Consider the following 56,854-nt stretch of genomic DNA (forward strand, 5'->3'; position numbering starts at 1 on the left):
ACGCCGCGCCGCGCCGTGGTCGGGGTGAAGTCATGGGGGCCAGCGTAGTCCAGCAGCAGGAACGGGCTGATCCGGCTGGCCAGGTTGTCGTAAGTGAACAGGCTGCGCACGGGAAAACCATCACCTACCCAATGGGCGTGTGGGCTGCGGTGGATACCCAGAATGTTTTTCATGAGAAGGCTCCTCTCTTGGCTGGGATAACCTTATCAATGATACGAATCAGGCGGTAGACGGGTTATTCGGCATACATCGTTCTACCTATGGAACAGTCAGCCCGGCAAGAAAGCGAGTACCTGCTCGGCCGCCATGGCCGGGTCTTCCTGCATGAAACAGTGCCCACCGGCAACTTGCCGGGCGGTTACATGCCGGTTGAGCGTGGCCAGGCGGTTCACCGAATGTGGCACGAAGGGATACGTCTGTTCGCCATACAGAATCCGTGTCGGCGTGCTGATCGCTGCAAGGCGCGCCCACATGCGTTTGGGGAATGAACTGAAGATTTCCACTTCCCGGCTGGGCCGGCACTTGAGCACCACTGCATCGCCACAATCGCCGATGGCGTGTTCGACATAAGCCTGCAGCGCTGCATCGGTCCAGCCCTTGAAGATGCCCCGCCCTTGCAGCAAGGCTAGCGCTGCCTCGCGATCAGGCCAGTGGCTGCGGCGGCTGGCGGCCTTGCGTGCCAATGCATGACGCTGGTGCAGGCCAACCAGTGCTGCCGCGCCCATCACACCCAGCATGCGACGACTGAACAACACGGGGTCTAGCAACACCGCACGCTCGAACAGCTCAGGTTCAGCGGCCAGGATCAGGCCCGTAAGCACGCCGCCAAAGCTGTGCCCCACGGCAAACCGCGGCACATCGCCGTACTCGCCACGCCCGGCCTGAAAGGCTTCCACTGCCAGCTCGGCAGTACGGTTCCACCCCCGAAACACCCCACCATGGTCACTGTCGCCATGCCCCTGAACGTCGCAAAGCCACAGGTCGAAATGTTCGCCCAGACGCATCAGCAACGGTTGGTAGGCCAGGCAACAGAAGCCATTGCCGTGCAAAAAATGCAGCAACGGCTTGCCACTGACAGGTGTTCGCCAGCCACGCAGGGTGAAACCTTCGGCGCATTCGTGGGACCAGGGTATCAACTGCATCGGCTTGCTTCACTCGCGGGGCTAAGAAAACGCCGATTCTACAAACAGCAGCGGGTAGAGTGAAATCACCAGCAACAAGGCCATCAGGACATTGAACAGCATCAGCCAGCGCGGATTCTGCAATACGTTGCGCAGGGCGCTGCCGAACATTAGCCACACACCGACGCTAGGCAGGTTGACCAAGGCAAACAAGGCGGCGATGACGATCACGTTGGTCACATAGCCTTGCGCCGGTGTGTAGGTGGTAATCGCACCCACCGCCATGACCCAGGCCTTGGGGTTGACCCACTGGAACGCCGCTGCGCCCCAGAACCCCAGCGGCTTGCGGGCGCTCGAGGAGGCCGTGCCGACTGGCCCGGAAGTGGCTATTTTCCAGGCCAGATACAGCAGGTAGGCGGCGCCGGTATAGCGCAGCGCCGTGTACAGCGGCGGCCAGGCCTTGAACACTTCACCCAGGCCCAAGCCCACGGCCAGCACCATGACCATGAAACCGATGCTGATACCCAGGGCATGAGGGACCGAACGACGCACGCCGAAGTTCACCCCCGAGGCCAGTAACATGGTGTTGTTGGGGCCGGGAGTGATGGACGATACAAAGGCAAACAGCACGAAAGCGATCAACAGGTCGGCAGAGGCAAGCATGGCGGGCATTCCACTTTCGTTATAGGTGCTGTCACACTAACGGAGTCGCCCTCTCTAGCGACCGATACAGTTATATTAAATTATTCAGATACACATCACTGTACCGCTAACCCGGATCAAGGAAGCCGTCACCATGAGCCTCACCATTCGCCCAGCCGTTCGCACCGATGCCGAGCAGATCCTGGCCTTCATTACCGAGCTGGCCGAGTATGAACGTGCCCGCCACGAGGTGGTCGCCACCCTGGCCGACATCGAGCACAGCCTGTTCGACGAGGGCAGCACAGTGCGTAGTCTGATGTGCGAACGCGGTGGCCGGGCAGTCGGTTTTGCCGTGTACTTCTACAGCTACTCGACCTGGCTCGGGCGCAACGGTATTTATCTGGAAGACCTGTATGTCACGCCTGAACAGCGTGGCGACGGTGCTGGCCGGCAACTGCTGCGACATATTGCCCGCGAGGCGGTGGCGAACAATTGCGGGCGCCTGGAATGGAGCGTGCTGGACTGGAACGAGCCGGCGATCGGCTTCTATCAGAAGCTGGGGGCCGAGGCGCAGGATGAGTGGGTCCGCTACCGGCTGGATGGCGAGAAGCTGGCGGCATTCGCCCGCGGGTGACACGCTTGCTGATGCGGCCCTATCGCCGGCAAGCCAGCTCCCACAGGTACTGTATAACCCTTTAGGGCACTGCTAATCCTGTGGGAGCTGGCTTGCCGGCGATAGGGCCCGGGCAGGTAAAGTTACTGCCGCCGCCACACTGCCCCGGCAATGTCGACCCGCTTGGGCAGTACCTTGTTGTCGAAGAACAACTGTGCCGTACGCTGCTGCGCCGCCACGATCTCATCACTCACCGGCAGCACGGGTGACGCCGGCCGGTGGCTGAAACTGCGCTGCACCACCGCTTCTGGCAAACCCATGAACTGTGCCAGCACGTGGATGCTCCCAGCCTCGTCGCTGCGGGTAAGTGCCTCGGCCCGGCTGATTTCGTCCAGCAATTGCCCGACAAAGGCGCCATTGGCTTCGACATAGGTGCGTGAACCCAGCATGAACGGCCCAATCAGCCCCAACCCTTGGCCGTCGGCCAGCAGACGCGCCTTACCCTCCAGGTCGATGGCGGAGTAGAACGGGTCCCAGATTGCCCAGGCATCCACGCTGCCCCGCTCGAATGCCGCCCGGGCATCGGCAGGCGCCAGCCACACTGGCTGAACATCACCAATGCTCAGCCCGGCCTTGGCCAAGGCACGCAATAGCAGGTTGTGGGCGCTGGAACCCTTCTGCAGGGCAATACGCTTGCCCTTGAGCTCCCCTACTGCCCTGATTGGGCTGTCTTTCGGCACCAGGATCACTTCAGCCTGCGGCTTGGGCGGCTCGGCCCCCAGGTACAACAGGTCGGCGCCGGCGGCCTGGGCGAAGATCGGCGGAATATCACCGGTAGAGCCAATATCAAGGCTGCCGATGTTCAATGCTTCAAGCATCTGCGGGCCCGCGGGAAACTCGATCCATTGCACGCGGGTGCTGGCAAAGCGTTGCTCCAGCAGCCGATGCTGCTTTGCCAGCACCAGGCTGATCGAGCCCTTCTGATAGCCAATACGCAAGGTGGCCGGGTCTGCGGCCTGGGCCGCGCCGGCCAAGGCCAGCATCAGCAGCATGGCAAAGCGTAGTAAGCGCATGGGTCATTCCTTCCAGTCGGTCGAGGGTTTTTCCCACAAGTTGATCCCGCCTTCCACAGCGTACTGGTCGATGGCGGCCAGTTCTTCGGCCGTGAAGGCCAGGTTGTCGAGCGCGGCCACGTTCTCGGTGATCTGCTCGGGCCGGCTGGCACCAATCAGCGCAGAGCTCACCCTTGGGTCGCGCAGTGTCCAGGCAAGTGCCAGTTGGGCCAGGCTCTGGCCACGCTGGCGGGCAATGTCGTTCAGGGCGCGTGCGCGGGCGATGTTGGCTTGCGACAAGTGCTGGGGCAACAGCGAGCCACCACCCGCACGGTTCACCCGGGCGTCGGTCGGGATGCCATTGAGGTATTTGTCGCTGAGCAGGCCCTGGGCCAGGGCAGTGAATACAATCACCCCGGCACCCAAGGCATCGGTGGTGTCGAGCAGGTCCCGTTCGATCCAGCGGTTGAACAGGTTGTACGACGGCTGGTGGATCAGCAGCGGTACCTTCAGGGCTTGCAGCAACGCCGCAATTTCAGCGGTCTTTCCGGCCGAGTAGGACGAAATGCCGATGTACAGCGCCTTGCCCTGGCGCACGATATCGGCCAGTGCGATGGCCGTTTCTTCCAGCGGGGTATCGGCGTCGAAGCGGTGCGAATAGAAGATGTCAACGTAATCCAGGCCCAGGCGCGCCAGGCTCTGGTCCAGGCTGGCGATCAGGTATTTGCGCGAGCTGCCGCCCTGCCCATAAGGTCCCGGCCACATGTCCCAGCCGGCCTTGCTGGAAATGATCAGCTCGTCACGGTAGCTGCGCAGGTCCTCGCGCAGCAGCCGGCCGAAGTTGGTCTCGGCACTGCCATAGGGCGGGCCGTAGTTGTTGGCCAGGTCGAAATGGTTGATACCGGCATCGAACGCCGTGTGCAGCAAGGCGCGCTGGGTGGTGATGGGCGTGGCATCGCCAAAGTTGTGCCACAGGCCCAGGGACAGGGCCGGCAGCACCAGGCCGCTGCGACCGACACGACGGTAAGGCATGCGCGCATAGCGCTCGGGGTTGGCGGTGTAGCTCATGGTTGGCCTCGTTCGGCAAAGTAAGGGTTGGCTGGGCGCTGCAGGCCCAGGTGCTCGCGCAGGGTGTGGCCCTGGTACTGACGGCGGAACAGGCCGCGCCGCTGCAACTCGGGCACCACCTGCACAGCGAAGTCTTCCAGGCCCAGGGGCAGGTGCGGCACCAGCACGTTGAAGCCATCGGCGCCGCCGCCTTCGAACCAGGCTTGCAGCTCATCGGCGATCTGCGTCGGGGTGCCGACCAGGCTGTAGTGCCCTCGCCCACCGGCGATGCGCCGGCCCAGCTGGGCCAGGGTCAGCTGTTCGTTACCGGCCAGTTCGGTCAGCAGTTGCTGGCGGCTGCGCTGGCCATCCTCGGTAGGCGGCAACGCTGGCAGCGGGCTGTCCAGCGGGTAGCCGGAGAGGTCGAAGTTACCGAGCATGCGCCCGAGCAGGCCAACGCCGACCCGCGGGTCGACCAGCGCCTGGAACTGTTCGTACTTGTCCTCGGCCTGCGCCTGGCTTTGCCCCACCACCACGAACACGCCGGGCATGATCTTCAGCGATTGCTCATCCCGCCCATGACGCGCCAGGCGGCCCTTGAGGTCGGCGTAAAAAGCTTGTGCCCGGGCCAGGCTCGGCTGGGCGGTGAACACCACCTCGGCGCTTTGTGCAGCCAGCTCGCGGCCGGTTTCGGACGAGCCAGCCTGCACCAGCACAGGTCGCCCCTGTGGGGAGCGGGCCACATTGAGTGGGCCTTTGACGCGAAAGTGCTCGCCCACATGGTCAAGGGTACGCACCGCCTGCGGGTGGTGGAACAGGCCACTGGCCTTGTCGCGCACGAACGCATCATCGGCCCAGCTGTCCCAAAGCCCTTGCACCACCTGCTGGAATTCGCGGGCGCGGGCGTAACGCTCGGCATGTGGGATGTGCGTCTGGCGGCCAAAGTTGCCGGCCTCGGCGGCAGCGTCGGAGGTGACCAGGTTCCAGCCGGCACGGCCTGCGGACAGGTGATCCAGCGAGGCGAACTTGCGTGCCACATGGTACGGCTCGTTGTAACTGGTGGTGGCTGTGGCGATCAGGCCGATGCGTTCGGTGACTGCACTCAGCGCCGACAACAGGGTCAGTGGTTCGAAGTACACCGAGCGGGCACTGTGGCTGGCCACCGGGTCGCTGGGCGCGGCGACGCTGTCGGCGACGAACAAGGCATCGAAGCACGCGGCTTCGGCGATTTGTGCGGTGCGCTTGTAGGTGGCGAAATCCAGCGGGTCGGCCGGTACGTCCGGGTGGCGCCAGGCGGCCACGTGGTGACCGGTAGCCATGAGGAAGGCGCCCAGATTCATTTGGCGGGGCATGTTGTTCTCCTTGAAATCTCGATTGGGGCCGCTTTGCGGCCCATCGCCGGCAAGCCGGCTCCCACAGGGAGCACGCAATTCATTCAGGCTGCGCTGTACCTGTGGGCGCTGGCTTGCCGGCGATGAGGCCGGTACAGGCCACAGGCCGCCACTCAGAAATCCTTGCGCAGTTGCACACCGAAGTAGCGCCCGTCATCCCGCGGTACTGAGCGGTAGATGTAGTCGCCGCCACTGGCCAGCATCTGCGCATACGATTTGTCGCCCAGGTTCTTGCCCAACAGGGCTACGCGCCAGCCGTCGTTGTAATCGGCCAGGGCAATGCTGGCGTTCCAGATGCCATAGGCGCCCTGCACGGTGTCCGGGTTCTGGTCGAGGCTGAACTGCACGGCGTCCTGCCAGCTGTAATCGCTGCTCAGCTCCACATCCAGGCCGTTGTCCAGCGGGATCACGTAATCGGCGCGCAGGTAGGTCTTCCAGTCGGGCGTGAACGGCAGGCGACCGCCATCGATGTTGCAGTTGGCCGCCGCACCCGCCGGGCAATTGAAGTGATCGACACGGGCCTTGGTGTAGGCCACGGCTGTCGACAGCTTCAGCCGCGAGGTGGCCTGGAAGCTGGCATCCAGCTCCACACCCTGGGTCTTGACCTTGCCGGCGTTGACCAGGCGGGTTACCACCTGGTTGGCCACGGTGTCGAAGAAGTTGGCCTGGTAGTTGTCGTAGTCGGTATGGAATACGGCCAGGTTGGCGGTCAGGCGATTATCCAGCGCCGTGCTTTTCAAGCCGATTTCGTACGCATCCGACGTTTCGGGCTTGAGTGCCTCGGTGTCGCGCGGCTGCATGTTGAAGAACACGTTATAGGCCGGCCCTTTGTAGCCGCGCGAGTACGTGACATAACCGGTCAGGTTGTCATTGAAATCATATTGCAGGCCGGTCCTTCCGCTCCAGCCGTCCTCGTCAACCGAGCCGGAGCTTGCGGTCGAAGGCTGGATACCGGTCACTGCGCTGGCCGAGGTGGAGACGCGGCGATGATCGTACTCAAGGTCGTCGTGGGTCCAGCGCAGGCCGAAAATGGCACGCAGGTCATCGGTGAAGTTGAAGGTGTTTTCACCGAACAGCGCGACACTGTCGTTGGTGGTGGAATAGTCGGCGCGGCCACGGTTGGCCACGCCGCCATTGACCGACAGGCGCTGGTAGGTCTCGTTGGACGTGCCATGCATGTAGAAGGCGCCCAGCACATATTCGTTGAACTGCCCTTTGGGCGAGGTCAGGCGAAACTCCTGGCTGTACTGGTCATAGTCCACCGTGCCCTTGTCATGGGACGCCGTGATCGGCAGCAAGGCACGCCGGTCGCCGTCCTGGTACTGGGTGTTGTCCCAGCCCCGCCAGGCGCTGATCGACGTCAGGGTGTAGTCGCTCAGCTGCCAGTCCAGTTGCGCCGAAAGCCCCTGGTTCTCGTCCTCGACGTGGGTCTTGAAGTCGCTGTTGATGTCGCGGTTGTGGGCACTTGGCGTCACCGGGCGCAACTGGCTGGCAAATGCGGCACTGGCGCTGGTGATGACGCCGCTGGGCAAGGTGTCCTCGCCCTTCATGTAGTCGGCGATCAGGGTCAGGCGCACGTCTTCGTTGGGCTCGAACTCCAGCTTGCCGCGGGCGCCTTTGCGTGCATAGCCATTGACGTCGTGGCCATTGGCAACGTTCTCGACATTGCCATCGTAGTCGCCCCACAAGGTGCTCAACGAACCCTTGAACTGCTCGCTCAGACGCCCGCCAATCCCAAAACGCAGGCGGTTCTCGTCGCCAGCGCCAAAGTGCGAATAGTCCACATAGCCCTGGGTCTGTTCGGGGACGGCCTTACTGACCACGTTGAGTACACCCGCCGAGGCGTTCTTGCCAAACAGGGTGCCCTGTGGCCCGCGCAATACCTCGATGCGTTCGAGGTCGAGCAGGTCGAGGGTCGACTGCCCCGGGCGGCCGAACACCACGCCATCGACCACCGTCGCCACGGTGGGCTCGACGCCGGGCGAGGTAGAAATGGTGCCCACACCACGGATGAACAGCGAGGTGTCCTTGTTCGAGGCGCCGGCGCGGTAATTGAGGGTAGGCACCTGCTGGACGATGCTGGCAACGTTGTTGCGGTTGTCGCGCTCCAGCTGTTCGCCATCGATAACCGACACCGCCACCGGCACTTCCTGCAGCGTGGCTTCGCGGCGCGTGGCGGTGACGGTGACCGCGCCTAATGCAGCGGCCTGCGCAACCCCCGCTTCGGCCGGTTCGGCTGCTTGGGCACCTTGGCCAAAAGCGGCCAGCAAGATGGCTGCGGCCAATGGCCGACGTTGCGTAGCGGGGAACGGTGTACGGCTTTTGTGCATGGTGCTCACTGCCTCGGGAAACCAGACCAGGCCCCATCTGACGGGGCCGACACGAAGTTGCTGTGGTTGTCTGGTCTCGCTCGTGCGAGTGGCAGGCGGTTGCCAACAGCTGCGCTTGTTAGCGCTAACATTGGCAAGTATCAGAGGGCGTTGCTTAGCACGTCAAATACTTAAAAGTCAGATTGATATGCAATAAAGCTATTTGCCAAGCCACTTCCCGTTAGCGCTACCATCGCGCCATTTCCCCAGGAGGCAGCCCGGTGAGCCAGGCCAAGGATCCCCCCCGCAAGCGCCGTGGCGCAGGCCGTGTCACCCTCGCCGAGGTGGCACGGGCCGCTGAGGTTTCGGCCATCAGCGTGTCGCGCTACTTCAACCAGCCAGACCAGGTTTCGCCGCCTTTACGCGAGCGTATCGAAGCCGCCGTGCAGGCGCTGGGCTATGTGCCCAACCTGGTCGCTGGTGGGCTGGCCTCGGCCCGTGGGCGCATTGTCGGCATGGTGATCCCGAATATCTCCGGGCCGATCTTCGCCCAGACTATCCAGGCGTTCAGCGACACCCTCAGCAGCCACGGCTACCAGTTATTGCTGGCCTCCAGTTATTTCAGCGAAGCGCAAGAAGAAAGCGCAGTACGGGCCTTTCTCGGCTGGTCGCCGGCAGCGTTGGTGGTGACCAGCCATTTCCACAGCCCGGCCACGGAAAAGATGCTGGCCGACGCAGACGTGCCCGTCGTGGAAATCTGGGACTACCGCCCTGAGCGGGCGCCCTTGCAAGTGGGTTTCCTTCATCACCAGGTAGGCGTGCAGGCCTGCCGCTACCTGCTGGACAAGGGCCACCGGCGCATTGCCTTCGTGCAAAACAGTGCGGCCGGCGACCTGAGTGCGCTGGAGCGGCGCGATGGCTATATTGCGGCATTGCATGAAGCCGGGCTGGAGCCTTGGGTGTTCGTGCCCTCAACCGACTGCGCACCGTTCGAGGCGGGCAAGCAGGCAATGGAAGCATTGATTCGTCGCCAGCCACGGCCCGAAGCGATCATCTTCGCCAATGACAACCTGGCTGCCGGCGCCCTCCTGGCGGGCCAGCGCGCCGGTTTGCGCCTGCCCGAAGACATGGCCATCGTCGGCTTTGGCGACTACCCCTTTGCCGACATGCTGTTGCCCAGCCTGACCACCCTGCGCCCGCCCTCGCGGGCAATTGGCGAACTGGCGGCGTTGCGGGTGCTGCAGCACCTGGGGGTGGTAGCGTGTGAGGGTGAGGTGCAACGGCTTAACCTGTTGGCGTGTGAGTTGATTGCCCGCGAGAGCGCGTGAGATGCACAGGCGCTGTGACAACCCGGCCATTGAGGATTATTCTCCTACGGTATGTCCCACCGCCCCAATATGTGAGCGCCGAATATGAAAATCGATGACATGGACGCCTTCGTGGCGGTCATCCGTTGCCAGTCGACCAACCTCGCCGCCGAGGCCCTGCAACTGACCCAGCCGGCCATCACCCGCCGGGTGCAAAACTTCGAGGAAGACCTGGGCGCCACCCTGCTCGACCGCAACACCAAGCCGCTGAAGCCGACCCCCATGGGCCTGCGGGTGTACGAGCAGTGCAAGGCGATCTTGCGTGAGATCGACTCGCTGCGTGAACTGGTGGCCAACGACGGTGCCCCGTCCGGGACCCTGCGCCTGGGCGTGCCGCAAACCCTTGGCGATGTGGTGCTGCTCGATGCCTTGGCACAAATTCGTGAAACCTATCCCGACCTGCGCACCCAGGTCACCAGTGGCTGGGGCAGCAGCCTGATCGCACGCATGGAAAACGGCGAGCTGGATGGCGCCGCGGCACTGTTCCCGCCCGGCAAGATCTTCCCCGAGGGCATCGCCAGCCAGTCGATCGCACGCATGCCGCTGCGCGTGGTGGCGGCCAAGGGCACTGTCGGCAAGCGCAGCCTCAAACTCAAGGACTGCTACACCCGTGGGTGGGTACTCAACCCCGATGGTTGCGGCTTTCGCGCCGGGCTGCAGCGCGCCCTGAGCGAACAGGGGCTGAGACTGTCGATCAACCTGGAGACCTTCGGCACCGAGCTGCAGCTCGGGCTGGTGGCCAATGGGCAAGGGCTTGGGCTGGTGCCCGAGCCCTTGTTGCAGAACAGCCGCCACCGCGATGCACTGGACGTGGTCAATGTGACGGATTTCAAGCCGCAGGTGGATTTGTGGTTGTTCCACCCGCGCTACCTGGGCAACCTGCAGGAGCCGGTTGAGCAGTTTGGCCGGGTGGCAGGGCAGCAACTCTGCGGGTGAGCCGAAAGCGCAAGCGCTTGCGGGAGCGGCCTTGCGTCGCGATTGGGCTGCGCAGCAGCCCTTGGCAACTCAATCGCAATAAAATAACCAACACGCATAACTTTATCCAAAAGTAATTCTTACAACTAATAATTAGCATAGAACCAAAAAGACTTTTACACCGCTCATCCATACGAATACGGTCTTAGAAACCAACGTGTTCCAGGGATGAATACCCATGAGTCACCCCCCTTCTGCCAGCGCGCTTGCCGAACTCACCCAGGCCCTGGCCGCCAACGCCGAACGCTACGACCGCAGCGGCCAGTTCCCCGCCGATAACTTCGACCTGCTGCAGCGTCACGGCCTGCTGGGTTTCACCGTGCCGCGCCATTTGGGCGGCGGTGGCGCCGACCTGGCCAGTGCGCGCCAGGTAGTCGCCGCTGTCGGCAAAGGTTGCCCGTCCACCGCACTGATCCTCGTAATGCAGTATCTGCAGCACTTTCGCCTGCAGGACGAAGACCGCTGGCCCGAGCACCTGCGCCTGCAAGTGGCCCGCGACGCGGTGGCCGACGGCGCGCTGATCAACGCGTTTCGCGTCGAACCCGAACTGGGCACGCCCGCCCGCGGCGGCCTGCCGGCCACCGTCGCCCGGCGCACCGCCGAGGGCTGGCGGTTGTCCGGGCGCAAGATCTACTCCACCGGCAGCCACGGCCTGACCTGGTACCTGGTATGGGCCCGCAGCGACGACCAGGACCCACTGGTGGGCGGTTTCCTGGTGCGCAAGGACACCCCGGGCATCCGCATCGTCGAAGACTGGGACCACCTGGGCATGCGCGCCACCTGCAGCCATGAAGTGCAGTTCGACGAGGTGCTGATCCCGCTCGATCATGCCGTCAGCGTCAGCCCGGCCAGCGCACCGCGCGCCGAGCTCGACAGCACCGGCCTGCTGTGGATGGCAGTGTTGCTGCCTGCGCTGTACGACGGGGTGGCCCAGGCCGCACGCGACTGGCTGGTGCAGTTCCTGAACCAGCGGGCGCCATCCAACCTCGGCGCACCGCTGGCCAGCCTGTCGCGTTTCCAGGACGTGGTCGGGCGTATCGACACCTTGCTGTTCGCCAACCAGAGCCTGTTGAACGCGGCCGTGACCGGGCAGGTCGATCCGCGCCACGCCGGGCAGCTCAAGCACCTGGTCAGCCGCAACGCCATCCAGGCCGTGGAACTGGCCATCGAGGCTGCCGGCAACCCTGGCCTGTCGCGGCGCAACCCGCTGGAGCGGCACTACCGTGATGTGCTGTGCAGCCGCATCCACACCCCTCAGGATGACGTGGTACTCGGCCATGTCGGCCGCGCCGCCTTGGCAGAGGTGGCAGCATGAGCCATTCGATCATCGCCAGCCAGCTGGACGCACCGGCCAACCAGTACCTGCGCGAACGGTTGCCCGACCATGAGGTGATCGATATCGCCCCGGGCCAGTTGCATCTGGACGTTCCTGCCGACGTGTTCATCGTGCGCCCGATCAATGTACGCGGTAACCGCGTGGACAACCCTCCAGCGGGCTGGCCGTGGTCGTTGCGCTGGGTGCAGGTGGTGTCCTCGGGCATCGACTTCTACCCTGGCTGGGTGTTTCAGGGCCCGCCGGTCACCAGTGGCCGCGGCGCCAATGCCGAGCAGGTGGCCGAATTCGCCCTGGGCCTGGTGTTTGCTGCGGCCAAGCAGTTGCCAGGCCTGTGGGTCAAGGACGCCGACTGGCGCCTGACCCCGCTGGCCCCCGTGCGTGGTCGCACCTTGGGCATCTTCGGCTTCGGCAGCATCGGCCAGAGCCTGGCACGCAAGGCGGTGGCGCTGGGCATGTCAGTACTGGCGCTGAACCGCCCAGGCCAGCCCATTGCCCAGGTGCCGGGCGTGCAGCGCGTCGACAACCTGCAGCAACTTTTTGCCAGCAGCGATCACCTGGTCATCGCCGCCCCGCTCACCCCCGCCACCCACGGCCTGATCGACCGTCAGGTGCTGGCCCAGGCCAAGCCCGGGCTGCACCTGATCAACATCGCCCGTGGCGGGCTGCTGGACCAGCAGGCCCTGCTCGAAGCCCTGGAAAGCGGCCTGATCGGCCGCGCCAGCCTTGATGTCACCGATCCGGAACCACTGCCGGCGGGCCACCCGCTGTACCAGCATCCTCGGGTGTTTCTGTCACCGCACACCTCGGCGATTTCCGAGGACGGTTACCCGGCCCTGCTCGATGCGTTTCTCGACAACTTCGCCCGTTACCGCGAACAGGCACCGCTGCACAACCTGGTCGACACCCAGCGCGGCTACTGAACCCACACTTATTGGAGAACACCATGACTGCACTGTCTGTCGTCATCGCCCAGGAAAACACCGTACGCCAACGGGTCAGCGCCGAAGAGTGGGAGGTGCGGGTCAAATTGGCCGCCGCCTACCGCCTGGCCGCGCTGTTCCGCTGGACAGACCACATCTACACCCACTTTTCGGCACGCGTGCCGGGGCCCGACGAGCATTTTCTGATCAATGCCTTTGGCCTGCTGTTCGACGAGATCACCGCGTCCAACCTGGTGAAAGTCGACGTGGACGGCACCATCATCGACGACCCGCTGGGCCTGGGCATCAACCAGGCGGGCTATGTGATTCACAGCGCGATCCATCGCGCCCGGCAGGACCTCAAGGCCGTGCTGCACACCCACACCCGCGATGGCGCGGCGGTGTCAGCGCAGCGCGACGGCCTGCTGCCGATCTCGCAGCACGCCCTGGCGTACTACAGCCGGGTGGCTTACCACGACTACGAAGGCGTCGCCCTGGACCTGGACGAGCAGCAGCGGCTGGTGGCCAACCTGGGCGACAGCAACATCCTCATCCTGCGCAACCATGGCCTGCTGACCGGGGGTGTCAGCGTAGAGCATGCCTTCCGTGAACTGCACGGGCTGGAGCGGGCCTGCAACATCCAGGTAGCGGCGCAGGCCGGAGGCAATGACCAGTTGCTGCATGCTGCGCCGGCGGCGATTGCCAAGGTGCATGAGCAGTCCAAGCGGTTTTCCGACGGGTTGGGTGAAGGGATCCAGCGGCACTGGGATGCGCTGATCCGGCAGCTGGACCGGGAGGGGCTGGATTACCAGCACTGACAGGTTTTCTGTGGCCTCCAGCCCCCACAAGAACCCCACTGGATTGAGGCCTGTGGTGATCCTGTGCGAGCTGGCTTGCCGGCCATAGGGCCCGAACAAACACCTCATACCCCATTTAAGGATCACCCAATGCCCCCATTACACCTGGCCAGAAGCCTGCTGGCCTGCGCCACCCTGGCCTTCACGCTCGCCGCCTGCTCCCCCTCCAGCGAAGATGCCACCAGCAAAACCCTTAACATCGCCTTCTGGGGCGACAACACCACGCTGGTCAGCGTCGACCCGTTCCAGGTCTACTGGCTGGAGCACCGCGTACTGCTGCGCAACGTCGCCGAATCGCTCACTGACCAGGACCCGGCCACAGGCCGCATCATCCCTTGGCTGGCCAGCAGCTGGGAGGTCAGCGACGACGCGCTGCAGTACACCTTCCACCTGCGCCAGGACGTCTCCTTCAGCAACGGCGAGCGCTTCGACGCCCAAGCCGTGAAAACGGCCTTCGACAGCAACAAGGCCTTCGCTGAACAACTGCCCGCCACATTCGGCGCCACCTACCTGGCCGGCTTCGACCATGCCGAAGTGGTCGACCCGTTCACCGTCCGCCTGGTGCTTTCACGGCCCAACGCCGGCTTCCTGCAGGCCACATCCACCACCAACCTGGCCATTCTCGCCCCGGCCTCCTACGCGCTCAGTGCCCAGGAGCGTTCATTGGGCAAAATCATCGGCACCGGCCCGTTCATCCTCGAACACTACACCCCGGAAGTCGGCGCACGCCTGGTCAAGCGAGCGGACTATGCCTGGGCCTCGGCCAACGTCAAAAACCCTGGCGCCGCCCACCTGGACCGCGTGGAGATCAGCTATATCCCCGAAGAAAGCGTGCGCAACGGCCTGTTCCTGCAGGGCAAGGCTGACATCCTCTGGCCACGTAACCCGTTCTCCGAGGTTGACCTGAAGCTGTTCCAGGCAAAGGGTGCGGCCATCCAGAGCCGCTCGTTGCCAGGCCCGGCGCTCAACCTTTACCCCAACACCCGCAACGGCCGCCTGCTGGGTGACCGCCAGGTGCGCCTGGCCTTGCAGAAGGCCATCGACCGCACCAGCTATGCGCACACCGTCTACAACGCCGAATTCCCGGTGGTGACCGGCGTGTACGACGTGACCACGCCGTACTTCAAACCACAGACCAGCAAACTGGCCTACGACCCGCAGGGCGCCGAGCGCCTGCTGGATGCCGCCGGCTGGCGCAAGGGCGATGACGGCTACCGGCACAAGGACGGCAAACGCCTGACCCTGCGCTACAACCTCACCCCTGCCGAAAGCGCCGGTGATGTGCTGGTGCAGGACCAACTGCGCAAGGTTGGCATCGACCTCAAGCTGAACGTGCTGACCCGTGCCGAATGGGTGGCCGGCAACGCTTCGGGCAACTACGACCTCACCTCCACCTACATGACCCGCGCCGATCCGATCATCCTGCAGACCATCCTCGACCCGCGCGCCGCCAGCAGTGCCACCTTGGCCACCAATACTTACGAGCCACACGCACTGGCCCAGGCACAAACCTTGTTCGACAACGGCATTACCGCCACCCACGACGAACAACGCGCACAGGCCTATGGCCAGCTGCAAGACCTGCTGGTTGACGAAGCCTCGGCGTTCCCGCTGTACGAACGCGTGTGGCAAGCCGCCACCGCACCTCGGGTCAAGGACTTCCGCTGGACCGCCGAAGGTTTTGCCTTCCTCAGTGACATCCAGGTCGCGCAGCCATGAACCGCTACCTGATCGGCCGCATCGGCCAGGCGCTGCTGGTGCTGTGGGGCGCCTACACCATCACCTACTTCATTCTCTATCTGCTGCCTGGTGACACCCTGGCGATCATGCTCAGCGCCTCGGGTATGGAAGCCGATGGCCTGTCGCCCGAGGACCTGGCGAAGGCACGCGCCTACTACGGCCTGGACAAGGGCATTTTCGAGCAGTATTTCGACCTGCTATGGCGGGCACTGCACGGTGACCTGGGCCAGTCGTTGTCACTGAACCGCCCAGTGACCGCGCTGCTGGCCGAGCGCCTGCCGCAAACCCTGGCCCTGGCTGGCTTTGCCATCGCGCTGTCGTTGCTTGGCGGCATCGGCCTGGCCTACCTCACCGCCTACCTGCAATGGCAACCGCTGAAGGTGGCGCTGTCACGCTTGCCGTCACTGGGTTTTTCGGTACCGGTGTTCTGGATGGGGCTGCTACTGATCCAGGTGTTCGCCTTTGGCCTGGGCTGGTTCCCGGCCACCGGCAGCCAGGGGTTTGCCAGCCTGGTACTGCCGGCGGTGACGCTGGCCATCCCCAGTGCTGCGGTGTACGCGCAAGTGTTGCAACGCGGTTTCCAGGGTGTGTGGCAGGAGCCCTACATCGCCACCGCATTCGCCAAAGGCCTGAGCCGTGCGCAAGTGCAGGCACGACACGGCCTGCGCAATGCTGCCCTGCCAATTCTGACCCTGGTCGGTTTGCAGGTGGGCAACACGGTGTCCGGGGCCGTACTGGTCGAAACCATCTTTTCGCGCAACGGCGTTGGCCGTTTGGCCCAGGAAGCTGTGCTGCGCCAGGACATTCCGGTGGTGCTGGCGATTGTGGCGGTATCGGCGGCAGCCTTCGTGCTGGTGAACCTGATCGTCGACCTGCTCTACCCGTACCTTGACCCCCGAATCGCCCATGCCACGAAGGTGACCTGACCATGACCGCCGATACTCACCTCCTGTGTGCTGCCCCACCGTCAGCCACCTGGAAGCGCCGCACACGCCTGCAACGCTTGGGCCAGGCGCTCGCCCCTTTGCTGGCGCGACCAGGCTTCAGCCTGGCGCTGCTGGTGGTGCTGTTCGCCCTGCTGGCGGCACTGGCGCCGCACTGGCTGACCAGTTTCGACCCTTACGCCACGTCGCCGGTCGACAAGCTACGGGCCCCTGACGCCGTCCACTGGTTCGGCACCGACGAGCTGGGCCGTGACCTGTATACCCGCGTGGTGTATGGCGCCAGCCTGTCGGTGCAGGCGGCATTGCTGGCAGTTGGCATTGCCCTGGCAGGCGGCTTGAGCCTGGGCGTACTCGCCGGGTTTGCCGGCGGGCGTCTGGATGCCGCCCTCATGCGCCTGGTCGATGTACTGTTGGCCCTGCCCGGCCTGCTGCTGGCCCTGGCCATCGTTACCGCTATCGGTTTTGGCACGGTGCCGGTGGCGATCGCCGTCGGCGTCGGCATCATCCCCGGCTTTGCCCGCACCACCCGCGGCGAAGTGCTGCGGGTCAAGACCCTGCCCTATGTCGAGGCCGCACGCCTGGGTGGCGCCAGCTGGCGCCGCACCTTGCTGCGGCATGTGCTGCCCAATGCCTGGGGGCCTGTGGCCGTGCTGGCCACCTTGGACTTCGGCGCCGCCATCCTGGCCACTGCCGGCCTGAGCTTCCTCGGTTTTGGTGCAGCACCGCCAGCGGCGGAATGGGGCACCTTGATTGCCAACGGCCGGCACTTCCTGATCACCGCACCCTGGGTGTCGCTGCTGCCCGGCCTGTTCGTAGTCGCCGTGGTGTTCAGCCTCAACCACCTTGCCCGCAGCTTCGAGGAACACCCACAATGAACAACCAGCCTTTGCTTGTGGTACGCGACCTCAGCATCCGTTATCACGCCTCTGGCCAGACCACGCAAGCCGTCAAGCACCTTACCTTCAGCCTGGGCCAGGGCGAAACGGTGGCCATTGTCGGCGAGTCAGGTTCGGGTAAGTCGACCTTGGCAAACGCCCTGCTCGGCCTGCTACCAGGCACGGCGCGCATCGACAGCGGCCAGCTGTGGGTTGACGGGCTGGATGTGGTGCGCGCCAGCGAGCGGCAGAAGCGCCAGCTGCGTGGGCGTACGGTGGGCCTGGTACCGCAAGACCCGATGGTCAGCCTGAACCCCACCCTGCGCATCGGGCAGCAGATTGGTGAGGCACTGGTGCTGGCCCAAGGCGTCCGCTCGCGCAGCGTGGATGCCGATGTGCTGGCACTCCTCGCCCAGGTTGGCCTGGACAACCCGGCCCTGCGCGCCCGCCAGTACCCGCACGAGCTGTCTGGCGGCATGCGCCAGCGGGTGCTGATTGCCATCGCCCTGGCCGGCAACCCACGCCTGATCATCGCCGATGAACCCACCAGCGCGCTGGACGTGACCGTGCAACGCAAAATCCTCGATCATTTGCAGCGGCTGGTGGCCGAGCGTGGCATCTCATTGCTGATCATCACCCACGACCTGGGCATGGCCACCGACCGCGCAAACCGCCTGCTGGTGATGAAACAGGGCGAGCTGGTGGAACACGGCTCACCTGCGCAGATCCTGAAGGCACCGCAGCACCCGTACACCCGCGCCCTGCTCAATGCCGCACCGGCATTCAGTGCCCGTCGCCAGCCCCGGCAACCGCCGCCGGGCGCAAAGCCGATCCTTAGCCTGCAGGGGGTTGGCAAAACGTTCGCGTTGCCCAAGGTAAAAGGCCAGAACAACGGCTTTGTCGCGTTGCAGGGCCTGGACTTGCAGGTTCACCCGGGGCAAACGCTGGCCATCGTCGGTGAATCCGGTTCGGGCAAGAGCACCACCCTGCGCATCGCCCTTGGCCTGGAGGCGCCCAGCCAGGGCCGTGTGCTGTTCGACCAACAGGACGTCACCGGCCACGGCTGGCGCCAGTTCCGCCCCTTGCGCCGACGCATGCAGCTGGTCCAGCAAAACCCCTTCGCCGCCCTCGACCCGCGTTTCACTGTGTTCGACAGCATCGTCGAGCCGCTGGTGGCGTTTGGCCTGCTCAAAGGTGCGGCACTGGAGCAGCGCGCACGCGAACTGATCGAACGCGTGCACCTGCCTCTGCATTACCTCGACCGCCTGCCCCGCGAACTGTCCGGCGGCCAGCGCCAGCGGGTGGCCATCGCCCGGGCGCTGGCACTACAGCCAGAACTGTTGCTGCTCGACGAGCCAGTAAGTGCGCTGGATGTATCGGTACAGGCACAGATTCTGGCACTGCTGGATGAGCTGCAACGGGAGCTGGGCATGGCTTATGTGCTGGTATCGCATGACCTGGCGGTGGTAGCGAGCATGGCTGACCAAGTGCTGGTGCTGCGCCAGGGGCAGGTGGTGGAGCGCGGGACGGTGGCGCAGGTGTTCGACAGGCCGACGAGTGATTACACGCGAGAGTTGATTGCTGCCGTGCCTGGGCGGTTGGTCACTGTTGCAGCTTGAGTTTGAAGGCCTCGGGGGCGCTTTGCGCCCCCAGCAATCTCAGGTCAGCCTCAAACTCAAAATGCATATTAAGCATCATTAAGCACTTCTGTTATTTTTGTTTTTCATAATTAGCATAGAACAACAAAGCCTTTCACAACCCCGCCCCACACCCGCTAAGGTCACTCCAGACCGACCCCTTTCCTGGCGGAGGCCGTCCACCACGACCACCCCAGGAGCCTTGCACGCATGCCACCTCTCTCACCCGCACCCCTGCTTCATCTTCGCCCACGGGCCAGGTGACGCATGACTGTCCCCATTCCATTTGCAACACAACCCACAGGTACTCCGATGAGCAAACGACAAATCCGCCTGGGCGCCATGATCCATGGCGTCGGCCACGGCTGGGGCGAATGGCGCCACCCACAGGCGCTGGCCGATGCCAGCGTCAATTTCGGCTTCTACAAACAGCAGGCAAAGCTGGCCGAGGCGGCAAAGTTCGACTTCGCCTTCATCGCCGACAGCCTGCACATTCACGCCCGCTCCAGCCCGCACTACCTCAACCGTTTCGAGCCGCTGACCATCCTTTCGGCACTGGCGGCGGTGACCGAGCACATCGGCCTGGTGGCCACGGTCACGGTCAGCTACACCGAGCCGTTCCAGGTAGCTCGCCAATTCGCTTCGCTGGACCTGATCAGCGGCGGGCGCGCAGGCTGGAACGTGGTGACCTCCTGGCTTTCCGGCACCGCTGACAACTTCGGCAAGGCTGAACACCCGCCGCATGCCGTGCGTTACCGGATTGCACGTGAGCATGTGGATGTGGTCAAGGGGCTGTGGGACTCATGGGAAGACGACGCCTTTACCCGCAACAAGCACAGCGGCCAGTTCTTCGACCCGGCCAAGTTGCACACCCTTGGCCACCAAGGTGAGTTCTTCAAGGTCAAAGGCCCGTTGAACATCCAGCGCTCGCCCCAGGGCCAGCCGCTGATCTTCCAGGCAGGCGTATCGGAAGACGGCCGCAACTTCGCGGCGCAGAACGCCGACGCCATCTTTGTCAGCCCGGAATCGTTCGACGACGCCCACGCCTATTACCAGGACCTCAAACAGCGAGCCGCACGCCATGGCCGCGCCCCGGACGCACTGTTCATCCTGCCCGGCATCCGCCCCATCGTCGGCCGCAATGTCGAGGAGGTCGAGCAGCGCTACCAGCAGGCCGTCGACCTGGTGAGCATCGAAGATGCCCTGGTTGCCCTGGGCCGCCCCTTCAACGACTACGACTTCAGCCAACATGATCTGGATGCGCCCTTCCCCGATCTCGGCACCCTGGGCAACGACAGCCACAAAGGCACCTCGGACCAGCTCAAGCAGCTGGCCCGGGATGAAAGCCTGAGCCTGCGCGAACTGGCACTGCGCTTTTCGCGCCCGCGCAGGGACTTCGTCGGCACCCCGGAGCAGGTTGCCGATGCCTTGCAGCACTGGTTTGAAAACGGGGCTGCCGACGGCTTCATCATCAACTCATTGCTACCTGACGGCCTGCAGTACTTCACCGAACACGTGGTGCCGCTGCTGCAAGCCCGTGGCCTGGTTCGCCGTGAGTACAGCGGTACAACCCTGCGCAGCCATTTTGGCCTCGACGTGCCAGAAAACCGCAACACCCTGCGCCGCAACCAGGCAGCGCTTGCCTGAGCCCCCCCAGACAAGGAGTTTTGTTTCATGAGCCTCGAGTTCATCGGCCTCATCGGCCCGCAGGAAAGCAGCGAATCCCAGGCACCCCGTGGCCCGCTGGTTGATCTGGCGTTCATCAAGGCCTTCTCCCAGGCCCAGGAATATGGCGGCTTCGACAAGGCATTGCTGGCGGTCAACACCAGTGCGCCGGACTCTATGATCCTGGCCAGCTACGTGGCAGCACTGACCGAGCGCATCGGCCTGCTGGTCGCCCACCGCCCGGGCTTCCAGGCGCCAACCTTCGCTGCCCGCCAGTTCGCCACCCTCGACCAGCTGAGCCGTGGCCGAGCCTCGATCAATGTCATCACCGGGGGCGACAGCGGCGACCTGCAGCGCGATGGCGACTTCCTCGACAAGGATGCCCGTTATGCCCGCACGGATGAATACCTGCAGGTACTGCGCGACACCTGGACCCGCCAGGAGCCTTTCGACCACCAGGGCATCCACTACCGCGTTGAAGACAACCTGACCTTGGTCAAACCGGTACAGCATTTGCCCATCTACTTCTCCGGTGCGTCAGACGCCGCGGTCGAAGTGGCCGCCAAGCACGCCGACGTCTACATGATGTGGGGCGAACCGCTGGAGCAGGTGCGCGAGCGCATCGCCAAGGTGCGCAAGGCCGCCGCCCGCTACGGGCGCGAGAAGCACATCCGCTTCAGCCTATCGTTGCGACCGATTCTGGGCGGTACCGAGGCAGAAGCCTGGGCCCGCGCCGAACGTATTCTGGCCGATGCCCAAGCGCGCATCGGTATCCGCCAGGGCAATCGCCGCGAGAAAAACTTCGGCAAGAGCAACGCCGGCTCCGAACGCCTGGTGCAGCTGGCCAGCCAGCGCAAGGTGCATGACACCCGGCTGTGGACCGAGATTGCTGCGTTGGGCGGCGGTGCAGGTAATTCCACTTCGCTGGTAGGGACTGCGGACCAGGTGGCCGAGGCGGCGTTGGCCTACTACGAACTGGGGGTGACTACCTTCCTGTTCCGCGGCTTTGACCAGCTGCGCGATGCGGTGGAATACGGCCAGGACCTGATCCCGCGGATTCGTGCGCTGGTTGAACAATGTGAGGCTGGGCGCACCGCGCGCACAGCCTAGATCTCGACTCGCAGCACCGGCCTCTTCGCGGCGGTTCGACGCGAAGAGGCCGGTGCTGGAAAACACTTCCCAAACACCTTACGCCAGCCCTGTCAGGGCCTGGCGCCTATTCGCCTGCGTGCTCCACCGTATTCCGAGGACATGATGTCTAGAACACCGCTTTTCGCCCTGCCCCTGGCCTGCCTGCTCACCCCGTTCGCCGACGCTGCTGCAACCACCGAAGACCAACGCCTGGACACTGTCACGGTGATCTCCACTGGCATGCGTGGCAACCAGCGCACCGTCGCCGACAGCCCGGCACCCATCGACGTGATCAGCAACGAACAGTTGCTGCGCACCGGCCGCGCCGAGCTGTCCGAGGCCATTTCCAAACTGCTGCCCTCGTTCAACTTCGGCACCAACATCGCCGGCTTCCAGTCTGGCGTGCGGCCGCTGAGCAATCGCGGCCTGGGCCCGGCCTACACCTTGGTACTGGTCAATGGCAAACGCCGCCACAACAGCGCCGTGCCGGCCAGCGGCTCGACGGACAACAGCGGTGCCAACGCCGTGGATATCGACATGATCCCGGTCAGCGCGGTGTCGCACATCGAAGTCCTCAAAGACAGCGCGGCGGCTCAGTACGGCTCGGATGCGGTAGCCGGGGTGATCAACATCATCCTCAAAAGCGCCAGCAGTGGCGGCCATTACGAAAGCAGCTATGGCCAGCTGTACAGCGGCCAGGGCGAAACCATCAAGCTGGCTGGCGACCAGGGTTTCGGCCTGGGTGACGGCGGTTTCCTGCACCTGTCGGGGGAGGCACGCAAGCGCGGCACCGCCAACTGGATCGACAAAGCCGACCCTGGTTACCGGGCCTACTTCGAGGACGACCGCCAGGCCGCCTGGGACCACCGCGCTGTGAAGAACGGCGACCCCGACCTGCGCGCCTTCAACCTCGGTTACAACGCCGAACTGCCCATCAGCGACGACCTGAAACTGTATTCGTTCGCCACCTATGCCGAGCGCAAGCTCGAAGCCTTCAACAACTATCGACTGCCCAACAGCAACGCCTCGATCCCCGAGTTGTTCCCCGACGGGTACTTCCCGCTCAACAACATCAAAGACACCGACTACCAGTGGCTGCTCGGCACCCGAGGTGCCGCCGGTGCCTGGGACTGGGACCTGTCCACCACGTACGGGCGCAACAAGAACCAGCAGTCCAGCGACCTCACCATCAACCCTACCTACGGCCCGGCCTCGCCAACCTCGTTCGATGACCTGGCGACTTTGCAGTTCGACCAGTGGGTAAACAACCTGGACATCACCCGCGCTTTTGATCGCGTGTTTGGCCTGGCCGTACCAACCCGCGTCTCGGCGGGCCTGGAACACCGTTGGGAGCGGTTCCAGACCTTCGCCGGCGACCCCGTCGCCTACGGCGTCGGGCCCTACACTTACCCGGCCACCCTGGCCGACGGGCGCCCCAACCCGCTCTACGCGCTGGCCAACGGCCAGACCGCCGTGGGCGCCCAGGCTGCGCTGACCATCCGCCCGGAAGACGAGGCCGATGTGAAGCGCAACAACTATGCCGCCTACATCGACCTCGGCCTGGACCTGACCCCGCGCTGGTACCTGGGCACCGCCGCGCGCGTCGAGCACTACGACGACAACTCGGGCAACACCGCCAGCTTCAAGCTCAATTCACGCTATGAACTGAGCGAAACCGTGGCAATCCGCGGCACTTTGGGCAGCGGTTTCCGTGCCCCGTCGCTGACCCAGAGCGGCTATACGGTCAGCGACAACCGCACCGCGCTGGACGCTGACGGCAATGTGGTGCCGGCCTTGCGCCGCACCGTGGCGCCTGGCAGTGCCGCGGCGCTGGCATTCGGCGGCGACAAGCTCGACCCGGAGAAATCGCGCAACGCCGGCATGGGCCTGACCTGGCAACCGGCGCGCCGTACCAGTGTCACCCTGGACACCTACCTGATCGACATCGACGACCGCATCCTGTTGACCGAAAACCTCTACGACCGGCAGAACGGTGCCGGTGCCATTGGCGATATGCTCCAAGCACTGGGCCTGGCACGCACCACCTGGATCAACTACTACACCAATGCCTTCGACACCCGTACCCGCGGCCTCGACCTGGTAGGTGACCACACCAGCGAATTCGGTGCCTGGGGCGATGTGCGCTGGACCTTGGGCTTCAACTGGAACAAGACCACTGTGCGCGGCAGCCGGGGCACGCCCGCAGCGCTGGCGGCAGCCGGTATCGAGGTGGTCGGCCATGGCCGCGAAGGTGACCTGGTGGCGGCCTCGCCGAAAACCAAATGGGTACTGGGCAGTCAGTGGTTGCTGGGTAACTTCACCGGCACCTTGCAGACCACCCGCTACGGCAAGGTCGAAACCTGGCAGCAGAATCAGGCCCAGGACCGCACCTTCGGCGCCAAGTGGATTACCGACCTGGACCTGTCGTACCTGCTGTTCGACAGCTTGACCGTCAGCCTGGGCGGCACCAACATCTTCAATGTACGGCCCGACAAGAACGGCGTGTACAACGCCAACGGCAACCAGGCGGCCTACGGCAACCCGCCGTTTCATCCAGGTGGCGGGTACTGGTACACCAAGTTGGCGTATGACTTCTGAAAACATCCTTTGGGTTTAGCGCGGACCTCAGTGGGAGCGGGCGAGCCCGCGCCCACAATGATTGGGCAAACTTTCACCCTGAGCACGGCAGTCACTCGCACACATGGCAATTGACGCAAACCCCGCCCCATGCTCTCCTTATGCCTCACGTTCAGGTGCCCCCCAGGGGGTGAAACGGGAAACCGGTGCGTCGCAGGCCCTCCATCAGGGCCGGACAAGTCCGGTGCTGCCCCCGCAACGGTAAGCGAGTGAAGCGTCTGTGCCACTGTGCCTTGTAGTCCGGCATGGGAAGGTGACGCTTTTCAGGAGCCCTGCTCCTCCTCGCAAGCCCGGAGACCGGCCTGGCGTTCATGAACACCCCGCGGTGGGCGGGCGCTGTTGCATTCCCCTGGGCGGCCACGCATCAGGGATGCCGCGCTTGCCCGTTGCCCACAAAAAGCAGAGGAACGCGTCATGCCCGTCACCAGCGCCAAGCCACACAGCCTTGCCACCCCCGTCACCCTCAGCCAGCGCATCGTCATTGCCGTTGGCGCAAGCCTGCTGGGCCTGTGCCTGGTGTACTTCGCCGGTTTCTCGCACATCGAGGCCGTGCACAACGCCGCTCACGACACCCGCCACAGCGCCGCCTTCCCCTGCCACTGAGTACGCCTGATGATCACGCGCATTGCCCGTACCGCGGGCTTCAGCGGGCTGCTTGCGGCCCTGCTGCTGACCCTGCTGCAAAGCTTCTGGGTCGCCCCGCTGATTCTTGAGGCGGAAACCTACGAATCCTCGGCCCCGGCCGCACACCACGAACATGGCGGCGAAGTGGCCGCCCATGAGCACAGCGCCGACGCCTGGTCGCCGGAAGACGGCTGGCAGCGGGTGCTGTCCACCACCGGTGGCAACCTGGTGGTTGCGGTCGGCTTCGCCCTGATCCTCGCCGCCCTCTACAGCCTGCGCGAACCGCAGCGTGCCGGCACCGGTGTGCTGTGGGGCCTGGCCGGTTTCGCCGTGTTCTGTCTGGCGCCAACGTTGGGGCTGCCACCGGAACTGCCCGGCACCGCTGCCGCCGACCTGGGGCAACGCCAGGCCTGGTGGATTGGCACGGCCAGCGCCACCGCCCTTGGGCTGGCCTTGCTGGTGTTCGCCCGGCACTGGCTGTTGAAGGCGCTGGGCGCCGTGTTGTTGATAATCCCCCATGTGATCGGCGCGCCACAGCCCGACGTGCATGAAAGCCTGGCCCCCGCAGCACTGGAGACTCAGTTCAAGATGGCCTCCTGGCTGACCAACGCTGCATTCTGGGTGGCCTTGGGCCTGCTCAGTGCATGGCTGTTCCGCCGTTCCAGCCAGGCCTGATGCCGGCCTTCTACGCCGGCTTCGGCTGCCGCCGAGGTTGCCCGGTGGATACATTGCAGACCCTGCTGCACCAAGCCTTGGCTAGCCAGGGCCTGGTGCTTGCCGACCTGCGCGGCATTGCCAGCATCAGCCTCAAGGCCGACGAACCCGGCTTGCAGCAACTGGCCGAACGCCTTGGCTTGCCCTTGGTGCTGTACCATAGCGCACAACTGCAAGCCTTTGAGCCGCTGCTCAGCCACCGCTCTGCCACAGCCCATGCCCACAGCGGCTGCTGGGGCGTGGCCGAGAGCGCGGCACTGGCGTTGGCCAGCCAGCGGCCCGGCTGCACCGCCGGGTTACTGCTGACCCGCCAGGTACTGGGCCCGGCGACCCTCGCCCTGGCCTGCTGAACATTTCGCTCCTCTTTTCTGCAAGGACTTTCCATGACGGTGTACTTCATCGGTGCCGGCCCCGGCGACCCTGAACTGATCACGGTCAAAGGCCAACGGCTGATTCGCCAGTGCCCCGTGATCATCTATGCCGGCTCACTGGTACCTGCTGCCGTGCTCGAAGGCCACAAGGCCCAGATCGTGATCAACAGTGCCGAGCTGCACCTGGAACAGATCATCGCCGCCATGCGCAGCGCGCACGAACAAGGCCAGGACGTGGCCCGTGTACACAGCGGCGACCCCAGCCTGTACGGCGCCATCGGTGAACAGATCCGCCACCTGCAGGCGCTGGGCATCGATTACCAGATCATCCCCGGGGTCACCGCCACGGCGGCCAGCGCGGCGCTACTTGGCTGCGAACTGACCCTGCCACAGGTGGCGCAGACGGTGATACTCACTCGCTATGGCGACAGTTCACCCATGCCACCTGGGGAGCAACTGGGCGACCTGGCGCGCCACGGCAGCACCTTGGCGATTCACCTCGGGGTCAAACACCTCTCGCGGATCGTCGAAGAACTGCTGCCGCACTACGGTGCGCACTGCCCGGTGGCGGTGGTACATCGTGCCACCTGGCCGGATCAGGACTGGGTGCGCGGCACCCTTGGCGATATCGTCGAACGCGTCGCAGCCAAAGATTTTCGCCGCACGGCGCTGATCCTGGTAGGCCATGTGCTAGGGGATACACCCTTCGCCGAATCGGCCTTGTACCGTGCCGGGCATGCCCACCTGTACCGCCCTGGGGACTGAGCATTGCCAGTATTGCCGCCCGCGTAGCAGACTCCGGGTTCCCGCCTGCGAACAGGAGTCACGCCCATGCTGGAATTACGCCCCAACTGCGAGTGCTGCGATACTGACCTGCCGGGCGACAGCCCCGATGCGCTGATCTGCTCCTTCGAATGCACCTTCTGCCGTGCCTGCGCCGACACACGCCTGCAAGGCCGCTGCCCGAACTGTGCCGGCCAGCTGGTGCCCCGGCCGACGCGTGTCGGTCAGGCGCTGGCCAATAACCCCGCCGCCACCCAGCGTGTGAACAAAGCGCACGCCACCTGCGCCTGACGCCCTTCCAAACAGACATCGCCGCTTTCTCGGGGTGATGTCTTTCACGCTTCTTGTAGGATTTTTCCACAACAAGCACGCGGATTATCAACACTTCTATACTCGGCATTACCAAACTTCGGGATTGGTCGTATCTTGCAGCGCTTCCGATTAACCCACTTGCAGACGTATTCCGGAGTGATCCAGGAAGCGGACCACATCCCGACAGGAGTTTTCCACATGACAACCGTGCTGATCGTCGACGACCACCCCATTGTCCGACTGTCCTTGCGCCTACTGCTCGAGCGTGAACGCTTTCATGTTGTCGGTGAGGTGGGTAACGGCAGCGAAGTGGCTCAGGTAGCCCGCGATCTGCGCCCCGATGTAGTCGTGCTCGATATTGGCCTGCCCGGTCTGGATGGCATGGAAGTGATCAAACGCCTGCAAAGCCTTGAGCCGGTGCCCAAGATCATGGTGCTGACGGGCCAAGCCACTGACCTGTACGTACGGCGTTGCCTGGATGCCGGCATCGGCGCCTTCGTCACCAAGGAAGAAGACCACGAAGCACTGCTGTTCGCCCTCAAGGCGCTGGTCAAAGGCTATTCGACCTTCCCGCAAATGTCGGTCAACAGCAACTCGCTGGAAAGCGAACCGGTGCGCCTTGCCAGCCTGTCGAACCGTGAAATGGAGGTGCTGCGGCGCCTGGCGCGCGGTGAAAACAACAAGAATATCGGTACCCGCATGAATCTGAGTGCCAAGACCATCAGCACCTACCGAGGCCGGATCATGGAAAAGCTCAAAACCGAATCTCTGGTCGAGATGGTCGACCTGGCCAAACGCAACAGCGTCTACTGAGCGTTCGGCCGCCATGAAGCGCCTGCTGGCGTGCATGCTCCTGGCCATCGGCCTGGCCGCCCCCACCGCGCTGCTGGCCCGCAGCGAAGCTCGGCAACTGCTGGCGCGCTCTGTCAGCGCAGCAGCCCCACTGCAACTGTCCAGCGAAGACCGGGCCTGGCTGCAGCGACGTCAATACCTGGTGCTAGGCAGTTCGCGGCCCGACTATCCACCGTTCGAATTGAACGCCAGCCAACAGGACTACGAAGGGATCAGTGCAGACTACGCAGGTATCATTGCCGAACTGCTGGGCATACACGTCGAGGTGCGCCGATTCGATAGCCGCCACGAAGCCATCGCCGCGTTGCGGGAGGGCAGTATTGACCTTCTGGGCAGCTCCAATGCCTTCGAGGCGGCAGATGCCGAGCTTGAACTGAGCACGCCGTATGCAGACGACCTGCCGGTCATCGTCACACGCGAGGGGAGCAGCCTGAAGAACCAACCCGACCTCGCCGGCTTGCGCCTGGCCATGGTCGATCACTACCTGCCGGCCAGCACCGTACGCGGTCTGTATCCAAAAGCGCAGTTAAGCTTGTACCGCTCGACCCTTGCCGGGTTGGCAGCCGTCGATCTGGGCGAGGCCGATGCGTACCTGGGCGATGCCATCAGCACCGACTTCACGATTGGCAAGAACTATCAAGGCACGCTGAGAATCGACCACTTCTGTCAGGTTCCGGCTGGCGCATTTGCATTTGCCTTGGCCAGCGACAACCCTCGCTTGCATCGGCTGGTCGACATGGCGCTGGCCCGCATAAGCGAAAGCGAGCGCCTTAACATCCTGCGCCGCTGGAGCAGTGGCAACACCAGCCTGCTGTTGCAGCGCCACCTCACTGACTTGAGCAGCGAAGAAAAAGCCTGGATCGCAGCCCACCCCTACATCGATGTATTGGTCAACACTTCGCTGGCGCCATTGACGTTCAACGACGCCGAACACCGCCCAACCGGCATCACCCTTGACCTGCTGAAACAGATTTCATTGCGTACCGGGCTACAGTTCCGCCCGGTCGAAAGCGATTCGGCGCAGGCGATGGTCGAGCGCCTGGTCCGCGGCGATGCACACATGATCGGCGCCCTGGGCTACGGCGCGGAGCGCTCGAAACAGCTGCGCTATACCCGCCCCTACCTGGTCAGCCCACGCGTACTGGTTACGCGCAGCGACAGCACTTACCCCGCACAAACCAAAACGCTGGATGGCCAGCGCATCGCTTTGGTACGCGGCTCGCCGCAGAGGGCACTGCTGCAACAGCGCTATCCGCAAGCCAGGCTGGTCGAAGTGGACAACCCGCTCGGCCTCATGGAGGCCCTGGCCGGCGGGGCTGCCGATGTGGCCCTTGCCAGCCACATCAATGCCGCCTACTACATCAGCCATGTTTTCAAGGGCCGCTTGCGCATCGCCAGCGTACTGGATGAAGACCCGGCCATTGCGGCCTTCGCCGTGGCTGCGGACCAGCCGCAGCTCCAGGCCATTCTCGACAAGGCGCTGCTGAGCATTCCACCCGAAGAGCTCGACCAGCTGGCCAATCGCTGGCGCACCAGCACCCTGGTCAGCGACAGCGCTTGGCGCGATTACCGCACACTGGCCTTGCAGGTACTGGTGTTGTCGGCCCTGCTGCTGGCAGGCGTGGTGTTCTGGAACAGCTACCTGCGCAAACTGATCAATCAGCGCACCGAGGCCCAACACGCCCTGCAAGCTCAGCTGGCCCTGAGCCGAGGCCTGCTCGAACAGCTGCGTCAGGCAAAGGACGACGCCGAACAGGCCAGTCAAACCAAAAGTACCTTCCTGGCCACCATGAGCCATGAAATCCGCACCCCGATGAATGCCGTGATCGGCCTGCTGGAGTTGGCCCTGGAAGACAGCCGCGAGGGCCGTTGCGACGCCCAGACCCTGCAGACTGCCCATGACTCGGCCATCGGCCTGCTTGAACTGATTGGCGATATTCTGGACATTTCCCGCATCGAGTCCGGGCACATCACCCTGCAACCGGTGCCCACAAACCTGGTCGAACTGGTACGCGCTACCGTGCGGGTTTTCGAGGGCAACGCCAGGGCCAAGGGCTTGCTTCTGCACGCTGAGCTGCCTGCCGGACCGGTCTGGGTGCTGGCAGACCCGCTGCGACTCAAACAGATCCTGTCCAACCTGATCAGCAACGCCATCAAATTCACCGACCGCGGCGAGGTGCAGGCCAGCTTGCTGACGCCCCCAGCCGATGGGCAAAGCCGCCTGCCAGTTGAACTGTCTGTGCGCGACACCGGCATCGGCATCAGCCCGCTTGATCAGGCCCGGCTGTTCCACGCCTTCGTTCAGGCTGACGGCCCGCGAACCCACCAAGGGGCGGGCCTGGGATTGGTCATCAGCCGCACCTTTGCCGAACTGATGGGTGGCAGCTTGAGCCTGCAAAGCGTCGAAGGCGTTGGCACCAAGGTACAGGTCAGCCTGCAATTGCCAACCTGCCCAGCACCAAAGCCCGCACAGCAACTGGACCCGGTAGCGGAACGCAGCACTGGCCCGTTGGAAATCCTGGTTGTCGACGACTACCCGGCCAACCTTCTATTGCTGGAGCGGCAACTGCACACCTTGGGCCATCACGTGACCTTGGCAGACAACGGCCAGATTGCCCTGGAGCGCTGGCAGGCAGCGCGTTTCGACCTGGTGATCACCGATTGCAGCATGCCGGTCATGGACGGCCACGAACTCACCCGTCGCATTCGCAGCCTTGAAGCCGAACGCGACCTGCCGGCGTGCCAGATCCTCGGCGTGACTGCCAATGCCCAGGCCGAAGAGCGTGACCGTTGCCTGGCCAGCGGCATGGACGAGTGCCTGTTCAAGCCGATCGGCCTGCACACACTCAAGGCCCATCTCCCCCAGGCCCGCGGCGCCCAAGAAACGCCACTGCACAGTAGCGGCTTCAACCTGGCTGAGTTGCGCCACCTCACCCAGGACGACAAGCAACTGACGCGTCATCTGCTGGAACAGCTGTCAATCAGCGTTGGCGAGGACCTGACCGCCTTGCGGGCGCTGGCGCCCGGGGCCGCCGATGAGGACGTGCGTACCCTGGCTCACCGAATCAAGGGTGGCGCGAAGATGATCAGGGTGCGCGGCGTGGTGAAGGATTGCGAAGCCATCGAGAACGCTCATGCGCGGGGCCTGCCAACGGCTGTCGAACGTGAACGGCTGCAAATCAGCCTGCAGGCCCTGCTGAACGAACTGAAGGATGCGCTCAATGCAATTGCAACGTCGAGCTGATCTGGCTGATCGCATCCACCACGTGCCGTGAGCCCTGCTGGATTTCCATGATCACCGTACCGGCCTCATTGGCCAGCGCAACCCCATGACCGGTGCGGGTCAAACTCGATTGCATGCTGGCCACCGCCAGCAGTGACAGGTCGTGGTTCTGCCGTACAACGTCGACGATTTCCAGGGTTGCCTTGCTGGTCCGCGCCGCCAGGTTGCGCACCTCGTCGGCTACCACGGCAAAACCTCGCCCGTGCTCACCGGCGCGGGCCGCCTCGATGGCCGCATTCAGGGCCAACAGGTTGGTCTGGTCGGCAATTCCACGTATGGTCAGCACGATCTGACCGATTACATCCGATTGCTTGCTGACCGCGTCGATGCTGCGGGCAGCGTCGTTCAGCTCATGGGAAATCTGCTCGATTACCTGCACCGTCTGCTGTACCACCTCGGTGCCCTTGCGCGCGCAGGCATCGGTCTGCATGGAACTGGCATGGGCGGCATCGGCGGCGGTTTGCTGCGTGCTGACCTGGCGGGTGATGTCACTGGCGAACTTCACCACTTTGTACAAGCGGCCCTTGCTGTCGAATATCGGGTTGTAAGAGGCCTCCAGATAGACCATCTGGCCCTGCTTGTTGATGCGCTCGAAGCGGTGCGAATGGTACTCGCCGCGGTTGAGCGATGCCCAGAACTCGCGGTACTCAGCCGACTCGCGCTCCTGCGGCAGGCAAAACAGCCCGTGATGGCGGCCGACTACCTCGTCCAGGCGATAGCCCATGGTATCGAGGAAGTTCTGGTTGGCCTTGATCACGCGGCCTTGCGGGGTGAACTCGATCACCGCCATGGAGCGGCTGATGGCCTTGAGCAGGCTCTCGCTCTCGTGCTCCAGCACCACCCGCTGGCTGATGTCCGCTGCCACCTTGATCACACTGGTGACTTGGCGGTGCTCATCCAGCACCGGCATGTAACTGGCCTCCAGCCAGACCTCACGGCCGGCCTTGTCGAGGCGTTCGAATGTACCGCTGATGGCCTTGCCTTGGCCCAATTCGCGCCACAATTGTTGGTACTCGGCACTTTGCGCGTAGCCCGGCTCGCAAAACACCCGGTGATGCTTGCCACGCAGTTCGTCGGCGCTATAGCCCATGGCCTGGCAGAAACGCTCGTTGGCATCGAGGATGGTGCCATCCGGGGCGAACTCGATCATCGCCATCGAACGGCTGATCGCCGCCAATTTGGCTTGCGTGCCGCTCAAGGCCTGGTGAGTGCGCTGGATCTCAACCAAATCGGATTTGCGATGGGAGTCGAGCATCTGTCTTAGATTTAAGCTAAACACTGGAAAACTCCTGTATTTGCTCGGCTTCACCATCATCGTGAAACCAAAATATCCCCATTTTTCATTGAATGCAAGCAGCCCACCGGGATATCCTTCGGGATATCGAATACCCCATGCGGCTACCTTCCAATGTCCAGATCCTCAGACGAACGCCTTCATGCGGACAGTCCTGACAACATCGCCAAAATCATCAAGTCAGGCGGCACCGGAAAATTCTCCGAAGGCAGCATCACAGGCCTGCATTTGCAGGTTAGCGCCACTTCGCAACTTTGGCGGCTGAAGTGCTTCCTGCACGGCAAAGAAATCCTCTACTCCATCGGCGCCTACCCTGACGTATCGCTAGAGGACGCCCGCCAGCAGGCAGAGGTGGCGCGTGAAGACGTGGCCCGCGGCGTACACCCAAAACAGGCCCGTGACGCCCGCCGCGAGGAAGAACGCGCTAAGGCGGCCTGGACCTTTGCCAAGCTGGCCGAGCAGTGGATGGCCCGTCATGCACACCTCAAGCCCAAGACCATCGCCGGCCGGCAAGGTGTGCTAAAGAACCACCTGCTACCGGTGCTCGGTAACCTGCATGTCAAGGACATTGCCGTCAGGCATATCCGGGCGATCCTCGGACGCATCGAGGACTCCCCCACCATGCAGCGCGAATCCTTGCGCCTGCTGAGCAAGATCCTTGCGCACGCCATGGACCACGATCTGGTGCCACAGAACATTGCCGTGGGTCGTGAAGGACTGCTCGACGCCAAGCCCAAGACCAAACACCACGCCGCCCTGATCAAGGAAGACGACCTGCTCGACTACATCCGGCGCCTGGACAAACTGGGCAACAGCGGCAACGACTGCGCGATCTCGGCACTGTGGCTGTTGCTGCTGATCCCTGCCCGCCCTAGCGAGCTGTGCGCCATGCGCTGGAGCCAGATTGACCTCGACGCTGCCGAATGGACGTACCAGGTGCCAAAGACCGGACAGATACACACTGTGCCTCTCCCAACCCAGGCCCTGGCACAGCTGAACGGGATACGCGACTACAGCCTCACCGTGAACAAGCGCGCAGCTGTCAACGCCTCCCCCTTCGGCCGTACATCGGACGATGAGGCCCCCGACACTCCTGACTGGGTATTCCCGTCGGTTGGCACATTCGGCCGGCCTCTGGCCAGCGAAACGCTGCTGCGCCGCCTGCGATCTGACCTCGACTATCCGGTAGGCGCCATCACCGGCCACGGTTTCCGGTCGACGTTCCGATCCCTGGGTGAAGAGGTGCTGGAAATTGACCCGCTCTTGCTGGAACTGCAGTTGGGGCACAGGATGCCGGGTAGCCTAGGTGCCACTTACCAGCGTCTACGACTCCTGCCCCAACGGCGCGAGGCCATGCAGCGCTGGGCGAACTACATCGAAGGGCTGTACTGGAAGGCGGTGAACGGAGTTTCCAAGGATGACGCGGAGCGGGCTTTGGCTACCTCCACGAGCGCGCTGCCACTGTGATTCGGACTCGACGAATGATGGCACTGGGATATTTTGATTTCGCGTTTCTGATATCGCTGGATTTAAGTGCATAGTTTAGATTTGCATAAAACTTAAATTTTAAGCACAGGGTGGAATAAAAAGAGGGGTGTAGTTAACTACAATGGCGCACATCGCTACAATGGTCACTACACGCTGAAGGCTCTAGCACAGTGGTTTTAGGGGAATGTAGTAATGTAGTAATGTTTTTAATAGTATTAGAAGAGAGAGAGAGAAAGGCTGTAGTAGCTATAGGGTTAGCTATTGCTACTACCAAGACGCTATGGCAAAACATTACTACATTCCCAAAACCTTACTACACGCCCTGAAACAGCTGTGCTAGAGCCATCAGCCTGTAGTGACCTTTTGTAGTGAGGTTCACTACACCTCATCACGCCGCGCCATCATGGCCACTAATAAGCCATCATCCCCGCGCCGCCTTCAAAACCCGCTGAACTGTGCTGACACCGATGCCCAGGTTCGCCGCAATGTCCCGGATCGAGATACCAGCATCACGCAGCTCTAGGATCTTGGCATTGCTCTTGTCTTCGGCGCGGCGCACATAGACCCCGTTCGCCTTGGCCTTGGCAATGCCCTCGGCCTGGCGTTCCCGGATGATTGCCCGCTCAAACTGTGCCACTGCGCCCATCATGCTCAGCATCAGATCCTGCATCGGGTCGGCCTGGCCGGTGAATGTCAAATTCTCTTTGTGGAAACGCAGGACCACGCCTTTGGTTCTGAACTCTTCCACCAGCGCCAGCAGATCGCTCAGGGAGCGCGCCAGACGGTCAATGCTGTGCACATGTAGGGTATCACCAGCGCGCAGAGATCGACGCAGGGCGGCGAGCTGTGGGCGCTGCACGGTGCCACCGCTCACCTTGTCAGTGAACACTTCGTCGAGCTTAACGCCGTCGAGCTGGCGAGCGGTGTTCTGGTCGGTCGAGCTGACCCGGATGTAACCGATGTCCATGGTGTTCACCTCTGTATTCATAGGTCTAGACATGGACAGCATCGGCGCAAACCCACCGAACAGCAAGCCTGAAACGCAGGCAACTGTGTTCATTCCGACATGTGGTCATGAGTGTACTTGTGAACACAGGTTAGCTGGCAGGACTCGCCGCCCGCCGCTGGCTGTGCCGGATCGCCGGGAAAAAGGGACATGGGGCGGAAATCATCGACCCGTACCCGGTGGCACCCGTCTTTTTCAAACGCAAAACAAATACATATAGGGGGTGACGGTCGACCCGGCTTCCCAAAAATCCATAAGCGTGTAAACAAATTCCCCAAGAAAAATTTCCCGAAAATTCAGCAAGTTAGATTAATTCTCCACTCATAACCCTGTGCCAATAAGCGTGTGAATCAAGTTACGCGGAGACGCCGCATATACTCTACATTGTCAAATTCGTAAAGTACCGCCCGTCGACACATGCGTGCTATCCCGCTGATACCGAATTACCATCGAACTCATGGGAAATCTCGGGGGAGAAAACCATGCCCAGCCAAACCGCCAATGCCAGCCTGACGCAAATCGCGGCCCTGCTCGGCGTTCTCCCCAACAATCTGCACCCCGGTGACTTGCCGCCAGCTGTGCCACTGCGCACTGGCAAGCAAGGCCGACCCGAGCACGTTGTGCCGCTCGATGAACTGGCCGACTTCGCCTGGAGCCTGACTAACCATTTGACCGAAGCGGAATGTCGCCTTCGTATCGCCATCGCTGCCCAGCGCAAATCCAACCGCCGTACCGCTGGATTCCGTGCCGGCTCTGTCGACCCAGTTACCGGCCAGGTCGAACTGGTCCGCGTCTTTTCCGAACCGAACCTGGAGCTGCAGCCATGAACTTTGAAACCGCCCTCGCCATGCCAGCCACACCGCCAGTCGACACGCCCGCACAGCGCAAGGCTGATCAAGTGCACGTGCAAATGCTGAAACTCGTTGACGCTCTGTGCCGCTCGCCGCTGGTGCCGGGCACTGACTCGGTTCACTGATCACCAGCCTGCAGGAGAACGACCATGGCCAGCTTTGCAGGCCTTTTCAATCAGGAAAACGTGGGCAATCTGCTGAATGACCCCCGCCTGCAGCTTGGGCTGGCTTTGATGTCCCGTGGTCGGCAAGGCAGTTCCAGCCAGGCAGTGGGCGAAGCTGGACTGGGTGCTGCACAGATGTTCCAGGAGCAGCAGCGCAGCCAGGCCTTGCAGCAGTACCGCTCGCAAATGGCGCAGATGCAGGCCGACCAGCTCGCACTGCAGCAGCAGAACGCGCAACGCAAGGCCGACGCGGACGACCGCCAGCGTGCAGCGTTCCAAGACCCCGATGTTCAGGCACAGATGGGCCCGCTGGCCCGCATGCTGGCCGCGCAAGGCCTGGGGGTCGACGATGTGCTGCGCGCCAACGCTGCGGACAACCTGAGCGCCCACCGTCAAGCGCAGCTTTCCCAACAGCAAAGCCAGTTCGATACCCGCCAGGCGCATCAAGGTGGTGGCGGATCGTCCGGCCCACGGATGCCCACCCAGCGCCAGGTACTGGACCAGCCACTGGGTAACGGCATGATGCAGCGTAATGTGCTCAACCCGGCGACCGGGCAGTACGAGCCCTACGGCGAACCGTTCGCCCAGTACAGCCCCGGCCGCAAACCCAAGGCTGACGCAGCCGGTGCTGACGCCGCTGTCGACGAAATCCTGGGCAATGGCCCAACTGCCGCCGAAGCGTTGCCCGGTACCGGTAGCCTGCAAAGCTATGCACCACACCCCCAGCAGCCGGTCGGCGTCCTGCCAATGGCAGCGAGCGGTGGCGGCATGGCCAATCCTGCGCTGGAAGCAGCGACGGCTGGCGCGCGCGTGCCAGGCCAGCCAAAGATCGCTACACCGATGACCAAGGCCGAGTACGACGCGCTGCCGCCCGGCACTCAGTACATCGACCCTGTGAGCGGCAAGACCGCCACTAAGCGAGGTTAACGTGGAATGGCCATTTCCGCCTTTGGCGATGCTCTCGATGACGCCCCAGCGTTACCTGGCACTCCAGCGAAACAACCGCAGGCGGCGCCAGCGCAGCCGCAGGTAAGTGCGTTCGGCGATCCGCTGTCGGCCTTTGGTGACGCCCTCGATAACGATCTGCCGCCCGCACCCGCACAGCAGTCTGCCGCCCCACAGGGACTAGACCCCATGGAGCTGTACCGAGGTGCCGCACGTTCCGTGGATCAGATGGGCCTGGCTGCTGGCCGTGTCTTCGGTGTCCCGGCCGCGCATACCTATGACACCGTGCGTGGAATCTTCACCGACGATGATCCGTACCAGGCACAAAACGCCCTACGTGAACATGTGCTGAACCCGCTGCAACAGCGCGCTGACTCGCTGGCCCCTGCGCCCGACGCATCGTTCGGCAACAAGCTGATGAACGCGGGTGGTGGGTTCGGCGGTAACCTTTTGGCGATGCTGGCGACTGGAGGGTTATCCCGCGCTACAGCTGCACTTCCCGTCGCAACGCCTACGTCACCGCTGCCAGGCGTGGCCGCTCAACTCGGGCAAGCTGCCAAGACCATGGCAGTACCTGCCGCGACCGACGCCATTAACACGGGCCACGACGTGACCGCCGAAACCGGCAGCATCTCTCAAGGCCTGAAAGCCGCCATTGCTGCAGGCGCGGGTGACGTGGCCATGGGTATTATCCCTCCCAACCTGCCCGGCAATCTAGCAACACGTCTGGCCACCGGTGCCCCCATCGGCGCCCTGACCGGTGAAGCTTCGCGGCAAGTACGCAACGCGGCGGTACCGGCCAGCATGCAGACCCCGTTCAACGCGCAAGACGCGATGGTGAACGCGGCCATGGGTTCTGTACTGGGCGGCGTCCTGGGGCGAGCGCCAGAGCAACCAGCGGCCCCTGTCGCTGCGCCACAAGCCGAAGCCATGGCAACCCCTGTGCCCGAGCAGATCGCGCCACAGACAGCTCCCGAGCCGGTCCCACAACCTTTGCCGAAAACGCCGTTCGCTGGTAGCCAGGACGTGGCGCCGTTACTCGACAACCTTGGCGTTCAGGGCGAACAACGTACTAAGTCGCTCGACCTGCTGCGTCCCGCCGAGGCGGATATTGAAGCCCGCCGCCGTGGTGTTGTGACCATGGACGAACAACGCCGGCTGGCCAACCTGATCGGCCTCGACGGTGCCCAGGCTCAAGCCTTTAGCCGGAGGATCGGCCAGGCCTGGAATGCCCAGCAGATTATTGCTGGCACCGATCTGGTAAGCGACCGGCTCAAGACGGTGATGGAGCAGCAACAACGCATCGCCAGCGGCCAGGCCAGCGACCTGGAAAAGGCCTCCTTTGTGCAAGACCTGGGCGACCTGAAAATGGTGTTCGGTGAGCTGATGGGCGCACGCGCCGAGAGTGGCCGAGCGCTTGCAGCGCAACGGCGCCAGGTGCAAAACATCAATGAAGCGCAACGCATCCTTGAAGGCATCGGCGGCGTACAAGGCGCCGACGACCTGGCCACTGCCATCGGCAAAGCAGTGCAGACTGGTGGCGTGCAGAACCTGGCGAAGCTGGTCGGCCAGCCCGAAGGCAAGATGCAGCGCTTGTTCGGCTACTACTACCGGGCAGCTCTACTTAGCGGCGTGCGCACCCATGCGGTGAACATCGTCAGTAACACCGCCACGCTTGGTAACGAAGTCATTGAGCGTGGCATTGCGGCCGGCATCGGCGGCGTCAAGCGCCTCGCTACGGGTGGCAAATCCGGGCAGACCGTTTTCGCTGAACCTGTAGATCTGCTGGTCGGGATGACCCGTGGTATGTCGAAAGCCGGCTCGGCAGCCGCCGACGCCTTCCGCACTGGCGAGTCGGCAGTACTGGGTGGCCAGGCCAAGCAGGACAATAGCCAGGGCCTGAACAACACCCCACGCCAGCCAGGTGTGCTTGGCACTGCTGGCTTTGCAGCCGACCGGCTGGCCAGCCTTCCATACCGCGCCCTCGGTGCCGAGGATGCATGGTTCGCTACGTTGAACTATGAAGCCGAACTGCGCACCCTGGCCCGCCAGCAGGCGTTGGTCGAAAAGCGCCAAGGCCAGCTGCCCGCCGACATGAAGTTCAGCCAGCGCATCGACCAGCTTGTGCAAAGCCCCACTGCGCAAATGATCGAAAGAGCTGGCGAGCACGCCCGCACCAACACGTTCAACAACAAGGCCGGCGCATTCGCGGACGCTATCATGCGCGTCAAGGCCAAAGCCCCATGGCTTAACCTGATTGTGCCCTTCGTGCGCACCCCGGCGAACATCGTGAAGTTCGGCCTCAAGCGCACGCCAGCAGCCCCACTCTTTGCAGATGTCCGGGCGGATCTGATGGAGGGTGGTACCAAGCAGGAACGGGCCATTGCGCGCATCTTGTGGGGCACTGGCGTCATGGTCGGCACTGGCATGCTGGCCCAGGCCGGTTACCTCACTGGCGCAGGCCCTGACGACAAGAAGGAGAAGCAGGCGCTGCTGGCTACCGGTTGGCGCCCGTACTCGATCAAGGTGGGGGACAAGTACCACGAATACAGCCGCCTCGATCCGTTCTCGATGTGGCTTGGCCTGGCTGCCGACATGACGACCATGGACTACCAGCACAAGGATGCCGCCGACATAGCTGCCAATGTGCTCGGGTCGCTGGTCAACAACACTATCAATAAAACTTACATGCAAGGCCTTTCCAACTTCGTTGAATTCATGCAGGACCCGAAGCGCAATGGCGAGTGGTACACCCGGCAGATGGCCGGCACGATGGCGCAGCCCCTCACACTGCTGTCGAACATCGCCAGCGAGAACGATCCGTTCGCCCGTGAAGGTGACTCGATGTTTGATGCGATCAAGTATCGGGTACCAGGCCTGCGCACTGGCCTGCCAGCCAAGCTCGATGCCTTTGGCGAACCTGTGCCGAACCGTCAGTACCCAGGTGGACCGTTCTCCATCGGCGCCCCTATCGCGCAGTCGCAGGAAACCACCGACCCGGTACGCACCGAAGCCGGCCGCATCGGCTGGTCGCCCACCACCTTCCAGAAGTCGCTGACACTCAACGGGAAGAAAATCGAAATCCCAAGCGAGCAGCATCACGAACTGGCGCAGCTGGCCGGGCGGATGACACATCGTGGTGCACAGCGGCTCATGCGCTCGCCGGGCTGGTCGCGACTGAGCGACGACCAGAGGCGCGATGCCCTGGAAAAGATGGCGGCGAAGGCTCGCGCTGCTGTGCGTATGGCTGGGATTCCGCTCGTTACCAGCGGTAAGCGTACTGCGCTGGACCGCCTCAAAAACTCCGTTGACCAAACCGAGGTGCAGCGATGACCACCGATATCGAACAAGCCAAGGCCGCTGTGGCCGAGGCGCAGGACAATTTCAGCCGACTGTGCCGCGCATACGAAATGCTTGGACCACAGCTAGCACAGGCCGAGCAGGCGCTTAACGCCGCACGTTTCAAACTGGCTCGCGCCACGCAGGAAGCAGGGTTCGCAGGCCAGCGTGAGAACGAAATCGCAGCCCTGACCGCTGCGCTCGCCACCGTCAAAGGAGATAGCCATGTTTGACCGCGCCCAACTTTTGCAGCTGAGGAACGACGCCACGCTTGCAGCCGTCGACTTCAAGCGCGCCCGCATCGAGGCCGCTGCAGATGGTTTCGTTGTGCACATCGATGCCCCGAAAGTCGACATCAGCCGGTTGGTGCCAACCGCGCCACCTAGCCGCGTCGAGACCCGCAGCGCTACCGCAGCAGAAGGCGAAATGCTTCGCGCTTTGTTGACCATCCAGCGTGCCGAGCGCCAGACCGTGCGTGGTGGAATCGTCGGCTGGACGCCCGAGCAGATCGCCCGCCGACCGCTCGAACCGAACGAGCTGCTCAACTTCCAGGAGAAGACAGCCCACGCGAAAAAGGTCGCGCAGTTGCAAGAGCAGTTGGCCGAGGCCATTGCCCGCCGTGCCCGCGCCGAAGAAGAGCAGCGCGCCGCCGATGAGCTGGCCGAGAAATACGGCTTCGCTACAAGCCAGCCCGCCAAACCTAAACGTGCTACCCGGAGTGCTTCGAAATGAGCGATGAACAGAGCCAAGCCGATTTTCTCGGTGACATTGCTGCCGCCGCGACCGGATCGGTCGGCATCGCTGACGATGTGACCGCCGACGACGCTATGCCAAACGAGCTGGCCCATAGCGTCGAGCAGTATCAGGACCACGCAGACCGCCGTGACGAGCATCTGCAGGACGCCGACCAGGGCAGCGACGAACCCGCACCCGAGCAGGACGGGCGCAAGCAGCAGGTGCCGCTCGGCGCCCTGCAGAAAGAACGCGCCGCTCGCCAGCAAGCGCAGGCTCAACTGGCACAGATGCAAGCCCAGCTGCAGCAACTCCAGGCACAGCAACAGCAGGCCTCGGCACAGCAGCAAGCCGCGCAACAGCAACCGGAAATCCCTGCTTTCGTTGACGACCCGGAAGGTCATCTGGAAGGTCTGAAAACGCAGTTCGCGCAGGAACTGGAGAACCTGCGCCAGGGCCAGCAACAGGTCCAGCAGGAAGCGCAGTTCCGCCAGCAGGTGGTCGAGGCTGCCGACTTCACCACTAAAGGAGAAGCCGAGTTTCGGCAGACCCAACCGGACTACGATCAGGCCACCGCATTCATGGACGAACTCGCAAAGGCTGAGATTCGCCGTTCACACCCCGGTGCCACTGACCTGGAGGCGCAGCAGATCCAAGCTACCGCGATGTTGCACCTCGCAATGCAGTGCCAGCGGGAGGGCGTGAACCCCGCAGCGGTTTTGTACCAGCAGGCAGTGGCCCACGGTTTCCAAACCTCGCACCGTCGCACGCAGCCAACCAGGAAGGCGCCAACCTCCTTGGCCGATGTGAGCGGCTCTACCCGTGCACCGGACCAGCGCGGCAACGTATCGGCCAAGGACATTGCAAATATGAGCAATGCGGACTTCGACAAGTTCTTCAACGAAATGGCAGCCGGCGCAAACCAGCGCCCGGCGTTCTGACCAGGGCACAGTGTGCCCGTAGGAGTGTGCAATATGAGTGGTGGCGGCGGTGGCGGTGGTAACAACACAACGGTGCAGAAGGCCGATCCCTGGAGCGGTGTGCAACCGTACTTGCTCGACGCGTATTCGCGGTTGAGCCAACTCTATCAGCCCGGTCAGGGTCCGCAGTACTACCCTGGCAACACCTACCAGCAGATGAACCCGACGCAGATGCAGGGCATCGACGCTGCATTAGGCTCGATGGGCCAGCTGAACGGCATTGCCCAGCAAGGCGCCAACGCGCTCGGCCAGCAAGGCCAGGCAGCCAACGCTGGTGCCCAGTGGGGCCAAAGCCAGGCACAACAGGCCGCGCAGCAAATGAACGGCCTGGGCACTAATCTGGTAACCAGCGGCGACCGTTACCTGCAGCAGGGCATGGCCAACCTGGAATCCACGGGCGGTGCTGCCTGGGGCTCGGGGTATCCGATGGCCGCCAACGGTGCCCAAAGCCTCATCAACGCCGGTACCGGTGCGCAGGGCACTGGCAGCAGCGGGGTAAACAACGCCGTGAGTGGCCTGCAGGCAGCGGGCGACCCGGCCAACAACCCCTATTTCCAGTCGGCGCTGCAGTCGGCCATCAACCCGCTGACCCAGCAGTTCAACGAGCAGGTGATGCCCGGCCTGAAATCCGGTGCACAGGATGCAGGTCAGTTCGGCGGCAGTCGCCAAGGCATCGCCGAGGGTCTGGCTTCTCGCTCATACCTGGACGCTGTAGGTAATGTGGCCGCGAACATGGGTAACTCGGCCTATGCGCAGGGGCTCAACGCCATGGCGAACGCTGGCCAACTCGGTGCCACACAAGCGGGCCAAGGCCTATCGGCACTGCAAGCCGGTAGCGGTCTCGGTGCCAACTTGGCACAAATGGGCATGGGCGCCATGGGCCAGGCTGCACAGCTCGGTGGTAGCACCGTAAACGCTGGCTTGGGTGCCATCGGCAACGCTGGCGCACTGGGCAATAGCATGTACGGTACCGGCCTGCAGGGCTTGGGGCAGAATGTGTTACTCGGCAGCGCGGCGCAACAAGGCTTCCTGACCGCACCGAACCTGCAGATGGGTATTGGCAACCAGTTCCAGCAGAACGCGCAGAACCAACTGGACGCCAACGTCAACCAGTGGAACTACAACCAGAACTTGCCATACACCATGATGAGCGACTACCTGCAGATGCTGCAGGGCCAGGCTGGCGGCCAGACCACTTCGACCCAATCGGGCGGCGGCAGCCGACTTGCAGGCGGCTTGGGTGGTGCGGCCTCGGGTGCTGCACTCGGCACTGCGTTTGCGCCGGGCATCGGCACCGGTATCGGCGCCGGCCTCGGTGCCCTGTACGGCCTGTTCATGTGATGGCCAAGCTTGTCGGTGTGCCGGCCGCCGCAGTGTCGGGTCTTTGGGAGCATATCGCTCCCTTAGTCCTGCACTGTCTCGATAAGTCCCGCGAGCACCGCTATGGCACCGATGACGTTCTGCGGATGCTGGCAGCCAACGACCTGCAGCTGTGGCTGGTGGTCGAAGACAAGGCGATCCAGTGCATTGTGCTGACGCAGATCCATATCTACCCACAGGCCAAGGAAGCGGTCTTGTTCATGGTCAGCGGTGAGTACCCGGAGAACTGGAGCGAAATCACGCACCAGCTATTGGCCTGGGCACAGTCTTTGGGCTGCAGCCATTTTTCAGCCTACATGCGCCGGGGCCTTTTGAAACGCATGGGCTGGGATGAACGGCAAACGTATTGTGTGAGGGGGGTGGACCATGGGGCCAGCACCGCAGGTTGGTGACAATGCGTCACGCGAAACCAAGATCTGCCAGATGCTCTGTCGTCTGAGACGAGATGTTGAGGACGGTCCCGGCACTGAGGCTGTTAAAGCCCGGCGCCGGGCGGCGCTGCGTGGGATGCAGGCCAGTATATGGGCGCTGGAGCGCCGTAGCAGGGTCGATGTGCTGGAGCAGGATCTGCGCGCCGAGCTGTTCGGGTTACCGCCCGGCGCATCACTGCCGAATGACGAAGAGTAACCGTGCCATCCCGGCACATGTGGAGGTGATGAAATGATCGACAAACGCGACGGTACCACGCACACCCCTGCCCCGAGCAGGGAGCAGTACTTCCCTCAATCCGGGCTGCATCAGGACGGCAAAGCCAGCAGCGATACCGGCTTTGGCACTGACAAAGGGAAGCGTGGCAAGTGAAAGAGCGAGGGGCCGTCAGGCCCCTCAATCCTTGGTGAACTCCGCTCGGCTATTCTCGACGGTGTATCTGAACGTCTCCACCCTCTCGTTATCGTCCACGTCGTAATAGCTCAGAATGAGCTTACCCTCAACCGGGCCAGTGGTGAGGGGCAGGACTACTTCCTTATCCACCTCGCCGTTGCGGTCCATATGTCCGACGCTAATCACGTCGCAATCTATGTAAGGCTCACCCAATCCGAATACAACATTTAGTGCTCGATGTCCTCTGTTTTTAAGTCTGATCTTGTTGACCACCATACCATGCGTGCCATTGCTTACACCACGAATGCTGACTGCAAAATCTGCTGAAATTTCACGCTCCCGGCGCTTGTGCTCTTTCTCCATGGCCATGCGCTGCGCTTCTGCCTGTTCCACGGCTATCTTGGCCATGATCTCTTCGCGCATCTCAGCCTTCTTGCTTTCCAGAGACTGCATCCGAATTTCTTCGCCCTGTTGCACAAAACCTAGGACTACCCAAGAGAACGCTACTGGCCCAAATGCACCGGCCAAGAAATCGCCCACTTCGTTGAGGGGCATCGTACCTAGCGTGCCTAAGCGCCCCCAGATCAACGGCAGGATTACCGCAAAGTAAGCCAAGGTCAGCATGAAACCGATTAAGCCAAGATGCCTGCGCAGGTCCAGGCCCTCAGGACGTACCAATGTCGATATGTGCCGGAGTAGGACTGGAACGACCACGGCCAACAGCAAGCCACAGTAAATGAATGTGGATACAGGGAACGGCGCCACTTCCTCTGGTACAACAACGGGTGTAGGCGGCGTACGCCAAAACACCCCGCCGACTGATTCCCACACGACCATCACAACCCCTCACACTCAACGCCACCAGACCAGTGGCCAACAGCCAGCGATCATAGCGGCGCCGATGTGCGAAGGGAAATCACGGCTCCTGTTTCGTCATCTTGTCGTGAGTGGCTTGTGCCTCGGGCGCCAGCGGCCGGGCCAGGGCAGCCACGTAATCAGGGTCGGCCATGTCGAGAATGTCGCCCGCTGCCCGCAGTCGAATTTCAGGCGGGCGCGCCGGGTTGCGTGCGATGGCAGCCAGTGCCCGGACGCGTTCAACGGTGATTGGTCGGTCAGTCATTTTCGTCTTCCTCTTCGTGGTCGATCACCTGGCCGCGCTCCCGCTCGATCTGCTCGAGTAAGTCGATAGCCTGTTGGTCGGTGGTGACGGTCTGGCTTGAAACGTCGCGCTCCAGGCGCTGCTGTTGCTGCGATGCCATGGCTTGCGTGGACAGAGCTGCCAGCACATCGAGAATGTTGTTGGGGTCGAGGCTACGGCGCTTGTCTTCGGCCGTTTCCGACTCGACTTCGCGGACCTTGCCGATACCCCGGTCGATCAGCCTGAACGAAATGTCGGTCGCCAGTTTGGGGTCGGTCTTGGGGTCCAGTGCCCGATCAAGCAGCTTGCGGTGCAGGATCTGCGACCACTCAATAAGCTCGAGCTCGGCCGCCTGGCGCGCTGCACGTACTTTGCGGCGGTGCTCATCGGCCAGGCGCTTCGAGGGGTCAACCGACTTGATGGGTTTCCCAAACCTGTCGAACAGCGGCACCGTGGGAAGCAATGGCGGAGGTATCGACGCAGTGCTTGTAAAGCTACTCATTGCTTGCCACCTCATCAGGTTGGACCGGGAATATGCGCTTGCCGGTATGGCAGTGGTCATGCCGCTGTGCTGGGCTAGCAGCCTTCCACTGCTCGGCGTTGCGCAAGCAATAGAAATAGGCTGGAGGTGCTGTCCCCACCCTCAACGATATGGGCTCACCTACAAGATCCTTGAGCACGGAGCCTAGGGTGGTCAGATTCGCCGGGCGTGCGAGCACGTCTTTGTGAGTGGCGTTCAGCATCCGGCAAGCGTCGACGACCTTGATCAAGTCTTTGTCGAATGGCGCTTCGTGTGCCTCGACCATTGCCGAAACCAATGTTTTCAGTTCACCCTGAGCCACGTCTTGCAGTGTCCTGGCCGCCTTTGTTTGCGGCACAGGCGCGTACGGGTCCCAGCCAGCCGGGAACTGCCATTGCACCAGCACACCCGCTAGCAGGGCCGGCCCTTCGTTCTCCATCCAGGGGATCAGCTTCTGGTAGTAGGCGTCCGGCTTGCGCGCCGCAGTGCACATCAGCACACATATTCGGCGGTCGCCCTTCATCAATGGCAGCGCGTCTTTGTGGTTCGTGGTGACGATGAAGTGGGTAATGTTCCTGATATGCCGGGCTGCTCGGCCCTTGCCCTCGAACGCCGCTTCTGGCTCGGATACGTTGCTTTTGAAGTTCTCGTAATTGTCGGCCTTGTCAGACCTAGCCATTTCGTTCACGAACACCAAGCGCTTGTGCTCCACCACGTCGTCAAAGCCTTTTTGCAAGTCGCGACCTTTGCAGCAGGCGACCATAGGCGATCCGAACACCCGCGACAGGAGGGTGTACAACATAGATTTACCCACCCCGCCGAACTCGCTGTACATCAGGACGGCTGACGGAATTTTGATGCCCGGCGTCTGGTACAGCTGCGCCAGCCAGTTGAGGAAGTACAGCACACCTACTTGGTCGCCATCGCTGAGATACATCAGGTGGTCGAGCAGGATCTGAATGTCTTCCAGGGCGGCCGATTGAGTAGGGGTGGCCATTGTGGCCTTCAAGGCGTGCCAACGGTTGAGCTTGTTCGGGCTGCGCTCCGCGTCGTCGACAGCCGATAGCTCAGTCGGCTCCATCACAACGCTGGTAACTACTCTTTTGTGGTGGAAATCGCCATACCACCACACCTTGCCCAGCTGGCCTTGCTGCTCCTTTCCTTCATCATCAACGACCGTCAGATGCCCCAGCCGCTTCCTTACCAACTGGGAGAAGCCCGCTTCGCTGTGCTCGATACCAGTGTCACGTTCATAGGCACAGAAGGCCTTGCCGGCAGTCAGCATTACAAACTGCCGGGACACCTCTTCGAGTAGTGGCCAAGAATCTGGAGAGATACCATTTCGCTTCGCTTCCACTTCCATGGTGCGGGGGTCTAAGCCGTTGAAGTCGCTTGCAGCCTGCGCCATGGAATCCAGCAGGGCCTGTTCTCCGATCGTTGCCTGCCGGAGGGTTGCGCCGCTCAGGATGATGCCATCGGCTGGCGGCGGTGTGCTGGCCGTCTGTGCTTCCACTTGGCGCGCTGCAGTGGCGGTGTTGCCGCCGAACTGAACGTTAAGCAGGCTGGCCAGCGAGGGCGGTACAGGGGTTCCCTGATGTACCGACGCGGCGGGTGGCACAGTGGGTTCTGGCAGCACAGCTGTGCTGGTTATTGACTTGCTGGGCGTTTGCTCAACCAGGACGCTGGCAACGCCCGCGCTCTGTTTCGCCACCAGCCTCAAGTCAACGCCTTGGGATAGCAGTTCGATGTCGGCGTTCACGGCGCGCAGGCTGGCGCTGGATGTTCCTGATATACTGTTCATCACGGTAATTCCCCTTAACCCTGGCTGGCTCGAATCCATGCCGGGGTTTTCTTTGCCCGTCGATCACGCAGCTGCACGGTGCTTTCTCGCTCAGTGAGCCGCGCTGCAAGGCGCGGTTGCGAGGCTAGACCGTTCAGGAATGCTTCTACATCTGCCCGCAACCAGACGGCACGGCAGGCCTTGCCATTGGAACGAAGGCCACCCAACGCGATAGCACAAGGGGCGAAGCCGCGTTCCATCCATGCGTCGAGCAGATAGTCAGTGACTCGAACAGGCGCGAAGGCTTCCTGCAGCCGGGCTTTGTACTCGGCGCGGGTCATGATGAGGCTGGTTTCGGGGGTTGTATTGCGGGCGGCAGACATGGCGTTGACCTCTCAGCTTTGGGATACCTAGTGGGATATTCCTTTGAGCGGCCAACCTTGAAAGCACTGTTCTAGAGCGTCATGTGCTTTCCGGCCGCAGTTGCGATGGAAATCGAACATGACGCCGGGCTCCTTTATGCGCGGTGTCCTGAGCATAGATCGCCGTTGGCGCCGTGCAAGCACAGTGCTATCACTTTAGGATTACTACATTAACAGGACAGAACGCCTGCACAGCTACGGGCTCCCGCTACGAACTCTCGCGCACCATCAGCTCAAAGCCCAGATCCTGCTGCGTATCCGCCACCCGCTTGCCATCGAGCAATGCCAGCAGCGCCTGCGCCGCGCCACGCCCAACGGCTGCCCGGGGCGTGCGAATCGAGGTCAGGCGCGGCACCATGTGGGCCGACGCCGGCAAGTCGTTGAACCCCACCATCGCCACCTGGCGGGGCACTTCCACCCCTTGGCGCAATGCCTGCAGCACCGCCCCCTGCGCCAGGTCGTCGTTGCAGAAGAAGATACCGTCGACATCTGGCGCCTGCTGCAGCAACTGGCTGAACAGCACACTGCCCAGGGCAATGGATGAAGGCTGCGGCGCCAGTACCTCCAGCTCGGCCGCCTGCAAACCGGCCTCAGCCAACGCCTGGCGGAAACCTTCGGCCCGCTGCATCACCCGTGGGTCGAGCTGCGCGGCAATGAACGCCAGGCGTTTGCGCCCGCGCTCGATCAAGTGCCGGGCCGCGGCGCGCCCGGCCTGCTGCTGCGAAAAACCGACCGACAATGCCCCTGGCTCGCCATTGAGTTCCATCATGTGCACACACGGCACACCGCTGGCGGTCAACATCTGCCGCGCCGCGTCGCTGCGCTCGAAACCGGTCAACAGCATGCCGCAGGGCTGGTAGGCCAGGTAATTACGGATCAGGTTTTCTTCTTCGGCAAGGTCGTAGTGATAGTTGCCGATCAGCACCTCGAGCCCACGCGGGCGCATGACCTCGTGAATGGCTTCCAGGGTGTCGATGAACAGCTGGTTGGACAGCGACGGGATCAACACCACCACCGACTGGCTGCGAGCCGAGGCCAAGGCGCGGGCTGCCGGGTTGGCCACATAGCCCAGGCTCGCCGCTGCAGCGACGACCTTCTCGACCAGCTCTGGCGCAACCGTGCTGACCCCGCGCAAGGCGCGCGAAGCGGTGATGGGGGAAACCCCGGAAAGCCTGGCAACTTCTGCCAGGGTTGGACGACCTGTAGTACGGGAGCCGGTGCGGGTCATGGATGTTGTAATTTTACTACTTGCAAGGAGAGGGAACGGCCACTAAGGTAGCGCTGTCTCAGGACGCAGGCAATGTAATCTTTGGCGGCAGCCACCGCGCGCTCGCTACCAGGCGTCCATACTGCGTAAGGACAAGACCAATAACACCGGGGAGGTGGCTGTTCGTCGGCGACGAGACAGCGCTATCTCACCCCGCAGGAGGTACTGATGAATTCTCCCCTGTCCGCCATCGTGGTGATGGGCGTGGCCGGTTGCGGCAAAAGCTGCATCGGCGCTGCCATTGCTGCCAGAAGCGGCGGCCGCCTGATTGAAGGCGACGCTTTTCACCCTGCCGAAAACATCCGCAAGATGAGCGCTGGCATCCCGCTGGACGACAGCGACCGTGCCGGCTGGCTGGTGCGCCTAGGCCAGGAGTTGCAGGCCACCACCCAGGCCGGGGAACGCCCGATACTGACCTGCTCGGCGCTCAAGCGCCGCTACCGCGATACCCTGCGCGATGCCATGCCAGGGCTGGTGTTCGTATTTCTCGAACTGTCGCCCGCCGAGGCCGAAAAACGCGTGCTGGCGCGCCCTGGGCACTTCATGCCGGCCAGCCTCATCGACAGCCAGTTTGCTGCCCTCGAATCGCCACATGGCGAGCCGCTCACACTGGCACTGGACGCCACCCAGCCCATCGATGCGCTCGCCGAAGCGGTAGACCGCTGGCTAAAGCGCGCCGGTGAGCAGGGCCTGGCGCAAACCGCCTGACCCCGCGGTTTTCCCGGCTCACCAAAGACAGCGCTACCTCGACCCGCAGGTGCGGGAATAGTTCCAAGACGCTACGCCAAAAACAACGATAAGATCGAGGCCTTCAAACCATGTTCGGACTGGCTACTGACACCTTTCTGCTGCTCGACGCGCTGGTTACCATCGTCGGGCTGATCCTGCTGATCACCCACTTCAAAGTGCACCCCTTCGTTGCCCTCACCCTCGCGGCCGGCTTCCTTGGCCTGACCTCCGGCATGCCGGTGGCCAAGGTCATGAAGTCGTTCCAGGATGGTTTTGGCGGTGTGCTTGGCTTCGTCGGCATCGTGCTCGCCTTGGGCACCATGCTGGGCAAGCTGATGGCCGACTCTGGGGGGGCCGACCAGATCGCGCAAACCCTGATCCGCGCCTTCGGCAAGAAGAACGTGCATTGGGCGATGATGTTCGCCGCCTTCCTGGTGGGCATACCGCTGTTCTTTGAAATCGGCTTTGTGCTGCTGATTCCGCTGGTGTTCATCGTTGCCCGGCGCTCCGGGGTGTCGCTGGTGAAAATCGGCATCCCGCTGCTGGCCGGCCTCTCGGTGGTGCACGGCCTGGTGCCGCCACACCCAGGCCCATTGCTGGCGATTGGCATTTTCCACGCCGATATCGGCAAGACCATCTTCTACGGCCTGATCGTCGCACTGCCCACCGCGATCATCGCCGGTCCGCTGTTCGGCAACTTCATCTCCCGCTACATCCCGGGCAACCCGTCCCAGGAACTGATGGACCAAATTGCCAAGGAGTCCGACCAGGGCAACCTGCCAAGCTTCAGCATCACCCTGATCACGGTGCTGCTGCCGGTCGCGCTGATGCTGCTGAAGACCTTCGCCGACGTGGTGTTGCCGGCCGAGCATATCGTGCGCCAGTGGATGGACCTGATCGGCCACCCCATCACTGCCCTGCTCGCGGCCCTGCTGCTGGCCTTTTACACGTTTGGTTCTGCCCGCGGCTTCAACCGCCAGCAGATCATGAAAATGCTCGACCAGAGCCTGGCCCCCACGGCGGCCATCGTGCTGATCGTGGGTGCAGGCGGCGGCTTCAAGCAGATGCTGGTGGACACCGGTGTCGGCAACGTGATCGGGCAAATGGCCGTGCAGGCGGAGATTTCGCCCGTCATGCTGGCCTGGCTGGTGGCAGCGGTAATCCGCATCGCTACTGGCTCCGCCACGGTCGCCACCATTACCGGTGCGGGCATCGTGGCACCGGTAATCGACCTGGTACCGGGAGTGAACCGTGAGTTGCTGGTGCTGGCCACCGGTGCGGGCTCGTTGATCCTGTCACATGTGAACGACGCCGGCTTCTGGCTGGTGAAGCAGTATTTCAACATGACTGTAGCGGAAACCTTCAAGACCTGGAGCATGATGGAAACCATCCTCTCGGTGGTTGGCATCATCTTCATCATGTTGTTGGCGCAGGTGGTGTAACCGTTTATCGGGATAATGGCACCTTGCTGCTCAGGGTAGGGCCGAAGGAAATATCAGACCTACCCTAAGCCAAGGAGCCTGTCATGCCCCGCTCAAGCATTCTGCTGATTGCCCTGCTCGCCTCGCCACTGGCCTTCGCCGTCGGCACCGGCCCGACCTACCCTGACGATCCGCACAACCCGGCACCCCGGCCGGGCGTGGATAGCACCCTCAACCCGATCGAAAAGCCCATGCCGCGGGATACTGACACGCGCATTCAAGGTAACGACCCAGAAAGCCCGCCGGCCAAGCAAAATGACAACCGCGATCTGCCGGGGATGGATGGCAGCGGTTCGGACGGTACCGGTCCTCAGGGAAATAGTGGCACCCGTACAGGTACCCCCTGAGTACGCTACTCAATGGGCCACCGCTCGACATTGCAGGTTATGTATTCCCTGTGGGAGCGGGTTCACCCGCCCGGTTGAGTAAGATTGACTGTTTGTTACCACTGGCGTTTATCAGGGCGTGTCAGCCCCAGCTTCTCGATCCGGTAACGCAGCATGTCCCGTGACAACCCGAGCATCCGCGCTAACTTGGTCACGTTCCAGTCCGTACGGTCCAGCGTCTTGCACACGAGGTCGCGCTCCATGTCCGGCAGGCTGGTGCCTGGCTCCGGCTCGTGCCGCGGCATTTCGAACATCGCAGGTGCCGGCTGCGGCACCAATGGCTCGTCAATCAAGGTCATGCACAGGTTCAACTGGTGCGCCTGTATCACCTCATTCGGCGCCAGCAACACGGTCTGCTCAAGCATATTGCGCAGCTCGCGGACGTTGCCGGGCCAGCTATAGCCCAGCATCAGGCTCTCGGCTTCGGCGGAAAAGCGCAGGTTCGGCTTGCCATAACGCCGGCCATGGTGGGCCAGGAAATACCTTGCCAGCAACAGGATGTCCTGACCACGGGCATACAGGCGCGGTACCTTCAGGGCGATGATGCGCAGGCGGAAAAACAAGTCGCGGCGGAACTTGCCCTGCTGCACCATCTGCTCCAGGTTGCAGTTGGTGGCGCTGATGACCCGCAGGTCAACCTTGCGCTCCTTCACCGCACCAATCCGGCGGATACTGCGATCTTCCAGCAGCTTGAGCAACTTGGCCTGCAACACCAGGTCCATCTCGCCAATCTCGTCGAGGAACAACGTGCCACCGTCTGCGGCCTCCACCAGGCCCAGCCGCCGCTCCTTGGCATCAGTGAACGCGCCCTTCTCGTGACCGAACAGCTCGGCCTCAAGCAAGTTGGCAGGGATCGAGGCGCAGTTGAACTCGATGAACGGCCCCTTGCTGCGAGAGCCGTCAAAATGCAGGGCCCGCGCCACCAGCTCCTTGCCGGTGCCGGTCTCGCCTTCGACCAGCACCGGTGGCAGGTCGTCGCAGGCCATGCGCCGCTCGGCATCCAGCACCTGTTGCAACGTGTGCTTGAGGGTGAGCATTACCGGCGAATCGCCGATCAACGCCTGCAACCCGGATTTCTGCGCCTCGCGTTCCTGGTAAAACGACAGCGTGCGCTCCATGCGTTCGGCCGCCAATGCCTTGTCCAGGGTCAATTTGAGCTCGGCGAGCACCACGGGCTTGGTCAGGTAATGGAAGGCACCCTCCTTCATCGCCTGCACGGCGTCTTCGACATTGCCGTAGCCGGTCATCATGATCACTTTCAGGCCAGGTACCTGCGCCACCAAGCTGCGCAGCAAGTCGTGGCCGCTCATGCCCGGTAGCGAGTTGTCAGTTAGCACCGCGTCGGGCTGAGCCCGCTTGATCTGCTCCAGCGCAAGCTCGGCGCTGTGGCACACGGTGACTTCAAAGCCCTTGAGGCTGAGGTAGGTGCGAATGTTGTCAGCGAGGATTTCATCATCCTCGACGACCAGGATGCTGTGCTCCATGTTCCCCTCCCGCTGCGATATTGAATGTAAGGCTGACGCGGGTTCCTTCCTCTTGGCGGCTGCTCAGGCTGACCGAGCCGCCAAACCGTTCCATGATGCGCTTGACCAGGGCCAGCCCTACACCGAGGCCACCCTGCTTGGTCGTGAAGAACGGCTTGAACACCATCCGCTCCTGCTGTTGGCTCATGCCCTTGCCAGTGTCGGTAAGCACGAACTCGGCACGCTGGCCATCCTGTACGTTGACCTGGGCAGTCAGCATGCCGCCCGCCGGCATGGCCTCCAGGGCATTGGAGAACAGGCTGTTGAGAATCTGCGTGAGCTGCAGCGGCTGGCTGGCCACCCACTGCTGATCAGGCCCTTCGAAATGGAAGCGCACACCATTGCGCTCGATCTGCTGGACGAACGCCAGGTGGGTGTCCTCGATGGCGGCCACCAGGTCCACAGCCTCTGCCTCGTCACTGACCGGGCGCAACGACACCAGCAAGTCGCGCACCCAGCGCGACATGCGGTCGACCTGGCTGATGATGTCGGTGATGTTTTTCTGCGCCGCTGGGTTGGCGATTTCCTGCGCCAGTTCGGCGCTGGAGCGGATGTTGGCCAACGGGTTGCGCAGGCTGTGCGCCACAGCAGACGACATCTCGCCCAGCGCCACGTAGGTTTCGCTGGCCACCAGCCGGTCCTGTTGCAGATGCAGCATCTGCGCCGCCCGGCGTACGATCCAGAACAGCCCGAAGTAGATCAGCGCTCCACCCACCAGGGTCGAAGCCCAGATCAGTACATAGCCGCGCTGGATGCGCCGTATCAGGTCCTGTGGCTCCTTGTAGATCTCCACCATGGCCAGCACCTGTTCACCTTGGCTGTCGAACAGGGGGATGTAGTTCTCGATGAACAGGTAGCGCGGTTCACGCAGGAACTTCTGCTCCTCGCGGTCATCTTCAGCCTTGTGATAGCTGGCCGACACCGCCCTGCGCGAATGGAAAGCACGGTCCAGATCGCCATCAGCCTCTATCCGCTTGCCGATAAGCTCGACGTTGGTGGACCAGACGATGGTGCGGTCGCGGGCATAGACATTGGCCAGCAAAATATCAGGCAGGTGCTCGACATGGTCAAGAAATTCGACCCGGGTCGATTCGGCCAGCGCCGGGGCAAACTGCAGGTGCTGCTGGTCCAGGCGCGGGTCGAGCAGTTCGCCCATGGTGGTGCCCGGTGGCAACTGCGAATGGCGGACCTCGGCCTGGGCCATGGCCTGGATGAACTGCGCGGTCAGCATCGCATCACGCTGCACGCTATCGCGGACCACGAAGCGCGTGGACACATAACCCAGCCCGCCCGCCACCGCAGTGATGATCAACAGGCTGATGACTGAAAACCAGCGCAGCAGGTTGAACTCACGCAAGGGCACGGCCAGACCGCTGGCACTCGCACTGGCCTTGTCGCGAACATCGTTTTCCAGCATCTGCATGGCGTGGTTCCCGCACAGTGCGTCCGTTCAGAAATGCATCAAGGCCAACAGCAGCAGCCAGTTGATAGCACCCCACCTGGGCAGCCCTGGCTGCCATTTGTCGTGTGTAGCGCTCCGCACATCACCAAGCAAGAAGTTGGCCAGCCAAACCCAGAGGACCGTAAAGCTATAGTTTTCAATGCTTTAAGGTGCATAGTTAAATGCGACTTCAAGAAAAGGCCCCACAGTTGGGTAATAAGTACCCAGGAACCACTGATCTCATATATATCAACGTGTTAGAAACTATTCTTAGCGCAAAACATTAATTTCTGACCAACCGGAAATTCAACGACACCCGGGTGCCATGGCCCTCACTGCTGCTGAGCCTGACGGTGCCGCCGAAGCGCTCCATGATACGTTTCACCAGCACCAGGCCCACCCCCAGCCCACCTTGCTTGGTGGTAAAAAATGGCCTGAAGGCCATGCGCTGCTGCACTTCGTTCATGCCCCTGCCATTGTCAGACAGGCGCAAGGTCAGGCCACGCCGGTCATGGCGTACCACCTCGATACGCAAACGTCCGCCCTGATCCATCGATTCGAGGGCATTGGCGATCAAACTGCTGAATATCTGCCGCAGTAAAGCCGGATGCCCCAATACCTGTACCGCCGGTAACGGCTGCAGGTCCAGGCTTACCCCGCCACGCGCCAGCGGCACGGCGTAGGTTTGAAGGCTGTCCTGCAAGGCCAGCGCCAAGTCCACCGCAACCGCCTCATCGTTCAGCGGACGCAGCGACTGCAGCATCTGGCGGATCCACTGCGACATCCGGTCAACCTGGCTGATGATGTCGTTGATATTGCGCTGCGCCGGGCCTTCGTCGAACGCTTGGGCCAACTCGGCACTGGAGCGGATACTGGCCAGCGGGTTGCGCAGGCTGTGGGCCACCGCCGAGGACACCTCCCCCAACGCGACATAGGTTTCGTTGTTGATCAGCCGCTTCTGCTGCACCGCCAGCAGCCGTGCAGCGCGGTGCATGATGCCGTACAGGCCGACGTAGACCAGCGCGGCGCCGACGGTGATCGCCAGCCAGATCAGTATCAGGCCATGCTCGATGCGCACAATCAGGTCATGGGGCTCTTTGTAGATTTCGACCATTGCCGTGACGTGCTCGCCATCGGCAGCGAACAGCGGAATGTAGTTTTCGATGAACAGCTGCTCGGGCGGGGTGACGAATTTCTGCTCGGCACGGGCCTGTTCGAAGTTGTGGTAGCTGGCCGAGACCCGCATCTTGTACTCGAACGCCCTCGCCAGGTCGTCGTCAGTATCAATCAGCTTGCCAATCAGCGCCGGGTTGGTGGACCAGATCACCGTAAGGTCCGGGGCATAGATGTTGGCCAGCAGCATGTCTGGCAGGTGGGCGATGTGGTCGAGGAACTCGCCGCGAGCCTTGCGCCGGGCATCCGGGTCGACGTCCGGCAGGTTGCCAGGGTCGGTGCGCGGGTCCAGCAACTCGCCCATGGTGCGCACGTTGGGGATCGACACATGGCGCACTTCGGCGTCGGCGATAGAGGTAATGAATTGTGCCGTGAGCAAGGCATCGCGCTCAACGCTTTCATCAATGATGAAACGGCTGGATATCAACCCAAGTCCGGCAGCCACCGAAACGATGATGGCCAGGCTGACCCAGGCATACCAGCGCAGCAGGTTGAATGGCTTGCGTGGGGCTGCCAGTTCGTTACCGGCAGGCACTTCTATGGCGTCGGAACGAGGGGCGATGTCCATGGTGGGCTCCACAGCTGGGCACCTTCAGAAGGTTATAGCCCAGACCTGGGGAGGCCGTAGTGCTAAATTGATGGCATCCGCCGAAGGGTATTACTCCAATCCCTGTAACTTGCGATATTCGCGCAGCACGGTGGGTACATAACGCCGGGTCTCGGCAAACGGCGGCACGGCGCCGCGCCGCATTACGGCATCCGGGCCGGCGTTGTAAGCCGCCACAGCCAGGGTGA

53 protein-coding genes and 1 riboswitch (2 of these 54 running past the window's edge) are annotated in these 56,854 nt (G+C 62.8%); of the genes, 34 read left to right on the plus strand and 19 right to left on the minus strand.

The features are described from left to right. From J3A71_RS16390 to J3A71_RS16400, 3 genes are all read right to left on the minus strand, one after another. Positions 1-173: the beginning of a pirin family protein gene (locus J3A71_RS16390; protein WP_060516393.1), read on the minus strand. It extends 715 nt beyond the left edge of the window; the window shows 173 of its 888 coding nt (coding positions 1-173); the start codon lies at positions 171-173; its stop codon lies beyond the left edge, outside the window. Between the two features lie 96 nt (positions 174-269). Beyond that, on the minus strand, positions 270-1,142 hold the full coding sequence (locus tag J3A71_RS16395; RefSeq protein ID WP_060516395.1) for an alpha/beta hydrolase: 873 nt from the start codon (positions 1,140-1,142) through the stop codon (positions 270-272). 21 nt (positions 1,143-1,163) lie between these two features. Then, positions 1,164-1,793 (minus strand): LysE family translocator, encoded by a 630-nt coding sequence (locus J3A71_RS16400; RefSeq protein WP_172901732.1) that lies wholly within the window; start codon positions 1,791-1,793, stop codon positions 1,164-1,166. A 124-nt stretch (positions 1,794-1,917) separates the two neighbouring features. On the opposite strand from J3A71_RS16400, the gene J3A71_RS16405 reads away from it, so the two are divergent. After that, complete coding sequence (locus J3A71_RS16405) at positions 1,918-2,397, plus strand: GNAT family N-acetyltransferase (RefSeq protein WP_096426036.1); 480 nt, start codon at positions 1,918-1,920, stop codon at positions 2,395-2,397. Between the two features lie 122 nt (positions 2,398-2,519). On the opposite strand, the gene J3A71_RS16410 is transcribed toward J3A71_RS16405, so the two are convergent. The 4 genes from J3A71_RS16410 to J3A71_RS16425 all read right to left on the minus strand — a co-directional run bounded on the left by J3A71_RS16410 (position 2,520) and on the right by J3A71_RS16425 (position 8,196). After that, entirely contained in the window at positions 2,520-3,449 is a 930-nt protein-coding gene (locus J3A71_RS16410; protein WP_096426035.1) for an aliphatic sulfonate ABC transporter substrate-binding protein, read from the minus strand. A 3-nt stretch (positions 3,450-3,452) separates the two neighbouring features. Beyond that, complete coding sequence (gene mgrA, locus J3A71_RS16415) at positions 3,453-4,496, minus strand: L-glyceraldehyde 3-phosphate reductase (RefSeq protein ID WP_016486743.1); 1,044 nt, start codon at positions 4,494-4,496, stop codon at positions 3,453-3,455. Further along, positions 4,493-5,827 carry an LLM class flavin-dependent oxidoreductase gene (locus J3A71_RS16420; RefSeq protein WP_060516399.1) on the minus strand — a complete coding sequence of 445 codons (1,335 nt, stop codon included), beginning with the start codon at positions 5,825-5,827 and terminating at the stop codon, positions 4,493-4,495. Before J3A71_RS16420 ends, mgrA begins: the two co-directional genes overlap by 4 nt. A gap of 152 nt (positions 5,828-5,979) precedes the next feature. Further along, complete coding sequence (locus tag J3A71_RS16425) at positions 5,980-8,196, minus strand: TonB-dependent receptor (protein ID WP_096426034.1); 2,217 nt, start codon at positions 8,194-8,196, stop codon at positions 5,980-5,982. Between the two features lie 260 nt (positions 8,197-8,456). Here J3A71_RS16425 and J3A71_RS16430 point away from each other — a divergent pair, with 260 nt between their 5' ends. The 19 genes from J3A71_RS16430 to J3A71_RS16520 all read left to right on the plus strand — a co-directional run bounded on the left by J3A71_RS16430 (position 8,457) and on the right by J3A71_RS16520 (position 31,159). Further along, positions 8,457-9,503 carry a LacI family DNA-binding transcriptional regulator gene (locus tag J3A71_RS16430; protein ID WP_016486740.1) on the plus strand — a complete coding sequence of 349 codons (1,047 nt, stop codon included), beginning with the start codon at positions 8,457-8,459 and terminating at the stop codon, positions 9,501-9,503. 84 nt (positions 9,504-9,587) lie between these two features. Then, complete coding sequence (locus tag J3A71_RS16435) at positions 9,588-10,478, plus strand: LysR family transcriptional regulator (RefSeq protein ID WP_016486739.1); 891 nt, start codon at positions 9,588-9,590, stop codon at positions 10,476-10,478. A 217-nt stretch (positions 10,479-10,695) separates the two neighbouring features. Continuing rightward, a complete protein-coding gene (locus J3A71_RS16440; protein WP_096426033.1) occupies positions 10,696-11,832 on the plus strand; it encodes an acyl-CoA dehydrogenase family protein in 1,137 nt (378 codons plus the stop codon). Beyond that, on the plus strand, positions 11,829-12,773 hold the full coding sequence (locus J3A71_RS16445; RefSeq protein ID WP_016486737.1) for a D-isomer specific 2-hydroxyacid dehydrogenase family protein: 945 nt from the start codon (positions 11,829-11,831) through the stop codon (positions 12,771-12,773). The genes J3A71_RS16440 and J3A71_RS16445 overlap by 4 nt, the downstream gene beginning before the upstream one ends. Positions 12,774-12,796: 23 nt before the next feature. Beyond that, positions 12,797-13,591: a class II aldolase/adducin family protein gene (locus tag J3A71_RS16450; RefSeq protein WP_096426032.1), complete on the plus strand. Its 795-nt coding sequence runs from the start codon at positions 12,797-12,799 to the stop codon at positions 13,589-13,591. Between the two features lie 129 nt (positions 13,592-13,720). After that, on the plus strand, positions 13,721-15,349 hold the full coding sequence (locus J3A71_RS16455) for an ABC transporter substrate-binding protein (RefSeq protein WP_096426031.1): 1,629 nt from the start codon (positions 13,721-13,723) through the stop codon (positions 15,347-15,349). Further along, on the plus strand, positions 15,346-16,296 hold the full coding sequence (locus J3A71_RS16460) for an ABC transporter permease (RefSeq protein WP_016486734.1): 951 nt from the start codon (positions 15,346-15,348) through the stop codon (positions 16,294-16,296). The genes J3A71_RS16455 and J3A71_RS16460 overlap by 4 nt, the downstream gene beginning before the upstream one ends. A 2-nt stretch (positions 16,297-16,298) precedes the next feature. After that, positions 16,299-17,189, plus strand: a complete 891-nt coding sequence (locus J3A71_RS16465; RefSeq protein ID WP_016486733.1) for an ABC transporter permease — start codon at positions 16,299-16,301, stop codon at positions 17,187-17,189. Next, on the plus strand, positions 17,186-18,808 hold the full coding sequence (locus J3A71_RS16470; RefSeq protein ID WP_016486732.1) for an ABC transporter ATP-binding protein: 1,623 nt from the start codon (positions 17,186-17,188) through the stop codon (positions 18,806-18,808). Before J3A71_RS16465 ends, J3A71_RS16470 begins: the two co-directional genes overlap by 4 nt. Positions 18,809-19,138: 330 nt before the next feature. Then, positions 19,139-20,473: an LLM class flavin-dependent oxidoreductase gene (locus J3A71_RS16475; RefSeq protein ID WP_016486731.1), complete on the plus strand. Its 1,335-nt coding sequence runs from the start codon at positions 19,139-19,141 to the stop codon at positions 20,471-20,473. A 27-nt stretch (positions 20,474-20,500) separates the two neighbouring features. Beyond that, entirely contained in the window at positions 20,501-21,601 is a 1,101-nt protein-coding gene (locus tag J3A71_RS16480) for an LLM class flavin-dependent oxidoreductase (RefSeq protein WP_096426030.1), read from the plus strand. Between the two features lie 144 nt (positions 21,602-21,745). Further along, positions 21,746-24,220: a TonB-dependent receptor gene (locus J3A71_RS16485; protein ID WP_096426029.1), complete on the plus strand. Its 2,475-nt coding sequence runs from the start codon at positions 21,746-21,748 to the stop codon at positions 24,218-24,220. Positions 24,221-24,356: 136 nt separating this feature from the next. Continuing rightward, positions 24,357-24,580, plus strand: a riboswitch (cobalamin riboswitch). 93 nt (positions 24,581-24,673) lie between these two features. Next, entirely contained in the window at positions 24,674-24,862 is a 189-nt protein-coding gene (locus J3A71_RS16490) for a CbtB domain-containing protein (protein WP_016486728.1), read from the plus strand. A gap of 9 nt (positions 24,863-24,871) precedes the next feature. Beyond that, complete coding sequence (locus tag J3A71_RS16495; protein ID WP_016486727.1) at positions 24,872-25,558, plus strand: CbtA family protein; 687 nt, start codon at positions 24,872-24,874, stop codon at positions 25,556-25,558. Then, complete coding sequence (locus J3A71_RS16500; RefSeq protein ID WP_024717644.1) at positions 25,558-25,947, plus strand: cobalamin biosynthesis protein; 390 nt, start codon at positions 25,558-25,560, stop codon at positions 25,945-25,947. The genes J3A71_RS16495 and J3A71_RS16500 overlap by 1 nt, the downstream gene beginning before the upstream one ends. Positions 25,948-25,980: 33 nt before the next feature. Continuing rightward, entirely contained in the window at positions 25,981-26,733 is a 753-nt protein-coding gene (cobM, locus tag J3A71_RS16505) for a precorrin-4 C(11)-methyltransferase (RefSeq protein ID WP_016486725.1), read from the plus strand. A gap of 66 nt (positions 26,734-26,799) precedes the next feature. Continuing rightward, a complete protein-coding gene (locus J3A71_RS16510; RefSeq protein ID WP_016486724.1) occupies positions 26,800-27,042 on the plus strand; it encodes a DUF1272 domain-containing protein in 243 nt (80 codons plus the stop codon). Between the two features lie 219 nt (positions 27,043-27,261). Beyond that, positions 27,262-27,876, plus strand: coding sequence for a response regulator transcription factor (locus J3A71_RS16515; RefSeq protein WP_016486723.1), 615 nt, complete (start codon positions 27,262-27,264; stop codon positions 27,874-27,876). Between the two features lie 13 nt (positions 27,877-27,889). Beyond that, positions 27,890-31,159, plus strand: a complete 3,270-nt coding sequence (locus tag J3A71_RS16520) for a transporter substrate-binding domain-containing protein (protein ID WP_096426028.1) — start codon at positions 27,890-27,892, stop codon at positions 31,157-31,159. On the opposite strand, the gene J3A71_RS16525 is transcribed toward J3A71_RS16520, so the two are convergent. Then, complete coding sequence (locus tag J3A71_RS16525; RefSeq protein WP_209953011.1) at positions 31,134-32,453, minus strand: PAS domain-containing methyl-accepting chemotaxis protein; 1,320 nt, start codon at positions 32,451-32,453, stop codon at positions 31,134-31,136. The genes J3A71_RS16520 and J3A71_RS16525 overlap by 26 nt on opposite strands. Before the next feature lie 153 nt (positions 32,454-32,606). Between J3A71_RS16525 and J3A71_RS16530 the strand changes: the two genes are divergently transcribed. Next, positions 32,607-33,959 (plus strand): site-specific integrase, encoded by a 1,353-nt coding sequence (locus J3A71_RS16530; protein ID WP_209953013.1) that lies wholly within the window; start codon positions 32,607-32,609, stop codon positions 33,957-33,959. Positions 33,960-34,401: 442 nt separating this feature from the next. On the opposite strand, the gene J3A71_RS16535 is transcribed toward J3A71_RS16530, so the two are convergent. Then, a complete protein-coding gene (locus tag J3A71_RS16535; protein WP_209953015.1) occupies positions 34,402-34,947 on the minus strand; it encodes a recombinase family protein in 546 nt (181 codons plus the stop codon). Between the two features lie 521 nt (positions 34,948-35,468). Between J3A71_RS16535 and J3A71_RS16540 the strand changes: the two genes are divergently transcribed. From J3A71_RS16540 to J3A71_RS16585, 10 genes are all read left to right on the plus strand, one after another. Further along, on the plus strand, positions 35,469-35,813 hold the full coding sequence (locus J3A71_RS16540; protein ID WP_209953018.1) for a hypothetical protein: 345 nt from the start codon (positions 35,469-35,471) through the stop codon (positions 35,811-35,813). Further along, positions 35,810-35,962 (plus strand): hypothetical protein, encoded by a 153-nt coding sequence (locus J3A71_RS16545; protein ID WP_209953020.1) that lies wholly within the window; start codon positions 35,810-35,812, stop codon positions 35,960-35,962. Before J3A71_RS16540 ends, J3A71_RS16545 begins: the two co-directional genes overlap by 4 nt. 24 nt (positions 35,963-35,986) lie before the next feature. Further along, positions 35,987-36,928 carry a hypothetical protein gene (locus tag J3A71_RS16550; RefSeq protein ID WP_209953021.1) on the plus strand — a complete coding sequence of 314 codons (942 nt, stop codon included), beginning with the start codon at positions 35,987-35,989 and terminating at the stop codon, positions 36,926-36,928. Between the two features lie 6 nt (positions 36,929-36,934). After that, positions 36,935-40,279 (plus strand): hypothetical protein, encoded by a 3,345-nt coding sequence (locus J3A71_RS16555; RefSeq protein WP_209953023.1) that lies wholly within the window; start codon positions 36,935-36,937, stop codon positions 40,277-40,279. Then, a complete protein-coding gene (locus tag J3A71_RS16560; protein WP_209953025.1) occupies positions 40,276-40,518 on the plus strand; it encodes a hypothetical protein in 243 nt (80 codons plus the stop codon). The genes J3A71_RS16555 and J3A71_RS16560 overlap by 4 nt, the downstream gene beginning before the upstream one ends. Beyond that, positions 40,511-41,017: a hypothetical protein gene (locus J3A71_RS16565; protein WP_209953028.1), complete on the plus strand. Its 507-nt coding sequence runs from the start codon at positions 40,511-40,513 to the stop codon at positions 41,015-41,017. The genes J3A71_RS16560 and J3A71_RS16565 overlap by 8 nt, the downstream gene beginning before the upstream one ends. Further along, the gene (locus J3A71_RS16570) at positions 41,014-41,958 is read left to right on the plus strand and encodes a hypothetical protein (RefSeq protein WP_209953030.1); all 945 of its coding nucleotides are present in this window, start codon (positions 41,014-41,016) and stop codon (positions 41,956-41,958) included. The genes J3A71_RS16565 and J3A71_RS16570 overlap by 4 nt, the downstream gene beginning before the upstream one ends. 33 nt (positions 41,959-41,991) lie before the next feature. Beyond that, on the plus strand, positions 41,992-43,338 hold the full coding sequence (locus J3A71_RS16575; protein ID WP_209953032.1) for a hypothetical protein: 1,347 nt from the start codon (positions 41,992-41,994) through the stop codon (positions 43,336-43,338). Then, entirely contained in the window at positions 43,338-43,769 is a 432-nt protein-coding gene (locus J3A71_RS16580; RefSeq protein ID WP_209953034.1) for a hypothetical protein, read from the plus strand. Before J3A71_RS16575 ends, J3A71_RS16580 begins: the two co-directional genes overlap by 1 nt. 268 nt (positions 43,770-44,037) lie before the next feature. Beyond that, complete coding sequence (locus J3A71_RS16585; RefSeq protein WP_209953036.1) at positions 44,038-44,178, plus strand: hypothetical protein; 141 nt, start codon at positions 44,038-44,040, stop codon at positions 44,176-44,178. A 24-nt stretch (positions 44,179-44,202) separates the two neighbouring features. Here the strand turns inward: J3A71_RS16585 and J3A71_RS16590 are convergent, their stop codons facing one another. The 6 genes from J3A71_RS16590 to J3A71_RS16615 form a co-directional block, all read right to left on the minus strand. Beyond that, complete coding sequence (locus J3A71_RS16590) at positions 44,203-45,036, minus strand: hypothetical protein (RefSeq protein ID WP_209953038.1); 834 nt, start codon at positions 45,034-45,036, stop codon at positions 44,203-44,205. Between the two features lie 79 nt (positions 45,037-45,115). Next, entirely contained in the window at positions 45,116-45,319 is a 204-nt protein-coding gene (locus J3A71_RS16595; RefSeq protein WP_209953040.1) for a hypothetical protein, read from the minus strand. After that, positions 45,312-45,839 carry a hypothetical protein gene (locus J3A71_RS16600; protein WP_209953043.1) on the minus strand — a complete coding sequence of 176 codons (528 nt, stop codon included), beginning with the start codon at positions 45,837-45,839 and terminating at the stop codon, positions 45,312-45,314. Before J3A71_RS16600 ends, J3A71_RS16595 begins: the two co-directional genes overlap by 8 nt. Next, positions 45,832-47,658: a primase-helicase family protein gene (locus J3A71_RS16605; RefSeq protein WP_209953045.1), complete on the minus strand. Its 1,827-nt coding sequence runs from the start codon at positions 47,656-47,658 to the stop codon at positions 45,832-45,834. Before J3A71_RS16605 ends, J3A71_RS16600 begins: the two co-directional genes overlap by 8 nt. Before the next feature lie 14 nt (positions 47,659-47,672). Next, positions 47,673-48,020 (minus strand): hypothetical protein, encoded by a 348-nt coding sequence (locus tag J3A71_RS16610; RefSeq protein WP_209953047.1) that lies wholly within the window; start codon positions 48,018-48,020, stop codon positions 47,673-47,675. 247 nt (positions 48,021-48,267) lie between these two features. Then, complete coding sequence (locus J3A71_RS16615; protein WP_016486720.1) at positions 48,268-49,287, minus strand: LacI family DNA-binding transcriptional regulator; 1,020 nt, start codon at positions 49,285-49,287, stop codon at positions 48,268-48,270. 207 nt (positions 49,288-49,494) lie between these two features. Between J3A71_RS16615 and J3A71_RS16620 the strand changes: the two genes are divergently transcribed. The 3 genes from J3A71_RS16620 (at position 49,495) to J3A71_RS16630 (ending at position 51,883) form a co-directional block, all read left to right on the plus strand. Beyond that, positions 49,495-50,034, plus strand: a complete 540-nt coding sequence (locus J3A71_RS16620; protein WP_016486719.1) for a gluconokinase — start codon at positions 49,495-49,497, stop codon at positions 50,032-50,034. A 110-nt stretch (positions 50,035-50,144) separates the two neighbouring features. Then, positions 50,145-51,497: a GntP family permease gene (locus J3A71_RS16625; RefSeq protein WP_096426027.1), complete on the plus strand. Its 1,353-nt coding sequence runs from the start codon at positions 50,145-50,147 to the stop codon at positions 51,495-51,497. Positions 51,498-51,580: 83 nt separating this feature from the next. Next, positions 51,581-51,883 (plus strand): hypothetical protein, encoded by a 303-nt coding sequence (locus tag J3A71_RS16630; protein ID WP_096426026.1) that lies wholly within the window; start codon positions 51,581-51,583, stop codon positions 51,881-51,883. Between the two features lie 95 nt (positions 51,884-51,978). Here the strand turns inward: J3A71_RS16630 and J3A71_RS16635 are convergent, their stop codons facing one another. The 4 genes from J3A71_RS16635 to J3A71_RS16650 all read right to left on the minus strand — a co-directional run. Continuing rightward, the gene (locus tag J3A71_RS16635; protein WP_209953050.1) at positions 51,979-53,406 is read right to left on the minus strand and encodes a sigma-54 dependent transcriptional regulator; all 1,428 of its coding nucleotides are present in this window, start codon (positions 53,404-53,406) and stop codon (positions 51,979-51,981) included. Beyond that, the gene (locus tag J3A71_RS16640) at positions 53,375-54,868 is read right to left on the minus strand and encodes a HAMP domain-containing sensor histidine kinase (RefSeq protein WP_016486716.1); all 1,494 of its coding nucleotides are present in this window, start codon (positions 54,866-54,868) and stop codon (positions 53,375-53,377) included. Before J3A71_RS16640 ends, J3A71_RS16635 begins: the two co-directional genes overlap by 32 nt. 301 nt (positions 54,869-55,169) lie before the next feature. Continuing rightward, entirely contained in the window at positions 55,170-56,627 is a 1,458-nt protein-coding gene (locus J3A71_RS16645; protein WP_096426023.1) for a HAMP domain-containing sensor histidine kinase, read from the minus strand. A gap of 90 nt (positions 56,628-56,717) precedes the next feature. Further along, on the minus strand, positions 56,718-56,854 hold the final stretch of the coding sequence (locus tag J3A71_RS16650) for a lytic transglycosylase domain-containing protein (RefSeq protein ID WP_016486714.1). Its footprint extends 442 nt past the window's final position; 137 of the gene's 579 nt are visible here — the last part of the coding sequence; its start codon lies beyond the right edge, outside the window — the gene reads right to left on this strand; the stop codon is at positions 56,718-56,720.

It is taken from the genome of Pseudomonas sp. PvP089 (assembly GCF_017875165.1).
Classification (GTDB): Bacteria; Pseudomonadota; Gammaproteobacteria; order Pseudomonadales; family Pseudomonadaceae; genus Aquipseudomonas; species Aquipseudomonas fortuita.

Bases quoted from the DNA above. Each gene is read 5' to 3' on its own strand.
- J3A71_RS16580 (WP_209953034.1), top strand. From the start codon at position 43,338: ATGGCCAAGCTTGTCGGTGTGCCGGCCGCCGCAGTGTCGGGTCTTTGG.
- J3A71_RS16510 (WP_016486724.1), top strand. From the start codon at position 26,800: ATGCTGGAATTACGCCCCAACTGCGAGTGCTGCGATACTGACCTGCCG.
- J3A71_RS16530 (WP_209953013.1), top strand. From the start codon at position 32,607: ATGTCCAGATCCTCAGACGAACGCCTTCATGCGGACAGTCCTGACAAC.
- J3A71_RS16555 (WP_209953023.1), top strand. From the start codon at position 36,935: ATGGCCATTTCCGCCTTTGGCGATGCTCTCGATGACGCCCCAGCGTTA.
- J3A71_RS16640 (WP_016486716.1), bottom strand. From the start codon at position 54,868: ATGCAGATGCTGGAAAACGATGTTCGCGACAAGGCCAGTGCGAGTGCC.
- J3A71_RS16410 (WP_096426035.1), bottom strand. From the start codon at position 3,449: ATGCGCTTACTACGCTTTGCCATGCTGCTGATGCTGGCCTTGGCCGGC.
- J3A71_RS16590 (WP_209953038.1), bottom strand. From the start codon at position 45,036: ATGGTCGTGTGGGAATCAGTCGGCGGGGTGTTTTGGCGTACGCCGCCT.
- J3A71_RS16455 (WP_096426031.1), top strand. From the start codon at position 13,721: ATGCCCCCATTACACCTGGCCAGAAGCCTGCTGGCCTGCGCCACCCTG.
- J3A71_RS16460 (WP_016486734.1), top strand. From the start codon at position 15,346: ATGAACCGCTACCTGATCGGCCGCATCGGCCAGGCGCTGCTGGTGCTG.
- J3A71_RS16605 (WP_209953045.1), bottom strand. From the start codon at position 47,658: ATGAACAGTATATCAGGAACATCCAGCGCCAGCCTGCGCGCCGTGAAC.
- J3A71_RS16420 (WP_060516399.1), bottom strand. From the start codon at position 5,827: ATGCCCCGCCAAATGAATCTGGGCGCCTTCCTCATGGCTACCGGTCAC.
- cobM (WP_016486725.1), top strand. From the start codon at position 25,981: ATGACGGTGTACTTCATCGGTGCCGGCCCCGGCGACCCTGAACTGATC.
- J3A71_RS16525 (WP_209953011.1), bottom strand. From the start codon at position 32,453: ATGCTCGACTCCCATCGCAAATCCGATTTGGTTGAGATCCAGCGCACT.
- J3A71_RS16495 (WP_016486727.1), top strand. From the start codon at position 24,872: ATGATCACGCGCATTGCCCGTACCGCGGGCTTCAGCGGGCTGCTTGCG.
- J3A71_RS16565 (WP_209953028.1), top strand. From the start codon at position 40,511: ATGTTTGACCGCGCCCAACTTTTGCAGCTGAGGAACGACGCCACGCTT.
- J3A71_RS16475 (WP_016486731.1), top strand. From the start codon at position 19,139: ATGAGCAAACGACAAATCCGCCTGGGCGCCATGATCCATGGCGTCGGC.
- J3A71_RS16550 (WP_209953021.1), top strand. From the start codon at position 35,987: ATGGCCAGCTTTGCAGGCCTTTTCAATCAGGAAAACGTGGGCAATCTG.
- J3A71_RS16570 (WP_209953030.1), top strand. From the start codon at position 41,014: ATGAGCGATGAACAGAGCCAAGCCGATTTTCTCGGTGACATTGCTGCC.
- J3A71_RS16645 (WP_096426023.1), bottom strand. From the start codon at position 56,627: ATGGACATCGCCCCTCGTTCCGACGCCATAGAAGTGCCTGCCGGTAAC.
- J3A71_RS16400 (WP_172901732.1), bottom strand. From the start codon at position 1,793: ATGCCCGCCATGCTTGCCTCTGCCGACCTGTTGATCGCTTTCGTGCTG.
- J3A71_RS16425 (WP_096426034.1), bottom strand. From the start codon at position 8,196: ATGCACAAAAGCCGTACACCGTTCCCCGCTACGCAACGTCGGCCATTG.
- J3A71_RS16575 (WP_209953032.1), top strand. From the start codon at position 41,992: ATGAGTGGTGGCGGCGGTGGCGGTGGTAACAACACAACGGTGCAGAAG.
- J3A71_RS16600 (WP_209953043.1), bottom strand. From the start codon at position 45,839: ATGAGTAGCTTTACAAGCACTGCGTCGATACCTCCGCCATTGCTTCCC.
- J3A71_RS16520 (WP_096426028.1), top strand. From the start codon at position 27,890: ATGAAGCGCCTGCTGGCGTGCATGCTCCTGGCCATCGGCCTGGCCGCC.
- J3A71_RS16500 (WP_024717644.1), top strand. From the start codon at position 25,558: ATGCCGGCCTTCTACGCCGGCTTCGGCTGCCGCCGAGGTTGCCCGGTG.
- mgrA (WP_016486743.1), bottom strand. From the start codon at position 4,496: ATGAGCTACACCGCCAACCCCGAGCGCTATGCGCGCATGCCTTACCGT.
- J3A71_RS16535 (WP_209953015.1), bottom strand. From the start codon at position 34,947: ATGGACATCGGTTACATCCGGGTCAGCTCGACCGACCAGAACACCGCT.
- J3A71_RS16610 (WP_209953047.1), bottom strand. From the start codon at position 48,020: ATGTCTGCCGCCCGCAATACAACCCCCGAAACCAGCCTCATCATGACC.
- J3A71_RS16540 (WP_209953018.1), top strand. From the start codon at position 35,469: ATGCCCAGCCAAACCGCCAATGCCAGCCTGACGCAAATCGCGGCCCTG.
- J3A71_RS16480 (WP_096426030.1), top strand. From the start codon at position 20,501: ATGAGCCTCGAGTTCATCGGCCTCATCGGCCCGCAGGAAAGCAGCGAA.
- J3A71_RS16445 (WP_016486737.1), top strand. From the start codon at position 11,829: ATGAGCCATTCGATCATCGCCAGCCAGCTGGACGCACCGGCCAACCAG.
- J3A71_RS16615 (WP_016486720.1), bottom strand. From the start codon at position 49,287: ATGACCCGCACCGGCTCCCGTACTACAGGTCGTCCAACCCTGGCAGAA.
- J3A71_RS16395 (WP_060516395.1), bottom strand. From the start codon at position 1,142: ATGCAGTTGATACCCTGGTCCCACGAATGCGCCGAAGGTTTCACCCTG.
- J3A71_RS16625 (WP_096426027.1), top strand. From the start codon at position 50,145: ATGTTCGGACTGGCTACTGACACCTTTCTGCTGCTCGACGCGCTGGTT.
- J3A71_RS16405 (WP_096426036.1), top strand. From the start codon at position 1,918: ATGAGCCTCACCATTCGCCCAGCCGTTCGCACCGATGCCGAGCAGATC.
- J3A71_RS16485 (WP_096426029.1), top strand. From the start codon at position 21,746: ATGTCTAGAACACCGCTTTTCGCCCTGCCCCTGGCCTGCCTGCTCACC.
- J3A71_RS16620 (WP_016486719.1), top strand. From the start codon at position 49,495: ATGAATTCTCCCCTGTCCGCCATCGTGGTGATGGGCGTGGCCGGTTGC.
- J3A71_RS16635 (WP_209953050.1), bottom strand. From the start codon at position 53,406: ATGGAGCACAGCATCCTGGTCGTCGAGGATGATGAAATCCTCGCTGAC.
- J3A71_RS16465 (WP_016486733.1), top strand. From the start codon at position 16,299: ATGACCGCCGATACTCACCTCCTGTGTGCTGCCCCACCGTCAGCCACC.
- J3A71_RS16630 (WP_096426026.1), top strand. From the start codon at position 51,581: ATGCCCCGCTCAAGCATTCTGCTGATTGCCCTGCTCGCCTCGCCACTG.
- J3A71_RS16515 (WP_016486723.1), top strand. From the start codon at position 27,262: ATGACAACCGTGCTGATCGTCGACGACCACCCCATTGTCCGACTGTCC.
- J3A71_RS16490 (WP_016486728.1), top strand. From the start codon at position 24,674: ATGCCCGTCACCAGCGCCAAGCCACACAGCCTTGCCACCCCCGTCACC.
- J3A71_RS16585 (WP_209953036.1), top strand. From the start codon at position 44,038: ATGATCGACAAACGCGACGGTACCACGCACACCCCTGCCCCGAGCAGG.
- J3A71_RS16545 (WP_209953020.1), top strand. From the start codon at position 35,810: ATGAACTTTGAAACCGCCCTCGCCATGCCAGCCACACCGCCAGTCGAC.
- J3A71_RS16470 (WP_016486732.1), top strand. From the start codon at position 17,186: ATGAACAACCAGCCTTTGCTTGTGGTACGCGACCTCAGCATCCGTTAT.
- J3A71_RS16440 (WP_096426033.1), top strand. From the start codon at position 10,696: ATGAGTCACCCCCCTTCTGCCAGCGCGCTTGCCGAACTCACCCAGGCC.
- J3A71_RS16560 (WP_209953025.1), top strand. From the start codon at position 40,276: ATGACCACCGATATCGAACAAGCCAAGGCCGCTGTGGCCGAGGCGCAG.
- J3A71_RS16450 (WP_096426032.1), top strand. From the start codon at position 12,797: ATGACTGCACTGTCTGTCGTCATCGCCCAGGAAAACACCGTACGCCAA.
- J3A71_RS16435 (WP_016486739.1), top strand. From the start codon at position 9,588: ATGAAAATCGATGACATGGACGCCTTCGTGGCGGTCATCCGTTGCCAG.
- J3A71_RS16595 (WP_209953040.1), bottom strand. From the start codon at position 45,319: ATGACTGACCGACCAATCACCGTTGAACGCGTCCGGGCACTGGCTGCC.